Source organism: Streptomyces sp. NPDC038707 (assembly GCF_040636485.1).
Taxonomy (GTDB): Bacteria; Actinomycetota; Actinomycetes; order Streptomycetales; family Streptomycetaceae; genus Streptomyces.
The window spans coordinates 54495-108685 of sequence record NZ_JBEZUP010000025.1 but is presented as its reverse complement, the minus strand read 5'-3'; the positions used below and the strand labels follow the sequence as shown (position 1 = coordinate 108685).

Below are 54191 nucleotides of genomic sequence, written 5' to 3'. Positions count from 1 at the left end.
AGGGCGTCGCGGCTCTCGGGCCCGTTGCCGTGCAGGTCCACGGCCACCTCGGGGGGCGGTCCCGGCCAGTGGTCGAGGCCGGGCACCGCGCGGCCCGGCGCCTGTGCCGGGAACACGGTGTCGACCGCCCCGCTGGCCAGGGCGAGTTCGGTGAGGCCCGCCGGCTGGGCGAGGACGACCTGATGCCCGGGGAAGGCCCGGCGGATGCCGCGCAGCGCGGGCACACCGGCCAGCAGATCACCCAGGCCCAGTGCACGCAGGACCAGGACGCGCGGGGTGTGCTCAGTGGTCACCGGGTGGGTCCTTCGGGGTGGAGGCGGAAGGGAGCGGCGGACGGTGGGGCGCTGTGGCCGGCGGTGGGAGGCGGGTGCCGGTCATGGGGCGGCCTTTCGGGACGGGGGCGGAGAAGCGCGCTGAGTGGCGGGTACCCCGGAACGCCGGGGCCGTGCGGGCCGGATGAACCCACACCCGCCCCAACGGCCGTGCACCGCCCGCCGGGTGAGCCGGTCGTCGGTCCCCGGGGCGCTGGACCTCGGGTGGGGCGTGCGGAGCGGGCCCGGGGCGGGGCGTGTCCGGGGGACGCAGGGCGGGGGTGGGGGTCACTCGTGGTCTCCTGCCGTGGGGCTGAGGGCCGCCCGGCGGGCGAGCACGGTGGTGGAGCGGCCGTCTAGGTAGGGCAGCAGCAGGACCTGTCCGCCCCAGCTCTCCACCAGCGGCTGTTCGGGCAGCCGGGTCCGCGCGTAGTCGCCGCCCTTGGCCCAGATGTGCGGGCGCAGTTCGCCGAGGACGCGTTCGGGGGTGTCCTCGTCGAAGACGGCGACGGCGTCCACGCACTCCAGGGCGCGCAGCACCCGTACCCGGTCGGCGGCCGGCACCAGGGGGCGGCCGTCGCCCTTGCGGCGGCGGACGGAGTCGTCGGAGTTGAGGCAGACGATCAGGCAGTCGCCGGCCCGGCGGGCGGCCTGGAGCAGGGCGACGTGGCCGGCGTGCAGCAGGTCGAAGCAGCCGCCCGCGGCGACGACGGTGCCGCCCGCGGCCCGGACCCGGGCGGCGGTGCGTACGGCGTCGGCGGTGGTGTCGCCGTCGGGCGGGGTCTCGGCGGGTGTCCGGGGCCGGTCCGGGACGGCGACCGCGCGGGCGCCGCCCTCGGCGACGTAGCGGGTGGCGGCGTGCACGGCGGCCTGGACGGCGGCCTCGGTGAGGGCGCCGTCGGCCAGGAGTCCGGCCGCGGCGGCGGCGAAGCGGTCGCCGGCGCCGCACGGGTCGCCGGTGGCGGCGGCCGGGGTCGGCACCAGCAGGGGGGTCTCGCCGTGCGTAAGGAGGGCGCCGCGTTCGCCGAGGGTGACCGCGACGGCCTGGGCCCGCCAGGCCCCCACCAGGGCGCGGGCGTCCCGGGCGGCGGTGCGCAGTCCGGCCGTGTCGCCGGGTGCCTCCGCGTCGTCCCCGGCCAGCCGCCGGGCGAAGGCGCGGGCCTCCTGGGCGGAGGGGGTGACGAGGCGGGCGCCGGGCACGGGGGGCCGGCCGCGCAGGTGCGGGTCCCAGACGACGGGGGCCGCCGTGCGGGCCAGCGCGTCCCGCAGGACGTCGGCGGTGCCCCGGCCGTAGTCGGCGACGAGGACTCCCCCGGCCTCCGTGATCGCCGCCACCGCCTGCGGAGTCGCCTCGTGGGCGCGGCCCTCGCCGTCGTCCAGGCGCAGCAGGGGGCGGTCCCCGGCCAGGACGCGGGTCTTGCTGCTCAGGGTGCCCTCCAGGGGGATCCCGACCAGCCGGACCCGGCCCGCCAGCAGTTCGCGCAGGGTGTCGCTGGCGGGGTCGGAGCCGAGGGCGGTGACCAGGGTGACGGGGCGTCCGTCGGCCGCCGCGAGGCAGGCGGCGAGGGCCGCGCCGCCGGGGCGGGAGCTGCGCCGGGCGCCGTGCACGACGGGCACCGGCGCGTCGGGGGCGAGCCGGTCGGCCCGGCCGCACAGGTCGTGGTCGAGCAGGGCGTCGCCGATGACGACCAGGGGTGTCGGGGTGCCGGTCATGCCTGCCCCTTCCGGGGGGCGACGGGCCCGTCGGGCGGGGTCCGGCCGACGGTGCGGGCCCGGCCGACGAGCCGCCCGACCACCCCCGGTCTGCCGTCGGCGGCCGGTGTGCCGTCGGCGCCCGCGCCCCCGGCCTCGCCCCGCTCCACCGCCCGGTCGAAGGTCTCGCAGAGCATGTGCACCGCGACCAGGTGGAGTTCCTGGACGGTGGCGGCCAGGGGGGCGTCGACGCACAGGGCGTCGTCCGCGCCGAGTTGCAGCGGGTTGGGGGACCGCCCGGTCAGCGCCCACACGGTCATGCCGAGCCGGTGCGCGCGGTCGGCGGCGGACAGCAGGTTGGCGCTGGCGCCGCTGGTGGACAGCAGCAGGAGCACGTCTCCGGGGCGGCCGTGGGCGGCGGTCTGGCGGGCGAACACCTCCTGGACGCCGTAGTCGTTGGCGATGGCGGTGGTGGAGGAGGTGTCGGCGTGCAGGGCGAGCGCGGAGAACGGCGGGCGGTCCTCGCGGTAGCGGCCGACGAGTTCGGCGGTGAGGTGCTGGGCCTGGGCGGCGCTGCCGCCGTTGCCGGCGACGAGCAGCCGGGCTCCGGAGCCGAGCCGCCGGGCGAGTGCGGTGCCCCAGCGCTCCAGGAGGGGGGCGTGTTCGCGGAACGCCTCCAGGGCCTTGGCGAGGTCGTCGCAGTGCGTGCTGCCGGTGGCGGTGTTCATCGGACGACTCCCGAGAGCGAGCGGATCGGGGACACGGCGCCGTACACCCCGGCCACGCCGTCGGCGACCCGGTCCCAGGTGTAGTGGGCGAGGACCCGGGCGCGGCCGGCGGTTCCGTACCGGGCGAGCCGGCCGGGGTCGGCGAGCAGGGCGCGCAGGGCCGCGCCGAGGTCGTAGTCGTCGTCGGCGGGGACCAGCAGGCCGGTGGTGCCGTCCACGACCGTGTCGAGCTGGCCGCCGACGGCGGTGGCGACGACGGGGGTGGCGCAGGCCATGGCCTCCAGCGGGACGATGCCGAAGGGCTCGTAGCGGGGCAGGGACAGCACCAGGTCGGCGCTGGACATCAGCCGGGGCATGCGGGCCCGGCCGACCCCGCCGAGCAGGGTGACCCGGTCCAGGACGCCGTACTCGCGGGCGATGCCGTACAGGCGGGCGGCCTCGGGTTCGGTGCGCAGCAGGTCGGCCTCGGGGCCGCCGGCGATGAGGAGTTCGGCGTCGGGAACGCCGGCCAGGGCGCGGATGGCGCGGTCGAAGCCCTTGCGGGGCACGAGCCGGCCGACGGCGAGCAGCCGTTTGCGGGCGCCGGGCGGGCGGGTGCGGGTAAGGGGGGTGAACTGTTCGGGGTCGACTCCGCAGGGCACGACGCTGATCCGGTCCTCGGGCAGGCCCATGGCCTTCAGTTCGGCCACCTCGTCGCTGCACGTGGCGATGATCCGGGCGCACTCGTGGCCGATGGCCTCCTCGACGGCGAGGCGCTGCGGGGGGCTGGTGTCGGCGGCGCCCTGGTAGCGCTTCTTGACCGTGCCCAGCGCGTGGTAGGTGTGCACGACGGGGATGTCCAGGTCGCGGGCGCCGGCGAGCGCGGCCAGGCCGGACATCCAGAAGTGCGCGTGCACCACGTGGGGCGGGTGCTGTGCCCACTGCCGCGCCAGGAAGTTCCCGAACTCGCCCATGTGGGGCAGGAGTTCGTCCTTGGGGACGGGTGCGGCCGGCCCGGCGGGCACGTGCACCACCTGGACGCCGTCGATGAGGGTCACCCGGTCCGGCAGGCCCGCCGAGTCCCGCCGGGTGTACACGGTGACCCGGTATCCCTTCCTGGCGAGTTGCCGGGCGACCTGCGCCACGTACACGTTCTGGCCGCCCGCGTCCGGCCCGCCGAGCGCGGCCAGGGGGCTGGCGTGCTCGGAGACCATGGCGACGCGCCCGGCCGAGTGCGGAATGCGGCTCATCGGGTGACCTCCTTGATCAGGCGCTCCCAGTCGTCCAGGAAGCGCCGCTCTCCGTAGCGGGCGCGGGCGGCGGCCCGGGCCGCCGTGCCGGTCGCGCGGGCGTGCCCGGGGTCGGCGAGGAAGGCCCGTACGGCGTCCTCCAGCACGTCGAGCCGGTTCGAGACCACCCCGGCGCCCTCGGGCACGGCCTCGCGGACCTCGGTGGTGTCGAGGGCGACCACGGGCATGCCGAGGAACATGGCCTCCAGCAGGGACAGGCCGAGCGAGGTCCAGCGCACGGGGTGCAGGTACAGGCGGCAGCGGGCCATCTCGCGGTGCAGCTCGTGCTGCGGCAGGTCCCGGGTGCGGCAGCGCTCCGGCGGCAGGCCGAGGTGGGCGGCGAGCCCTTCGGTGCGCATGCCGAAGACGTCCAGCGGGGCGGCGCGGGCGAACCGGGGCAGCAGGTCGGTGCCGGTGGTACGGCCCCTGCGCACGGGCTCGTTGACGACGACGGCGGCGCGCCGCTCGGTGCCGGTCCACAGCGGGCCGGGGTCGAGGATGCCGTGCTCGACGACCTCGGTGGGGGCGCGGCCGTTGTCCCACATCAGCCGGTTGAAGTGGGTGACGTGCACGACGGGGATGGCCGACTGTGCGGCGAGCGGGTGGAGTTGGCGTTCGGGCGAGGCGTCGGGACTGTTGTGCTCGACGTAGACGGCGGGGACGTCCAGGCCGGGCCGGCGGCCGGTCCAGCGCAGGGCCAGCTCGGGCTCGTGGGGGCGCTGGAGGACCATCAGGTCGATGTCGGCGTCCCGGAGTCCGGCGGGGGTGACCTCCCGGACGGACGGGGGCCAGTCCCAGGTCACCGCCCGGCCGAGGCCGTCGGGTCCGCGGTCCTCGGTGACCGGGAGGAGGTAGGTGTGCGGGCCCTGCACGAAGGCGGTGAGCCAGGATCCGTGCACATGCCAGACGAGGATGTTCATGAGGGCCGCTCCTGGATGAGCTTGTGGACCGCGCGCACCACGTCCTGGCCGGTGACCTCGTCCAGGCAGGGGTGGCCGGGCACCGGGCAGGTCAGGGCCCGGGTGTCCGCGCACGGCGCCGACTGGTCGCCGAGCAGGATGACGGGGACGCCGTGGGGCGCCCAGCGTTCGGCGGGGACGACGGGGGCGAACAGGGAGACGACCGGGGTGCCGACGGCGGCGGCCAGGTGGGCGGGGCCGGTGTTGGCGCTGATCACGACGTCGGCCAGGCGCAGGACCCCGGCGAGAGTGCGCGGGGAGGTCCGGCCGCCGAGGTCCACGGCCACGCCGCCGCCGACCCGCCGGGTGAGGTCCGTCTCGTCGGGGCCGCCGGTGACGACGACGCGGTGTCCGGCGTCGGCGAGCAGGGTGACCGCCTCGGCGCAGCGGTGCGGGCTCCAGGCGCGGGCGGGGGCGCTGGCGCCGGGGTGCAGGACGACGTAGGGGCCGTTGCCGGTCAGGCCGGTGGTGTCCGGGGGCGGCAGGACGCGCAGCCGTCCGTCGTCGCCGGGGGGCGGGGTGAAGCCCATGGCGGCGGCGGTGTCGAGGGCGGCCTCGGCCTCGTGCCGGCCGGGCAGCCGCCGGTGGCGTACGTCGAGGAGCCGGCCGGGGTGGTCGGTGCTGTCGGCGCCGATCCGGCCGATGCCGGCGAGCCGCAGCAGCAGGGCGGTGGGCAGCGGGCTCTGGTGGTGGGAGGTGAGGACGAGCGCGCTGTCGTGGGCGCCGGCGCGCAGCCGGGCGAGGAGGGCGTCGATGTCGGCGGGGCTGACCGGGGGCGGGTCGAAGCCCTCCCAGGGCGCCTCCCAGACCAGGACCTCGTCGACGCCGGGCAGCAGCCGGGCGGCGTCCGCGCCGCGCGGGCCGCACAGCAGGGTGACGTGGGTGCTGTGGGCGGCGACGGCGCGGACGGCGGGCCCGGCGAGGAGTACGTCACCGAAGCTGTCCAGGCGGACGACGAGGGATCTCATGCCGGTGCCCTCCCCGTGGTGACGCCGAGGGCGTCCTGTACGGCGGTGAGCGGGTCGGGGGCGCTGTGTCCGGCGAACCGCAGGGTCTCCTTCGGCGCGGTGGCCGCGCCCGGCACGAGGACGCCCCGGGCGCCGGCGGCGCGGGCGGCCAGCACGTCGGCGGCGATGTCGCCGACGACCAGGCAGGCGGCGGGCGGGACGCCCAGCCGGGCGGCGGCGGCGCGGACCAGGCCGGGGCGGGGCTTGCGGCAGGGGCAGCCGTCCTCGGGGGTGTGCGGGCAGAACAGCCAGAGGTCCAGCCCGCCCAGCAGCGCGTCGGCGCGCTCGTTGACCCGCCGGACCTGTGCGGTGGTGAGCAGTCCGCGGCCGATGCCGGACTGGTTGCTGACCACGCCGGTGGCCAGGCCGTGGGCGCGGGCGAGGGCGACGGCCTCGCGGGCACCGGGCAGCAGCCGGACCCGCTCCGGGTCGCCGTTGTAGGGCACGTCGGCGACGAGGGTGCCGTCGCGGTCGAAGAGGATCGCGGACACGGCGCTCATCCGGCACCCCCCAGCGGCCGGGCGTTGCGGTGCCGGACGACGCCGCGCAGCCAGTGCCGTACGGCGAGCGGCGGGATGAGCACGCTGGTGCCGAGCATCCCGGCGATCTCGCGGGCAGTGCGCGGGCCGGGCAGGATGCGGGCGAGGGCGAACTCGGTGGTGCCGAGGGTCCACAGGGCCGCGCAGACGGTGGCGGTGCGGCGCCGTCCGGCCAGCGCGCAGGCGGTGGCGGCGAGGGCCGCGCCGGTGACCGCCAGGTGGCGGGGCAGCCGGCCGCGGGGCGCCTGGGCGCGGTCCCACCAGTCGCGGCCGTGCAGCCGGTTCATCAGGGCGTCGTCCGCGTTGCCGCGCTGGGCGGGCAGCGAGGCCCACCAGTGGGCGGGGCGGACCGGGTGCCGGGTGACGCGGGTGCCCCGGGTGAGGCTCCAGCCGGCCCGCTGGACGCGCAGGGCGAGGTCGGCGTCCTCGCGGAAGGCGCGCGGGAAGCGTTCGTCGAAGCCGCCGGTCCGCTTGAGGGCCTCGGTGCGGTAGGCCATGTCGGCGGTGGCCCAGGCGGCGTTCTCCAGGCCCTTGGTGGTGCGTTCCCAGTCGGTGGGCCGGCGGTCCGGGGGCAGCGGGACCCGCAGCCGCCCCTGGACGCCGCCGATGTCGGGGCCGGCCGCGCGCAGGTCGGCGGCGAGCTGCCGGGACCAGTCCGGCAGCACCTGGACGTCGTCGTCCAGGAAGACCGTCCAGGGGGTGCGGACGGTGCGCCAGCCGGCGTTGCGGGCGGCGGCCGGGCCCTTGCCGCCGGTGCGCAGGGTGCGGACGCGGTCCAGGAGCTGTCCGGCGGACTCCAGCGGCAGGCCGCCCTCGGGCGACGGCCGGTCGTCGACGACGACCACCTCGTGCGGGGTGTGGTCGAGGGTGCCCTCGGCGAGCGCGCGCAGGCACTCGGCGAGGCAGGGCCGGCCGATCGTGGGGACCACGACGGTGTAGGCGGGCGCGTCGGTCATGCGAACGCCTTTCCCCGGCGGATCGCGAACGGGCCGAGCACCAGCAGGTCCACGGGGGCCGAGCCGAAGCACTCCAGGGCGTCCCGGGGATCGTCCACCATGGGCCGTCCGGCGGTGTTCAGGCTGGTGTTGACCACGACCGGCAGTCCGGTGCGCCGTTCGAAGCCGTCGATCATCCGGGCCACCAGGGGTTCCCGGGCACGGTCGACGGTCTGGATGCGGGCGGTGCCGTCGACGTGCACGACGGCGGGGATGCGGGCCTTCCAGTCGGCGGCCACCTCGTGCACGAACAGCATGTGCGGGCTGGGCAGCGGCCCGTCGAAGATCTCGGCGGCGCGTTCGGCGAGCACCATGGGGGCGACCGGCCGGAACTCCTCGCGGCCCTTGACCGCGTTGAGCCGCTCCAGGTTCGCGGCCCTGCCGGGGTGGGCGAGCAGGGAGCGGTGGCCGAGCGCGCGCGGCCCGTATTCGCTGCGTCCCTGGAACCAGGCCACGATCCCGTCGGCGGCCAGTGCCTCGGCCGCCGTCTCGGCGATGTCGGCGGGTTCCTCGTAGGGTACGGCGGCCCGCTCCAGCCAGGTCCGCAGTTCGGCGTCGCTCCAGCCGCGGCCGAGGGCGGCGGTCTCCATCGGCTCCAGGGTGTCCTTCTGTCCGGCGATGTGCGCGGCGGCGCCGAGCGCGGTGCCGGCGTCGCCCGCGGCGGGCTGCACCCAGATGTGGGTGAAGCCGCTCTCGCGCCACAGCCGGGTGTTGGCCACGCAGTTCAGCGCGACCCCGCCGGCCAGCGTGAGGGCGTCCTCGCCGGTGCGTTCGCGCAGGTGGCGGGCGAGCGCCAGCATGGCTTCCTCCAGGCAGAGCTGGGCGCTGGCGGCGAGGTCGGCGTGGTCCTGGTGCCAGGCGCCGCCGTCCGGGCGGGGCGGGACGAGGTCGGCCCAGGGCACCGGGCGGGCCCGGAAGCCGCCCTGGTCGTCGGCGTGGACGTACTCCCGCAGCCAGGCGGCGAAGCGGGGGGTGCCGTAGGAGGCGAGCGCCATGACCTTGAACTCGTCGCTGCTGCGCAGGAATCCGAGGTGCTGGGTGAGGTCCTCGTAGAACAGGCCGAGGGAGTCGGGCAGTTGCTGGGTGGCGAGGACGGTCAGCTCGCGATTGGTGTACCGGCCGGCCAGGTGGGAGCCGCACTCGCCGCGGCCGTCCAGGACGAGCACGGCGCAGTCGGGGTACGGGGAGACGGCACCGGCGGAGGCGGCGTGCGCCACGTGGTGCGGGACGAACCGCACCTTGGCCGGGTCGAGTCCGGGCAGCGCCTCGGCGAGGAAGCCGGGGGCCTGCCGGGCGTACTCCTGGCGCAGGTGGTCCCAGGGGTCGTGCAGACCGAGTTCCTCGGCGGGGCGGGCGAGGACGGGGTCGTAGGAGTAGGCGACGGCGTCCAGGTCGGCGGGGGTGAGGCCGGCCTGCTCCAGGCACCAGCGGGCCGACCGCTCGGGCAGCTCCCAGGCGGAGAAGGGTACGGGCCGTTTGCCGTGCTTGCGGCGGGAGAACCGCTCCTCCTCCGCCGCCGCCACGACCCGGCCGTCGGTGATCAGGGCGGCGGCGGGGTCGTGGAAGAGTGCGTTGATTCCGAGGACGTGCATGCGCTGTCTCCAGGGCCGGGGAGGGGCGGGGGGTCAGGACTGCGGGGCCGGGTCCTGCGCGCGCGACACCGGTTCCGGGGGCAGGGCGGCTTCCGGGGGGAGGACGGCTCCCGGGGAGGGAGCGGCTTCCGGGGGGAGGGCGGCTTCCCGGGGCAGGGCGGCGAAGTAGGCGATGGTCTGCTTCAGGCCCTCCTCCCAGGGGACCTGCGGGGACCAGCCGAGCAGTTCGCGCGCGAGGGTGGTGTCGGGGCGGCGCCGGCCGGGATCGTCCACGGGCCGGTCGACGAAGGCGATCGGGGAGCGGGAGCCGGTGAGGGCGACCACCCGGCGGGCCAGGTCGGCGACGGTGATCTCGTCGCTGCCGCCGATGTTCACCGGCCGTACGGACCTGCTCGCGGCCACCCGCAGGATGCCGTCCACGGTGTCGTCGACGTAGCACAGGGAGCGGGTCTGGCTGCCGTCGCCGGTCACGGTGACCGGCTCGCCGGCCAGGGCCTGGCAGATGAAGGTGGGCACGGCCCGGCCGTCGTGGGCGCGCATCCGCGGGCCGTAGGTGTTGAACAGCCGTACGATGCCGGCGTCGGTGCCCCGGGTGCCGGCGTGCGCGGTGACCAGGGCCTCGGCGAACCGTTTGGACTCGTCGTAGACGCTGCGCGGCCCGACGGGGTTGACGTTGCCCCAGTAGCCCTCGTGCTGGGGGTGCACCTGGGGGTCGCCGTACACCTCGGAGGTGGAGGCGAGCAGGAAGCGGGCGCCGTCGCGTTCGGCGACGGCCAGCGCGTTGCGGGTGCCGGTGCTGCCCACGTCCAGGGTCTCCAGGGGCATGCGCAGGTAGTCGGCGGGCGAGGCGGGGCAGGCGAAGTGCAGGACCAGGTCGTAGGGGCCGTCCAGCAGCCGGGGGCACTCGGCGGCGCAGACGTCGCCGTGCACGTACCGGAAGCCGGGCCGGCCCTCCAGGTGCGCGATGTTCTCGCGCCGCCCGCAGGCCAGGTTGTCGGCGCAGTCGACTTCGACCCCTGAATCCAGCAGCCGCTCGCACAGGTGGGAGCCGAGGAAGCCGGCGCCCCCGGTCACGAGGGCGCGCCGCCAGGAGAACGGTGTGGCACCAGTCATGGGGGCTTCTCCTTCGTCGTCCTTCGTCCGCGTCGTCCGCGTCGCGACAGGGCGCCGGGGGACGCGCCGTCGCGGGTACGGCCCGGGCGGAGTACGGGGGTTCGGCACGTGCCGCGTCACCGGGGCCGGCGTCACCGGCCCGTCGGGAAGGAAGAGGACAGGGCCCGGGCCCCGGGAACGTCCGGGGCCGCCCTGCTCGGCCGCCGCTTGCTGGACGGCACTGGCAGCTGAGTTCCCCTGCCAGTTGGATTCACGCGTTGGACTCTTATTCTCCGGACTCAGGGGTACTCGCGCGACTCAGGCGCCTCTGTTACCACGGTGGAGACCTCCATGCACGACGACGTCCCGGCAGCCGTGCTGCGCACCCTGTGCGGCTCCCGCCGGCCTCCGAAGAAGCTGCTGCTCACCGGCTGGTTCAGCTTCCGGGACGGGGAGGCGACGGCCGGGGACGTGCTCGCCCAGCGGCACATGTCGGCGGCGCTGACCGGGGCGGGCATCCCCCACGACACGGCGTGGAGCCCCGGATTCCGGCCCGGTGCGCTGTCCCTGGAGACGGCCGACCCGGGCGCCTACGACACGCTGCTGTTCGTGTGCGGGCCGGTGTACGGCCCTCAAGTCGCCGCCCTGCATGCACGGTTCAGGTCCTGCACACGACTGGCGGCCGGGGTCTCGGTGGTCGACCCCGCGGACCCCGCGGCCACCGGCTTCCATACGCTCGTCGCCCGGGACGGCACCGCGGCCCCGGCCCGGCGGGACCTCGCGGCCGACGCCCCGGTGGGCCCGCTGCCGCCGGTCGCGGCGGTGGTGCTCTCGGCGGGCCAGGGCGAGTACGGCGTGCGACGGCGGCACGCGGAGGTCAACGACACGCTCACCGGCTGGCTGGCCGGCAAGGACTGCGCGCGGGTGCCGGCCGAGACCCGGCTGGCCGTCGACGACTGGCGGCTGTGCGCCACCGCCGAGCAGTTCCTCGCCCTCGTCGCCCGGTGCGACCTGGTCGTCACCACCCGGCTGCACGGTCTGGTGCTCGCGCTGCGCGCCGGCACCCCGGTGATCGCGGTCGACCCGGTGGCGGGCGGTGCCAAGGTCACCGCGCAGGCGCGCGCCGCGGGCTGGCCGGCGCTGGTGGCGGCGGACGCGCTCTCCCCCTCGGTGCTGGACCACTGGTGGGCGTGGGCGCTGTCCGGCGCGGGCCGGACGGCCGCCGCCCGTCACTCGATGCGCTGACGGCGCGTGGCGGTCCGTGTGACGGGCGGTACCCGGGGCACTCGGCGCGGCAACGGCACGGCCCTTCCCGGGCCGCCGCGTCTCACGCAGGAGGTAACGACCATGGGTCACGGCGGAAACGTCATCCAGGAGCTGACCACCGACCACCGTGAGGTGGAGGAGATCTTCGGCCGTATCGAGGCGCTGCCGCCCGGCTCGCCGGAACGCAAGAACCTCTGCGACCAGGCCACGATGGAGCTGGTCAGGCACTCGGTCGCCGAGGAGGCCTACCTCTACCCGGCGGTGCGCGAGCACGTCGAGGGCGGTGACCGGCTGGCGGACAAGGAACTCGAGGACCACGCCGAGGCCGAGCAGATCATGAAGGACCTGGAGGGCTGCCAGGCGGACGATCCGCGGTTCGACACGCTGATGACGCGGTTGATGAGCGAGATCCGGTCCCATGTGGCCGACGAGGAGGAGAACCTGTTCCCGCGGCTGGCGGCGGCCTGTCCGCCGGACGCGCTGATGAAGCTGGGCGACAAGGTCCGCCGGGCCAAGCAGATGGCGCCGACCCGCCCGCACCCCTCGGCCCCGGACACTCCCCCGGCCAACAAGCTGCTGGCACCGGGAGCGGGCCTGGTGGACCGGCTGCGGGACGCGCTGTCGGGGCGGGGGAAGGAGAGCTGACCCCGCCCGGGGCGGGTCCGCCCCGACGCGGCCGAGTCGTTTCCGCGCCGCCCGGCCTCCGTGGCCCGGCGGCGCCGGTCGTACGCAGGGGGTGAACGCGCCGTACGGAGGGGATGACCGCGTCAGGAGGGGGCTGGGGCACCCATGTGGGCGTGAGCCATGTGCTCCGGAGCCACGGACGGCCACCGAGTCATGGGATCGAGACCCACGTCAGATCCGCGTCAGATCCTCGTCCGTCAGATCCCTGCCCGTCAGACCCACGGCGTGGGCCGGGTGCGGCGGTGGGTCCGGCGGGGCCGGGAGCGGGTGGTCCGGCACAGCAGCCGGAACGCCTGGACGAGGGTGAGGGGCCACAGCAGCGCGAAGCACCACAGCAGCGCGGGGTCCGAGGTGCGGATGCCCATGACGGCGACGAACACCGACGCGACCCCCAGCAGCAGCACCGCCACCGGCAGCCAGGGCCCTTCCCCCGCCTCGCCCATACGGCGCGCGAACCGCCGGTCCTGTCTGAGGCCCGCCTCGATCCGCGCCAGTGCCAGCCGCTCGCGCGCTGACAGTCGTACCCCGTCGTGCTCCCACATCTTCCACTCGTCCACGGCGACGGCACCTCCTCGGTCGGCGGCCTGCGGGGCTGCGTGCCCCGAGTTCCCCGGACGCCACGGCCGATGCGGCGCCGAAGAGGCCGGCGGCCGGGGAATCCGTACGGCCGTCGCCGATCACTTCGACGCCCCTTCTCCGCGGCCGAGGTACCGGGCCCGCCACGGCAGTTGACTCCGGTAGGGGGTCGGCGCGGTCGTGGTGTCCCGGTAGAGTGCTGTTCCCCTTGGTGGACAGTCCGCTACGGACCGTAAAGCCGGGCGGCCACACGTGACCTCCGCTGCCGCAGGGCAGATACTGCCCATAGACGGGACGAACGGCTGTCTCCACCGGGTGACCGTCGGCACCTGACGCCCCGTCACGGCAGTCGAGGGCCAGGTTCACGAGGAGACACCCATGAGGATGCTGATCAACGTACCGGAGACCGTCGTGGCGGACGCGTTGCGCGGTCTGGCCGCCGCGCACCCGGAGCTGAACGTGGACGTGGAGAGGCGGGTGATCGTCCGCCGGGACGCCCCCGTGGCCGGGCAGGTCGCGCTCGTGTCGGGCGGCGGCTCCGGGCACGAGCCGCTGCACGGCGGCTTCGTCGGCCCGGGCATGCTCTCCGCCGCGTGCCCCGGCGCCATTTTCACGTCGCCGGTGCCCGACCAGATGGCGCGCGCCGCGGCGGCCGTGGACAGCGGCGCGGGCGTCCTGTTCGTCGTGAAGAACTACACCGGTGACGTGCTGAACTTCGACATGGCGGCCGAACTGGCCGAGGACGAGGGCATTCAGGTCGCCAAGGTGCTCGTCGACGACGACGTGGCGGTCAGCGACAGCCTCTACACGGCCGGCCGGCGGGGTACGGGCGCGACGCTGTTCGTGGAGAAGATCGCGGGTGCCGCCGCGGCCGAGGGGCAGCCGCTGGAGCGCGTGGAGTCCATCGGCCGCCGGGTCAACGCGGGCTCCCGCAGCTTCGGGGTGGCCCTCAGCGCCTGCACGACCCCGGCGAAGGGCAGCCCGACGTTCGATCTGCCGGACGGGGAACTGGAGTTGGGCATCGGCATCCACGGCGAGCCGGGCCGGGAGCGGCGGCCGATGATGACCTCCGGGGAGATCGCCGACTACGCGGTCGACGTCATCCTGGAGGATTTGCCGCCGCGCGGTCCCGTCCTGGTGCTGGTCAACGGCATGGGCGCGACGCCGCTGCTGGAGCTGTACGGGTTCAACGCCGAGGTGCAGCGGGTGTTGCGGGAACGCGGTGTCGCCGTGGCCCGCACCCTCGTCGGCAACTATGTCACCTCCCTGGACATGGCGGGCGCCTCGGTGACGCTGTGTCAGGTGGACGAGGAGTTGTTGCGGCTGTGGGACGCACCGGTGAAGACCCCGGCCCTGCGCTGGGGCATGTGAGCGCGCGGCCCCGACCGCACCACCACCCCGGCCGCATGGTCAACGGCCCTGTCACACAAGGAGTTCCAGTGCTCGACGCCGATTTCTTCCGCCGTTGGATGACGACGGCGGCCGCGTCCGTCGGCCGCGAGGCCGACCGGCTCACCGACCTCGACTCGGCCATCGGGGACGCCGACCACGGCAGCAACCTGCGACGCGGGTTCACGGCCGTGGCGACGGCCCTGGAGAAGGAGACCCCGGACACCCCCGGTGGTGTCCTCATACTCGCCGGACGGCAGCTGATCTCGACGGTCGGCGGTGCGTCCGGGCCGTTGTACGGCACCCTGCTGCGCCGGACGGGCAAGGCGCTCGGCGATGCTCCCGAGGTCGGCGAGGAGAAACTGGCCGCGGCGCTGCGCGAGGGCGTGGAAGCGGTGAAGACGCTCGGCGGGGCGGCGCCCGGCGACAAGACCATGATCGACGCCCTGGTGCCGGCCGTGGACGCGCTCGGCACGGGGTTCGCCGCCGCGCGGACCGCCGCGGAGGAGGGCGCGGCGGCCACCATACCGCTGCAGGCGCGCAAAGGCCGGGCGAGTTATCTGGGCGAGCGCAGCATCGGCCACCAGGACCCGGGGGCGACCTCGTCGGCGCTGCTGATCGCCGCGCTGGCCGAGACGGCGGAGGCGGACGGTGAGTGAGGACAGGCCGGTCGGGATCGTACTGGTGTCCCACAGCGCCCAGGTGGCCGCGTCCGTCGCCGAACTGGCGAAGGGCCTGGCGGGCGGGGCGGCCGGGGTGCCGGTGGCCCCGGCGGGCGGCACCGAGGGCGGCGGGCTCGGCACCAGCGCCGAGCTGATCTCCGCCGCGGCGGCGTCGGTGGACCGGGGGGCCGGGGTGGCGGTGCTGACCGACCTGGGCAGCGCGGTGCTCACGGTGAAGGCGCTGCTCGCGGAGGGTGACGAACTGCCGGATGACACCCGCCTGGTGGACGCGCCGTTCGTCGAGGGCGCGGTCGCCGCGGTGGTCACCGCCGCTGCGGGCGCCGACCTGGACGCGGTGGAGGCCGCGGCGGCGGAGGCGTACGGCTACCGGAAGGTGTGAGGGCGCCCGGAAGGGCGGCGGGGCCCGGTCGGCAGGCGCACGTCCTCCCAGCACTGCGCCGGATGATCCGCGTCCGTCCACCCGCCGGCGGCTCGCCTCCCGGCGTGACCGGCTGGGTCCGCCGGCCGAACCCGGACCACCACCGGTCCGGCTCGGCCGACGCCGCGACCGCCGGGCCGGGGCCGGTTCGTCCACCCGCGCCGTCACGACCGCGTCCCTGGGACCCTCCGGGCTCACGGCTGTCGCCCCCGGGGCGCCCCTTCCCGCCGGGCACCGGTGTCATCCACTACGGCGACACCGGCCACTCCTTCGGCCGGCCGTGCGCGGTGCCCTCCGGCCGCACAGACACCCGGGAACACCCTGTACCGTCTTCCACGCCAAGACCGACCGACGACACCACGACCGGTTCCACGGAGGTTCCTGTCATGCGACCGGATGATCCCGCCCGATGGACGGCAGCAGTGGGATCGGCTCTCACCAGGGCCGGCGCCGATCCGGACTCCGTGACCGCCGGGACGACGGAGGCCGGCGGCTGGTCCATCGACTGGGAGGGGCAGTGCGGGGGAATCCCTGTGTGGTTCACCCTGTACGGCCACCGCGCGGTATCCACAGCCGAAGTACGCGTCAATGACTGGGTCTTCAGCCCCGTGCGTCTCGATCAGGCGGAAGATCTGCTGGTGAAGGCCCTCACCGGTGATGCCACGCTTCGGCGCGGCATGGCGGGGCTCGCTCCTTGGCGCCTGGAAGTCATCGTGGGCGAAGAAGTCATCACCGACAACGACCGGGAAGGCAGCGGCAGGCCCGACAGCGAGTGGGAACTCAGGCTGCTGCACCCGCGTTGACAGCCACACAGCAAGTCGGCGTGGGAGGAGGAGGTCCGGTCGGCGCGGTGGTCAAAACTGCCTAGCCGCCCACGCTGCCGGGAAGGCCGGCGTCGTGAGTGTCGGCCACGAGCTCGGTACCTGTCTTCTCCCGGCGTCACCATGGCGCCAGACCTGAGGGCCCCGGCGCGGGACGGTTATCGGACGAGGCCACTGGGATCCCGGGGTGGACCTCACGCACGGCTGGATCGCCGGGGGAACGGGAGGCCGAGGCGGCCGGGGCGGTCAGGGGTGGGTGAGGAAGCGCCGGGCCAGTCGTTCGCCCTCCGCCATCGCCGCCGCCCGGTCCTCCACGGCAGGGATCCGGGAGTCGCGGAAGACGATGTAGGTCACGCCGGAGGACGCCCCGCCGGTGCGCGGGTCGGGCGGGATGCCGAGGGCGCGTGCCGTGGCGTAGGACGCCTCGCCGATGAGGTCGCGCGGCCCGGTGTCGCCGACGACGGCGTACCGCACCCGGTCCCGGTAGACGACGGCGGCGACCGAGCCACCGCGCACGCCCGAGGCGCGGTGGTCCCAGCGGCGGCTGGGGGCCGGGACGACGATGTAGGGCAGGGTCTCGGCGTTCAGCCGGCGGCCGTCGGACCCCAGCACCGCGGTGGCGGCGGCGAACACCGGGTCGGTGCGGCGGTTGCAGTGGGCGGTGGGCCGGCCGTCGCAGTCGACGTCCAGGTCGGCCTTCCAGAACACGGCGTCCCGGGTGCCGCAGACGGGAACGGTGGCCGGGCGGCCCGCGTCGGTGCGGTACCGGCCCCGGGAGACACGGGTGCACGTGCCGGCCCGGGCGAGGAGGCGGGCGGCGGTGACCGCGTCCTCGGCACGGCCCGCCCTCCCGTCACGGGCCGCCCTCCCCGTCGCGCGCCCGTCACGGACCGCGCCCCCGCTCCGGGTCCCGCCGTCACGACGGGCCGCGCCTGTTCCGGGCGCCGCCGCCCCGTCACGGACCGCGCTCTCCTCCCGGGCGGCGGGCGGGACGGCGGGCGGGACGGCGGTGGCCGGCGCGGGCAGTGCCGGAGCGATCAGGGCGGCGCCGGCCGCGGCCAGCGTCAGCGACGGGACACGCACGATGGGAGACCCTCTCGTCGGGGACAAGGCGAACGTCCGGCCCGCTGTCCGGGGCTGGACGCCGACCCCACTGTGATGTGATCTTGGGCCCTCGGCCACGGGGTGCGCCGTGAAGAGGCCGGATGGAGCACGCTGCCGACACCCGGTAAGGGGACGGGCGGGCGGCGGGAGCCGGGGCGCCGGAGAGGACAACAGGGGGCCGGGGATCCGGACCGGGTACCGTCCCGGATCCCCGGCCACCCGCGCCGGCGCGGGATCGGCGACGACAGCGTGTCCGCGCCACCTGCGTGAACTTCCCTTTTCACGGGGGCAGTTCAGCCGTAGGGAGCTTCAGCATACGTAACCGCGGGGGGTGGTCACCAACGCGGCCCCCTTGCTGCGGTCACACCGGCCGGGCCAGTATTGGTCCGGACCATTCCTGATGCCGAGGCCGTCCGGGGAGGGCAGTGCCGTGCGACGCGTTCCCTTTCCGCTTGCGGTGGTCTGCGGGTCCGTGCTGCTGGTCGCGTCGTGCGGCTGGAACGGGGCGGACGAGGGTGACGGCCGGATGCCGGGCGTTCCCGTGGGGGTCACCGCCGCGGCGGGCAGCGCCACGAGCGTGCACGTGATGTGGAACGCGGCTCCCGCCGGTGCCGGGGTCCGCACCTACGAGGTATATCGGGACACCACAAAGGTGGCCGAAGTACCGGGTGCACAGCACATGGTGGACGTCACCAGGCTCAGGCCGTCCACCCTGTACGCCTTCACCGTGCGTGCCCGGGACGACGGAGGCCGGCTGGGTCCGCCGAGCCGGGCGGTCCAGGCCCGTACGCCGGCCGCGACGGCGGCGGACCGCTCGGCCCCGACGCGGCCGGGGACGGCCACCGGGCGGGCCGTGGGCAGCCGGGCCGTCCAGCTGTCCTGGGGTGCCTCCCGGGACGACCGGGGCGTGTCGTCGTACGACGTCTACCAGGGCGGTGTGAAGATCCACAGTGTCGGCGGGAACCAGACCGCCACCGTCGTCACGGGATTGCGCCCCGGCACCCGTTACGTCTTCACGGTGCGCGCCCGGGACGCGGCCGACAACCTCTCCCCCGCCGGCCCGCCGGTCCGCCTGGCGACGCCGGGCCACGACGACGGCCGGGCCACCGCGCCCACCGGGTTCACCGCCGGCACCCACCGCGCCGACGGCGCCTATTACATCGACCTCGCCTGGGACCCGCCGCGCGCGGACGGTGTGATCACCGAGTACCAGATCGGGCTGGACGGCGCCGCGGCCACCTCGCTGGTCTGGGGCGGCACCCCGCCGCGCGGCCGGGCCCGCCACAGCTTCTACGCGGGCACCGCCGCCGGGGAGGAACACCGGGTACGGCTGCGGGCCCGGCTGCCCGACGGCACCTGGGGCGGCTGGTCGGCGGAGCGGACGGTGACCACGGGCGGCTGACGGGCCGCCACCGGCCGCGATAGCCGCCGGACCACGGGAAGGCGAGGCAGCCGCCATGACTCCCCCGCGACCCGGGCACCCGTCACCCGGCCCCCGCACACGCGCCGCCGTCACCTGATCGGGCCGCTCCGGGTGCGGCCGTGTCCGGTGGGGCGTTGGCTGCGGTTGAGGCAGCACGGGCGCTTCCCGACCCCCGGCGGCGCATGGGACGTACCGCCGACCGTGCCGCCGGAGGCCCGTCCATGGACATCTCGCGACTCCTGCTCCGCTCCGGCCCGACCCTGGCGGCCGCCGCCGTCCTCCCGGCCGCGCTCGCCGGGCCGACCGCCGCGGTGTCGGGCATCTCGGTCAGCACCGTCGGCTCCACGGTCTCGGTGGTCACGAGCGCGTGCACCCAGGTCAACGGCAGTTGGGGCACCGCGGCCCTGCTCACCGGCCGCCAGGCCACCTTCTCCCAGGGCCGGCAGGTGGCCCTGTCCGGCACCTCGGTCAGCCAGTCCGCGGCCTGGACGGGGGTGAGCCCGGGGACGTACACCGTGGTCGTGCTCTGCGCCGCCGGCACCACCGCGGGCAGCCAGTCGGTGATCGTCTCCGGCGCGGCCGTGCCCACCAGGCCCGCCCCGGCCCTGCCGACCAGACCCGCCCCCGTCCCGGCCCGGCCGACGGTCTCGGCGACCACCGGCCCGGCCCCGACCCGGGGAGTGATGGGCGGCCTCGGCGGCGCCGCCCGCGACTACGGCACGCTGACCCTCGGCGTCGGCGCGGCCCTGGTCGGCACCGGGGTCGTCGCCACCGGCTGGGTCCTGCGCCGCCGCTCCCGGCCGTACCGGCTCTGAGGGCCCTTCAGTCGGTGTCCGGCAGTTCGGCGAACTCGGCCAGGGCGTGGCCGAGCCACTGGGTCCAGAAGGTCTCCAGGTCGATCCCGGCCCGCAGGACCAGATGGCGCAGCCGGTCCTGCGGGGCGTCCCGGTCCGGCGGGAAGTCACGCTCCTCGATCTCCCGGTACTCGGCCAACTGCCGCCGGTGGAGCTCCAGGTGGCGGCGCAGATCCGCCTCGAGGCCCGCGGTGCCGACCACGGCCGCCGCGCGCAGCCGCAGCAGCAGCACGTCCCGCTGCGGCTTGGGGTCCTGCGCGGCGGCGGTCCAACGGGCCAGCTCGGCCCGGCCCGCGGGCAGCACCTCGTAGCTCTTCTTCTGCCCGCGGGCCGGCTGCTCGGCCGGCAGCGCGCGGATGAGCCCCTCGGCCTCCAGTTTCCCCAGCTCGCGATAGATCTGCTGGTGCGTCGAGGACCAGAAGTAGCCGATCGACTTGTCGAACCGGCGGGTCAGTTCCAGTCCCGACGACGGCTTTTCCAGCAGGGCGGTGAGGATCGCGTGCGGGAGTGACATGGGCTCATCCTAGGGAGGTGCGCCCCGGCCCCTACAGGGCCGCCGCCAGCTCCGTGCCCTGCTTGATCGCCCGCTTGGCGTCCAGTTCGGCGGCCACGTCGGCGCCGCCGATCAGGTGCGCGCTGCGACCGGCGGCGACCAGCGCCTCGTACAGGTCGCGGCGCGGCTCCTGGCCGGTGCACAGCACGACCGTGTCGACCTCCAGGACCGTGCTCTCCCCGTCGACGGTGAGGTGCAGGCCGGCGTCGTCGATCCGGTCGTAGCGCACTCCCGGCACCATGGTCACGCCCCGGTGCTTCAGCTCGGTGCGGTGGATCCAGCCGGTGGTCTTGCCGAGGCCGGCGCCGACCTTGCTGGTCTTGCGCTGGAGCAGGTGCACCTGGCGGGGCGGGGCGGGCCGCTCGGGGGCGGCGAGGCCGCCGGGCGCCCGGTAGCCGGTGTCGACGCCCCAGTGCCGGAAGTAGGTCTCGGGGTCCTCGCTCGCCTTGTCGCCGCCGTCGGTGAGGTACTCGGCGACGTCGAAGCCGATGCCGCCGGCGCCGAGGACGGCGACGCGGTCGCCGACGGGGGCGTTGTCGCGGAGCACGTCGAGGTAGCCGAGGACGCGGGGGTGGTCGACGCCGGGGATGTCCGGGGTGCGCGGGGTGACGCCGGTGGCGACGACGACCTCGTCGAAGCCGTCCAGGTCGGCGGCCTCCACCCAGGTGTCCAGGCGGACGTCGACGCCGTGCGCGTCGAGCTGGTGGCGGAAGTAGCGCAGCGTCTCGTCGAACTCCTGCTTGCCGGGCACCTTGCGGGCGATGTTGAGCTGGCCGCCGATCTCGCTCGCCGCGTCGAACAGGGTGACCGCGTGGCCGCGTCCGGCGGCGGAGACGGCGCAGGCGAGACCGGCCGGGCCGGCGCCGACCACGGCGACGCGCTTCTTCAGCCGGGTCGGCGCGAGGACCAGCTCGGTCTCGTGGCAGGCGCGCGGGTTGACCAGGCAGGAGGTGATCTGCCCGCTGAAGGTGTGGTCGAGGCAGGCCTGGTTGCAGCCGATGCAGGTGTTGATGGCCTCCGGGGTGCCGGCGGCGGCCTTGGCGACGAAGTCGGGGTCGGCGAGCATCGGGCGGGCCATGGAGACCATGTCCGCGCAGCCGTCGGCCAGCAGCTGCTCGGCCAGTTCGGGGGTGTTGATGCGGTTGGTGGTCACCAGGGGCACGGAGACCTCGCCCATGAGCTTCTTGGTGACCCAGGTGTAGGCGCCGCGCGGCACGGAGGTGGCGATGGTGGGGATGCGGGCCTCGTGCCAGCCGATGCCGGTGTTGATGATCGTCGCCCCGGCGGCCTCGACGGCCTTGCCGAGGGCGATCACCTCCTCCAGGGAGGAGCCGCCCGGGACGAGGTCCAGCATGGACAGCCGGTAGATGACGATGAAGTCCTCGCCGACGGCCTCGCGGACCCGCTTGACGATCTCGACGGGGAAGCGCGTCCGGTTCTCGTAGGAGCCGCCCCAGCGGTCGGTGCGCCGGTTGGTGGGCGCGGCGATGAACTCGTTGATCAGGTAGCCCTCGGAGCCCATGATCTCGACGCCGTCGTAACCGGCCCGCCGGGCGAGGCGGGCGGCGCGGGCGTAGTCGTCGATGGTGCGCTCCACGTCGGCGTCGGTCAGCTCGCGCGGCACGTAGGGGCTGATCGGGGCCTGGAGGGGGCTGGGCGCGACGAGGTCGCGGTGGTAGGCGTACCGGCCGAAGTGCAGGATCTGCATCGCGATCCGGCCGCCCTCGCGGTGCACGGCCGCGGTGACCGCCCTGTGGCGCTCGGCCTCCTCCTCGGTGGTGAGCTTGGCCCCGCCCTCGTACGGCCGTCCCTCCTCGTTGGGGGCGATGCCGCCGGTGACGATGAGTCCGACGCCGCCGCGCGCGCGGGCCGCGTAGAAGGCCGCCATCCGCTCGAAGCCGCGTTCGGCCTCCTCCAGGCCGACGTGCATGGAACCCATGAGCACGCGGTTGGGCAGGGTGGTGAAGCCCAGGTCGAGCGGGCTCATCAGGTGCGGGTAACGGCTCATCGGGCCCTCCGTACGCGGTGTCGTCGCCTCTTGTTGTAGAGGAAGCCCGACGTCTTTTGCAACTAGTTGCATAACAGCCTGTGCTGTACCTACCAGTATGTACACTCGGTCGGGACCGTTCCTCTGCCCGAAAGGACGCCCCGCCATGCCCTTCGTCCGCATCGACACGCTCGGCACCGACCCCGCCCGCCTCGACGCGCTGGGCCGGGCCGTACAGGACGCGCTGACGGAGACGCTGGGCGTGCCGCCGGAAGACCTCTTCCAGGTGCTGACCGGTCACGACGGCACCGGCAGCGTCCTGCGCTACGGCACCTACCCGGACATTCCGCGGGACGACTCGGCCGTCTTCGTCGCGATCACCCTGCGGGCCGGGCGGGACGCGGACCGCAAGCGGGCGGTGTACCGGCGGATCGCCGAGCTGGTGCACGAGCGGACCGGCACCGAGCCGCGCAATGTGCTGATCACCCTGACCGAGAACGGCGACGCCGACTGGTCCTTCGGGTACGGGCGGGCGCAGTACGCCCCGGCCGGGCAGGATCCGGCCGGGGCGTCGCCTCGGTGACTCAGCGGCTCTCCAGGCGCAGGTGCAGATCGCGCTCCTGGTCGCCGGAGGCCGTACAGGTCTCCTTCACGGTGAACATCGAGTCCAGGGTGGTGCGGAACCGGTCGACGGCCCAGTAACCGCCCTGGACGTCCGCCTGGACCGGCTGCCCGAGGTGGACCGGCGGGCAGCCGCCGCCCCGGGCCTCCGCGACGTCATAGGTCCCGAGCCACACCATCGGCCGGGTCTCGTGGAGCTGCTGTGGCTCCTCGTCCTCGCCCCGGTCGGAGGCGAAGCAGGTCCTGAGCGCCTCGAAGACGAGGCGGGCGTCCTCCTTGGAGCCGCTGAGCTCCACCGTGACGGTTTCCGGATGCGACCGCTCCGTGTCTTCCATGATCGCTCCTTTCGTGGCCGCGCTGCGGTGGAACGGGGTACCCCGCCGGACCGCGTTCACCCCCAGGAAATCACCACGGGCCGTCGCGCACACCTCAGCCGCGGGTGAACTTGTACGTCTTGCTGTCCGTCAGCACGCAGAAGCCGGGCGAGACGACGATCACACGCAGGACGCCGTTGCGGCGGTCGTAGTCGATGCCCTCCGCCTCGAAGGAGCCCTGGCAGGCGCTGCGCAGCGGCAGCTGGCGCACGGCGGTGACGTGCCCGGTGACGTCGGCGGTCCCGTTCGGCGGGGCGGACAGGTCGATCTGGAGCAGCGGCTTGGTGAGGCCGAAGAGACTGCCCTCGGGGTCGTCGGAGGAGCACAGCAGGGTGGTGGGGCCGGTGAAGTCGCAGCCCTGGACGTCGCGGACGGCGTGGTCCAGGCGGACGGCGGAGACCTGCGGGAGGTTCGCCGAGGGCGAGGTGGCGGGGTTGACGCCGGGGGCCGGGAAGACCAGCAGGCGGGTCATGGTGCCCCACTCGCCGGACAGCATCCACTGGCCGTCGGGCGAGACGGCGGCCCAGGAGTTGTTCAGCGCCTCGTCCGGGCCGAGCGTGTGGACGTACTCCGACCAGGCGCCGCCGGGTGCCTGCACCCGGAACATCTTCGAGTTGCCGGAGTCCCGCTGGTAGGGCTCGATGTAGAAGCCGTCGTACGAGGCGTCGGGGTCGCCGACGTGGTTCCAGCCGCGGCCGGCCAGGCCGAGCGGGACGGTGCCGGCGCCGGTGTAGCGGTTCGGGCTGTTCGCCGGGGCCTCCACCGAGGCCAGGCCCTGGCTCTCGGTCAGCGGGTCGGCGCGGTCGGAGCCGGTCTCGGTCCAGGTGCCGGCCGCCGAGGCGGGCGCGGGTGCGGCGAGGGACACGACGGCGGCGGTGACGAGGGTGACGAGTCCGGCGAGGACGGTGTGGCAGCGTTGCCGGGCGGTCGCGGGCATGGCCGGCTCCTCGGACGGGCGACGGGGGCACTCGGTCGGCGGACAGTCTGGCGTGGCATCAAAGTCATGTACAGACCAACAACGCACCATGAGCGTGAACTCTCACGGCCCGCCGGGACCGCGCGGTACGGTCCCGGCGGGAGGGCCGCGTCGCGCCCGCCACCGGCGCGACGGCTCGGGCGGACGTCCGCCGCCGTGTTGAGGGATGGTGGAGGGAGAACGGCGACGGCGGCGGAGAGTCGAGTGTGAGCGCGGTGGAACGAGGGCAGTCGGCACACGGTACGGCGTGCCGTGCGGACGGGCGAAGGCGGTGCGTGGCATGAGTGCGGCCGAGGCTCCGGTGACGGAGAGCGGCGAGCCCGCGCGCGGGCCGGTCCCTCCGGGCGGCCTGCTGGACGTGCTGGGCGTGGCGTCGGTGGTGCTGGACACCGACGGCCGGATCGTGCTGTGGAGCCCGCAGGCGAAGGAGTTGTTCGGGTACACCGCCGAGGAGGCCCTCGGCCAGTACGCCGCCCGGCTGATGGTGGACGAGCGGCACAGCCGGCTGGTGGCCCGCTTGTTCGCCGACGTGATGCGCACCGGGCAGAGCTGGGCGGGCGGTTTCCCGGTCCGGCACAAGGACGGCAGCACCCGTCTGGTGGAGTTCCGCAACATGCGGCTGCTGGACGACCGCGGCGATGTCTACGCGCTCGGACTGGCCGCCGACCAGTCGACCGTACGGCGGCTCGAGCAGGACGTGGCGCTGTCCGAGCGGATGGTGAAGCAGTCCCCGATCGGCTACGCCGTGCTGGACACCGAGCTGCGGTTCGTCTCCGTCAACCCGGCCCTGGAGCGCATCAACGGGGTGCCGGCCGCCGAGCACGTGGGCCGGACGCTGCCGGAGGTGCTGCCGCATCTGAACGCCCTCGATCTGGAGGCCGCGGCCCGGCGGGTGCTGGAGACGGGGGTGCCGCTGATCGACGACACACTGGTCGGCCGCACCCCGGCCGACCCGGACGAGGACCACACCTGGTCACACTCGCTGTACCGGCTGGAGGACACCCTGGGCCATGTGCTCGGGGTGGCCGTCTCGCTGGTCGACATCACCGAGCAGCACCGGGCCTCGGTGGAGGCGGAGACCGCGCGGCGCCGGCTCGCCGTCATCGCCGACGCCTCCGCCCGGATCGGCACCACGCTGGAGCTGGAGCGCACCGCCTGCGAGCTGGCCGAGGTCGCGGTGCCGGAGCTGGCGGACGTGGCGGCGGTGGACCTGCTGGACGCGGTGGTGGAGGGCCGGCCGAGCGCGCTCGGTCCCTCCGAGTCCGCGGTGATCCGGGCGCTGGCCGTGCGGCCGGCGGAGGGCAGCGACGCGGTCCGGGCCGCCGACCCGCCCGGCCAGATCGCCCGGTACGGGCCGGACCGGCTGGTCACCGAGTGCGTGCGCACCGGCGAGGCGGTGCTGGTGCCGCAGGTGAAGGACGAGGACCTGCCGCTGATCGCCCGCTCCGCCGAGGCGGCCGTGCTGCTCGGCCGGGCGGGCCTGCACTCGTACCTCGCGGTGCCGCTGATCGCGCGCGGCGAGGTGCTGGGCGCGCTGGACCTCAAGCGCACCCGCAATCCGGCGCCGTTCGACGAGGACGACGTGCTGCTGGCGCGGGAGCTGGCGGCCCGGGCGGCCGTGCAGATCGACAACGCGCGCTGGTACCAGAACGCCCGCAACACCGCGCTCACCCTCCAGCGCAGCCTGCTGCCCAGCCATCCGCCGGTCACCACCGGTCTGGAGGTGGCCTCCCGCTACCAGCCGGCCGGGGCCACCAGCGAGGTGGGCGGCGACTGGTTCGACGTCATCCCGCTGGAGGGCGGCAAGACCGCGCTCGTCGTGGGCGATGTGATGGGCAGCGGGGTCAGCGCGGCCGCCACGATGGGCCGGCTGCGCACCGCGACCACCACCCTGGCCGCGCTGGATCTCGATCCGGCCCGGCTGCTGACCCACCTGGACAAGACGACCTCGGCCCTGGACCACTCCATCGCGACCTGCGTGTACGCCGTCCACGACCCGCATCTGCGCCAGTGCCGGATCGCGAACGCCGGCCATCTGCCGCCGGCCCGGATACGGCCCGGCCACCCGCCGGAGCTGCTCGACCTGCCCACCGGGGTGCCGCTCGGGGTGGGCGGGGTCGGCTTCTCCACCGTCACCGTCGATCTCGGGCCCGGCGACGAGCTGGTGTTCTACACCGACGGACTGGTGGAGACCCGGTCCGACTCGCTGGACGAGCGGCTGGCCCTGCTGCTCACCCTGCTCGACGACCCCGCCCGCCCGCTGGAGGAGACCTGCGACCACCTCCTGCGCACGCTGCGCCACCCGGACAACCATGACGACGTGGCGTTGCTCATCGCCCGGGCGCAGCAGCTGCCGTAGGGGGCGAACGGTGTCCGGTCACCGCGCCCGCCCCCGGGGCGCGGGGCGTATGCCGGTCACCACATGCGCGTACAGGTCCTCGTCCACCGCCAGCCGGGTCGTCAGGCCCGCCTCGCGGAAGGCCCGTACGGCTGCGGGGGCCTGGCGCTCGCTGGTCTCGGTGAGCAGGCAGCCGCCGGGGGCGAGCCACTCGGACGCCCCGGCGGCGACCCGGCGCAGCACGTCGAGTCCGTCGGCCCCGCCGTCCAGCGCGATCAGCGGTTCGTGGTCGCGGGCCTCCGCCGGGAGCAGGGCCACCTCGGCGGTGGGGACGTAGGGCACGTTGGCCGTCAGCAGGCCCACCCGGCCGCGCAGCCCGGGCGGCAGGGCGTCGTAGAGGTCCCCCTGGTGGGCCCGGCCGCCGAAGGGGGCGAGATTGCGGCGGGCGCAGCGTACGGCGGTCGGGTCGATGTCGGCGGCGTGCACCTCGGCCCCGGGCAGGGCGTGGGCGAGGGCCGCGCCCAGGGCGCCGGAACCGCAGCACAGGTCCACCACCACGGTGGCGTCGGGGGCGGCGGCCAGCGCCTGGCCGGCGAGGAACTCGGTACGGCGGCGGGGGACGAACACCCCGGGTTCCACGGCGATGCGCAGTCCGTGGAACCGGGCCCAGCCGAGGACCTGCTCGAGGGGGAGTCCGGCGGCGCGCCGGTCCACCATGCCGGCCGCCTCCTCGGGGGTGCGGGCGGTGGCCAGGATCAACTCGGCCTCGTCCTCGGCGAAGACGCACCCTGCGGCGCGCAGCGCACAGACGACGGCGGACGGGGTCAGGGGGGCGGGAGCGGTCATGGAAGCGGAAAGCCTTTCGGGAGCGCGTAACCTCAGGGCGCTCCCGCGGTCACCGCTGCCGGCGTACCGCGCCGTCACGAGGAGAGAGCACCCCAGCCGACACAGCGGTAATGGGTCTCACCTCCTCGCTCGTGGGGCCGTGGATCTCCACGGCCGGGCTGTCACCCTACCCCACGGCCCCGACAGGCCCCCGCGGCTGGTGAGTTCGTCCACCGGTGCGTCCGTCAGACGCCGACCGACTCCTCCGCCTCCTCCTCGGCCTCCCGCGCGGCGTTGCGCTCGGCTTCCCGCGCGGCCTCTTCCCTGGCGTGCCGCGGGCCCGTCCGCCCGGTCCCGGTCCCGGCGGACGCGGCGGGTACGGCCTCGGGGCCGGCGGCTTCCCGGCGGGTACGGCCACCGCCCTCGTACCAGGCGGCCACCGCGGTCATCAGGACGCCGGCCAGCAGCCACAGCACCAGGGTCCACACCGTGCGGCCGAGGCCGTCGTCGCCGAAGTACAGCAGGCTGCGGACGCCCTCGACGAAGCCCGCGCCGTTCCAGAAGGCGTGCAGGGTGCCGAAGAAACCGTTCTGCAGCTCGGGCCGGAACAGACCGCCGGAGCTGGTGAAGTTCAGCATCACGAACAGCACCATCATCGTCAGCGTGGTCCACCGCTTCAGGAACGTGTGCAGGCCGACGCCGATGAACAGGATGCCCGCCGAGTACAGCCAGGCCATGCCCCACACGCCCGCGAGCCCGTGGTGGGCGAGGTGGAACACCGGCCCGGCGAGCAGCGCGCCGATGCCGCTGACCACCGCGGAGACACCGAGGGCGAGCAGCGCCCGGATCCGCATCGCGAGGGCGGCACCCGCGGCACCGAGCGCGGCGACCGAGGCGTACGAGCCGATGCTGACCGCGATCATCAGGAAGAACAGGCCCTGTCCGGTGGGGTCGTCGGCGACCGGCCGGGCCACGTCGGTGACCTTCAGCGGCACGCCCTGCCCGGCGGCGACCGGGGTGAAGACCTTCTGCACGGCCATGGCGCCCATGTCGGAGGCGGCGCTCGCCACCAGCAGCTCGGGCGCCTTGGGGCTCGGCACGTAGGCGCCGGTCACCTCGCGGGACTCGAGCAGGCCGACGGCGTCGGCCCGGGTGGCCACCGTGCGCACGTCGAGCTTCTCACCGGCGGTGTCCTTGACCGTCTGCGCGAAGACCTTGGCCCGGGGGCTGGTGCCGACGACGGCGACCGGCAGGTGGTGCGGCTCGGGGGTGACGAACGCCCCCATGTAGGCGAGCCCCATGCCTATGCACATCAGCAGCGGGGTGATCAGGTGCGTGAGCACATGACGCAGTGCCGGTGACCTCATCGCGGGCAGCCTCCAAAGGTTGGCTTATACAACTTTCACTTCAAGTTGTACTATACAACTAGAACCCCTGGAGGAGGTATTGTCCGTGAGCGCAGCGGAGTCGGCCGTCGAGACGATCCAGCGCGAGATGACCATCTTCGCCCGCCGGGCCCGCGCCTCGGCGGGCCGCATGCACCCCGAGCTGTCCCTGGTGTCGTACACGCTGCTGGGACACCTGGAGGAACGCGACGGCTGCCGGGCGACCGACCTGGCGGCCCACTACGCCCTGGACAAGTCCACGGTGAGCCGGCAGGTGGCGGCGCTGGAGCGGGCCGCGCTGATCGAGCGCCGGCTGGACCCGGAGGACCACCGGGTCCAGGTGCTGCACCTGACGGAGGCCGGCCGGGAGATCCTGGCCCAGGTCACCCGCAGCCGCCGGGCCGCCTTCCGGGAACGCCTCGCCGAGTGGTCCGAGGAGGACCTGGTGCGGTTCGCGGCGTACCTGGAGCGGTACAACTCCGGCGGTCCGGCGGGCACGGACTCGGAGTGAGGGCGTGAGGGGCGTGGGGGCTGGGGAACGGGACGGGTGTGAGCGAGGGTGCGGGCGTGAGGGAGAACACGCCCCCTCGGCAGACGACGCGCCCGTCACCGACGGAGGCCCGGCCACCCCAGCCCAAGACGCGACCGTCGTCGGCGAGGGGGCGCGGCCCGCCCCGGCAGACGACACGACCGGACCCGACCGAAGATTACGGCCCGCCTCCACGGAGCAAGCCTCCAGCGCCGACGGAGAACACCACCCACCCCGGCAGAAGACGCACCGACACCGACGGGCGAGGCGGCCGGTGACTCCGGCCGACGGAAGCAAAGACGGCAGGCCGGGCAACAGCACCAAGCGCAGGACCCCGCCCGCCCCAGCCCAAGACGCGGCCGACTTCGGCGAAGGGGCGCGGCCCGCCCCGGCAGACGACACGACCGGACCCGACCGAAGACTACGGCCCGCCTCCACGGAACGAGCCTCCAGCGCCGACGGAGAACACCACCCACCCCGGCAGAAGACGCACCGACACCGACGGGCGAGGCGGCCGGTGGCTCCGGCGGGCGGAAGCAAAGACGGCAGGCAGGGCAGCAGCACCGAGCGCAGGACCCCGCCCGCCCCGGCCGAAGAGGCGGCTCACCTCCGCGGCTCACCTCCGCGGAGGTTCGGCCGGGCGGGCCGCGCTGGTCAGGGGACCGGGACCGGCTCGCGGTCGTCCGGCTGGCCCTGGGGTGTCCGGGCCTCCAGGAACACCGTGCGGCGGCGCAGCCGGAAGCCCAGCGACTCGTACAGCCGGATGGCGCCCGTGTTCCCGGCGCTGGTGTGCAGGAACGGCGTCTCGCCGCGCTCCCGGATGCCGTGCGCCACCGCGCGGATAAGCCGGGTGGCCAGGCCCTGGCCGCGGAAGGCGGGGTCGGTGCAGACCGCGCTGATCTCGGTCCAGCCCGGCGGGTGCAGCCGCTCCCCCGCCATGGCGACCAGCGCACCGCCGCGGCGGATGCCGAGGTAGGTACCGAGTTCCACGGTGCGCGGCAGGAACGGTCCGGGCCGGGTGCGCGCCACCAGGTCCAGCATCTCGGGCACGTCCGCCGGCCCCAGCCGCACCGCCTCGGTGTCCGGCGCGGCGGCCAGCGCGTCGTCCACGAGCTGTACGCCCTCCAGCCGGAAGGTGACCTCCCACCCCGCCGGGACCCGGCCGCCGAAACCGGGCAGCGGGACCTCGGCGCCGGGACCGGCCAGCGCGGCCAGGTCCGCCCAGTCCCGCTCGTCGGGATCGTCCGGCAGCGCCAGCCACGGCGAGACGTCGAGGGGATAGCGCAGCACCCGGCCGCGCCGCTCGGCGAAGCGGGCGTGCGGGCCGGTCAGGGAGGCCAGGGCCGGATTGTCGAGGACATGGGGGACGCCGGTGACGGGCCGGCCGGGGCCGGCGTCCGGGCTGCTCACGACGCTCATGCGGCCACCTCGATCACGGTCCTGGGCAGATACGCCTGGGGCATCCTCGTTTCCTCGCTTCTCTCGGCCGTCTCTCGCTGTGTCACCGGGCCCACCGGGGCCGGCACCGATCGCCAAGGAGCGGCGCCGGGGCGGTATTCCCGGGCCCCGGCAGAGTTCATACGGCCGCAACGATGGGGGCGCCGGCCAGGCACGGAGCACCCGGAACGACAGCGTACGGTTGAACCATGAACGTCACGCGAGGCTTCACGGGCCGCCCGCGCGTCCACCGTCCGGGGCTGCCGCCCGGGCAGTACGACGCGCGCGACGACTGGCCCGTCCTGTCCGCCGAGGTCACCCCGGACCTCTCCCCCGCCGACTGGTCCTTCCGCGTGGACGGCCTGGTCGAGCACCCGCACACCTGGGACTGGGACGCCGCGCACGCGCTGCCGGCGTCGGCGTACGAGGGCGACATCCACTGTGTGACCGGCTGGTCGAAGTTCGGCGTGCGGTTCGGGGGCGTCTCACTGGACGCCTTCCTCGACCGGGCGCGGCCACATGGGTCCGCCACACATGCCCTCGCCTACTCCCACACCGGTTACACCACCAACCTGCCGCTCGCCGACCTCACCGGCGGACGGGCCTGGATCGTCTGGGAGTACGACGGCGCACCGCTGCCGCCCGAACACGGCGGCCCGGCGCGGCTGGTGGTGCCGCACCTGTACTTCTGGAAGAGCGCCAAGTGGATCGCGGGCGTCACGCTCCTCGACCACGACGAGCCGGGCTTCTGGGAGCGCAACGGCTACCACGCGCGCGGCAACCCGTGGGAGGAGCAGCGGTACTCCGGTGACTGAGACGACGACTCCCCTGACACGGTTCGCGGTGCCCGGGCGGATCGCCGTGAGCGCCCGGACGGCGTCGCAGTGGCAGACCGCCACGCTGACGGAGATCCGCCACGAGACGCCGCGCGCGGCCACGTTCCGCCTGGCGGTGCCGGGGTGGGCGGGGCATCTGCCGGGCCAGCACCTGATGCTGCGGCTGACCGCCGCGGACGGCTATGCGGCGCAGCGCCACTACTCGATCGCGTCGGCGCCGGACGCGTCCGGGCACATCGAGCTGACCCTGGACCGGGTGCCGGACGGCGAGGTCTCCGGCTGGTTCCACACCGTGGCCCGGCCCGGGGACACGGTGGAGGTGCGGGGCCCGCTCAGCGGCTTCTTCGCCTGGCCGGGCGACCGCCCCGCGCTGCTGCTCGGGGCCGGCTCCGGGGTGGTACCGCTGATGTCGATGCTGCGGCACCACCGGGCGCGCGGACTCACCGTCCCGCTGCGGATGCTGGTGTCGGCGCGCAGCCCCGAGGAGCTGATCTACGCGGGCGAACTGGGCGCGGAGACGACCCCCGTGTTCACCCGCAGCGCTCCGCCCGGGGTGCCGGTAGGACGTATGACGGCCGCACATGTGGCGCCACTCCTGGCCGAGCGGCCCACAGGTGGGTGGGAAGCCTATGTGTGCGGCTCCAACGCCTTCGCCGAGCACGCTTCCCGGCTGCTGGTCGCGGCGGGCCAGCCGGTGGAACGGATCCGCATCGAACGCTTCGGCTGACGCCTCGGGACGAAGACCGGGAACGGACCCCTCGGGCGGACCCGACCCGGCCGGCCGGGACCGCGTGACTCCCGGCCGGCCCCGGCGGCCTGCGGGAAGCGCCGGGGCCTCGGACGCGTGACGTGCTCCCCGGGCGGAGGCCGACCAGCCCCTCGGGCGCGGGCGGCGCTTCCGCGGGCACGCGCCCGCAGGCCGGAAGCGCAGCAGACGGGTCCACCCGTCGTGTGCACCCCGGTCGACGACGGGCAGCCCTCACTGGGGGCGGACGGGACGAGGGCGGACGGCTGCCCCGGCGCGTGTCCCGGACGGAGTCCGTCGGCTGCCCCCGGCGCGTGTCCCGGCTGAGCGGCGGCGCCCGCCGGCACGTGACCGCCGGGAGCCCGCGCCTCCGGGAACCGCGCGATGCGCTCCGGCGCCCGGGTCGCGCGGCAGCGCCCGGCGCGCGATCGTGGGGCGCGTGATGTCCGGCGTGCGCCATGTGGGCCGGAACTCGGGGTTCGCGGCATGCGCGAGGTGCGCCGAACGGGGTACGAGACGGGTGTGCACGTTCGTGCGCGGGAGCGGTGCGGGCGGTGGGGCGAGGAGCCCGGTGTGCCGGCTCACCGGCTCCGGTGGTGGCAAGGAGGTGGACATGCGTACCCGGGTGTGTGGCTGGCGCTGGCGGCGCAATCCGCTGCGGCGCCGGGCGGACGTCGTGGAGGCGTGGACGGTGCTGCTGGTCGCCGTCCTGCTGTGCGTGGCCGCCCCCCTGGCCGGGGTGTTCGCCGGCCTGCACGCCCACGACCAGGCCCGGGCGCTGGCCGCGAAGCAGCGGGCCGAGCGCCACCAGGTGCGCGCCGTCGTGGTGGGCGACCCCGGCGAGCGGCCGGCCGCGGCCCAGAGCGACCGCCGCCAGCCTTACCACGCCCAGATCCGCTGGACCGAGCCGAGCAAGGGTGTCCGGACCGCGTGGGCCCAGGTGCCCGCCGGGGCCCGCCCCGGGGAGCCGGTCTCGGTGTGGTTCGATTCCCGGGGCCGCAGTGTGGCGGCGCCGCCGGACGACGTGGCGGTATGGCAGCACGCGGTGACCGTCGGCCTGTGCGCGGCCGGCGGCACGGCGACGGTGGTGTTCCTCGGCCGCGTGATCCAGCGCCGGATCGCCCTGCGCCACCGGCTCGCCGAATGGGAGCGGGAGTGGGAGCGGACCGGGCCGCGGTGGACACAGCCCCGGACGTGACCGGCGGGTGACCCGATCACCGGGCGCCCGCCGCGGGTGTGCGCGCCCGCCTTGAGCAAGCGGTTGCTCACCCTCCGACCTGGCCCGTCGACCCACCGGTGAAGCGGTGGCGAAGGGACCCGGCGCCGTCGATCCCCTGGCCAGAGGTCCGATCACCCACGTACCGTGTGACCGCTCACCCTTCCTTCACAAAGGCGGTTGTTGATGGCCCTGTTCGATCTGCCCCTGGACGAACTCCGCGCGTACCACAGCGAGTCGACCGAACCGGAGGATTTCGACGCCTTCTGGGAGAAGACCCTCGAGCAGGCCCGCGAGCACGACCTGGACGTGCGTTTCGAGCCGGTGGAGACCGGGCTGACCACGGTCGATGTCTACGACGTGACGTTCGCCGGGTTCGGCGGCCACCCCGTCAAGGGCTGGCTGCGGCTGCCCGCCGGGGCGACCGGGCCGCTGCCCCTGGTGGTGGAGTTCCTCGGTTACGGCGGCGGGCGCGGGCTGCCGCACGAGAGCCTGCTCTGGGCGTCGACGGGCCGGGCCCACTTCCTGATGGACACCCGCGGGCAGGGCAGCGCCTGGGGCGGCGGGGGCGCCACCGCGGACCCGGTGGGCGCGGCACCGGCCTACCCCGGATACATGACGCGGGGCATCGAGGCGCCCGAGAACTACTACTACCGCCGGGTGATCACGGACGCGGTGCGCGCGGTGGAGGCGGCCCGCTCGCACCCGCTGACCGACGCGTCGCGGACCGTGGCCCTCGGTGCCAGCCAGGGCGGCGGTCTCACCATCGCGGTCGGCGCCCTGGTCCCCGACCTGGCCGCGGTCGCCCCGGACGTGCCGTTCCTGTGCGACTTCCCGCGCGCGGTGACCCTGACGGACCGTCACCCGTACCGGGAGATCGGCCTGTTCCTGAAGACGCACCGGGGGCGCACCGCCGAGGTGCGGCGCACGCTGTCCTACTTCGACGGGGTGCACTTCGCGGCCCGGGGCCGGGCGCCCGCCCTGTTCTCGGCGGCGCTGGAGGACCAGACCTGCCCGCCGTCGACCGTGTTCGCGGCGTTCAACGCCTGGGGCAACGAGGACAAGACCATCGAGGTGTACGACTTCAACGACCACGAGGGCGGCGGCCCGTTCCACGAGGCGGCGAAGGTGCGCTGGCTGCGCGCGTACGCCTGAGCCCGGCCGGCGGGCAGGGCGGCCGGGAGTCCCCTTCCCCGCAGACCGGGCAGTCGGTACGTTCGGAGCCCCCGGGTCGCGGCCGGCGCGGACCCGGGTTCCCGGCGACGACGGAGGCCTCATGTCCACGCACGAGACACGGCAGACACCGCGGGCGGACGTACCGGTCCACGGGCACTGCGATCCACGGTTCGGCGCGGTCCGGGAGGCCTTCGAGGAGAACTTCCGCACCCGCGGGGAACTGGGCGCCGCGATGGCGGTCACCGTCGCCGGTCAGACGGTGGTGGACCTCTGGGGCGGCTGGGCGGACCCGGCGCGGACCCGGCCCTGGGAGCGGGACACGGTGGTGAACGTGTGGTCCACCACCAAGGGGGTCGTGGCCCTCGGCGCCCACCTCCTGGCCGACCGGGGGCTGCTCGATCTGGACGCGCCGGTGGCCGCGTACTGGCCCGAGTTCGCCGCCGCGGGCAAGGAGAAGGTGCTCGTGCGGCATCTGCTGTCGCACCGCGCCGGGCTGTCCGGACTGCGCGAGCCGCACTCCCTGGAGCAGTTGTACGACTGGGATCTGACCACCGGGCGGCTCGCCGCCATGGCGCCCTGGTGGGAGCCGGGCACCCGGTCCGGGTACCACGTGCTGACGTACGGCTTCCTGGTCGGGGAGGTGATACGGCGGGTCTCGGGGCTGCGGCCGGGGGCCTTCCTGGAGCGGGAACTGGCCGGGCCGCTCGGGGGCGGCTTCACGGTGGGCCTGCCCGCGCGGGATGCGGGCCGGGTGGCCGAGCTGGTGCCCGCGCCGGCCCGGCCGGCCGCCGAACAGGCCGCGTTCTCCGCCGGGTTGTCCCCGGTCGCGCGGGCCGCCCTGGCCAACCCGGCCGCCGGGCCCGCGCAGGCGAACAGCGCCGGCTGGCGGGCCGCGGAGATCCCCGCGGCCAACGGGCACGGCACCGCGCGGGCGGTGGCGGCACTGTACGGCGTCCTCGCCGGGCGCGGCGCGTTCGGCGGCCGGCGGTTCCTTTCGCCGCGGGCCGTGGAGCGGGTGCGGGAGAGCGAGGGGCCCGGCCGTGACCTGGTGCTGGGCGCGGCACTGGAAGGCGAGACCGAGATCGGCCTCGGGCTGTGGCTGAGCGGGCCGCGGGGTCTGTACGGCCCGAACCCGCGGGCTTTCGGCCATGACGGCTTCGGTGGTTCCTGCGGGCTCGCCGACCCGGAGGCCGGGGTGTCGCTGGGCTACGCGATGAACCGCATGGGGTCCCGCATCGCCGATGATCCACGGAAGACAGCGCTGGTCGACGCCCTTTACCGCGCCCTGTGAACCCCCATCACGGCGCCCGGTGACCGCCGTGCGGGGCGGGGTGGATTTCGGTCGAAACCACCGGCCGCCCTTCCCTCGTGGTTTAGACCAATGCTAATTGTGGTCGCGCAATGAGCCCGTACGACTACGTCTTGTCACCGACAGGAGGGCGCGGCATGGCCCGCACCACCCCGCACGATCCCCCGCCCGACGACGGCCGCCCCTTGTACGGGCGCATAGCGGCGCTGCTGCTCGGTGAGTTGCGCGACGGCACCATACCGCCGGGTGAACGGCTGCCGGGCGAGCGGCACTTGGCCGCGCACTTCGGGGTCAGCCGGGAGACCGTGCGGCAGGCGCTGGAGGTGCTGCGGCGCAGCGGGGTGGTCGCCACGGACCGGCGGGGCAGCCATGCCATGCTGCCCGGCCGGCCGGTGGAGTCGCCGGACGCGCTCGCCTTCCCGGTGGGCGCGCGGCCCGCGGACCCGTGCGCGGTGGACCGGGCCACGGTGACCTGGGAGGTGCCGCCGCCGGAGCACGCGCGGGGACTGGGCCTGGCCCCGCACCGGCCGACACTGGTGCACCGTTACCGGTCGGCCGCGCCGGACGGCCGGGTGCTGCGGACGGCGGTGACCTCGTTCTCGGCGGTGGCCCTGGCGGAGGTGGCGGAACTCGCGCGGTACCGGGACCGGGCCGACGGCGTGACGCCCGTGCAGTTGGGGCGGGCCTACGACTGGATGCGCAAGGCCGGGCTGTGCCTGCACCACCGGGACGCCATCAGCCAGGTCTCCCAGGCCGCCTCGGTCCGGGTGACCCGGTGCGTGCACGATCAGTACGCGCGTCCGCTGGAGATCACGGACCTGGTGGTGCACGCCGGACAGGACACGCTGGTCTACGAGTTCACGCTGCCCGCCGCGGTGTGACCGCCGGCGTCCGGCGCGCCGGCGTTCCGGGCCACCACCAGCCGGCCGCGCGGACCGCCGTCGGCCCGCCGGCCGAACGCGGGCAGTGCGGGCAGCTCCACCGAGAACCCGGCCCGCTCCAACTCGCCCAGGAGTGCTCCGAGTCGGAGTGCCCGGTAGTACATGACGAACGGCGGCCGCCACAACGCGTTGCGCACCCGCATCACCGCGTCGAAGCCGGACAGCAGCCAGAAACCGGGCCGGGCGGGGCGCGGCGGGGCGAACACCGGGAAGGCGAACCGGCCACCCGGCCGCAGCGCCGCGCGGACCCCGGTGAACAGTCCCGGCAGTTCCCCCGGCAGGAAGTGACCGAACGCCCCGAAGGAGACGACGAGATCGAAGGCCGCCGTGAACGGCAGGGCCCGGGCGTCGCCGCGTACCCAGGCGACCCGGGGCCCACCGGCGGGCCGCGCCCGGTGCCGGGCGACGTCGAGCATGCCGGCGCTGAAGTCGACCCCGGTGACGCTGCGGCGGCAGAGCCGGGCGAGCGGCCGGACCCCGGCGCCGGTGCCGCAGCACAGGTCGAGTCCGTCCGTGAACGGTCCCAGCGGCGCGAGTGCTTCGGCCACGGCGTCCAGCACGGGGTCGGGGGTCCGGAAGGGGGTGTGGTCGAACTTCGGTGCGAGCAGGTCGTAGCCGCGCTCGACGGACGACAGTGCCTGCACGGCGAGTTCGCGCAGCGTGGGGCCTTCGGGACCGAACATGCCGGCAGCCTACGACGCCACCGCGGGCCGCCGCGGCGTACCCCGTTCCGGTGTCAGCCGTAGGTCTCGCGGCAGAGGCGGACGATCTCCGGCGCGGCCACGCCGTCCGCCCGGCGGCACAGGTCGCGCATCACGGCGGTGGGCGGCCGGGAGGCCGTACGGGGGCGGGGGACCAGGTGCCGTACGGGTGAGCGGCGCTTCGCGCGCGGGTGGGGAGCCGGTGCGGCGGGGGCGGCCCGGGAGGACCCGGCGGCCGCGGGTCCGCGGGCGGACGCGGGCCCTGGGGTCCGGGCCGCCGGGCCGGGCCGTCCCGGGCGCTTGTCACCGGTGCGGACCAGCGCGGCTCCGGTGGCCGGATCGCTCACCGGGGCCCGGAGGACCGACGGTCCCGCCGCGGCGCCCGAGGGGAGGGCGCGCCGGGAGCCGGCGGGTGCCGGGTGGGAACCGGGGTTGACGGTGGTGCAGCCGGCGACGCTCACCAGAGCGGCGATCACCAGCGGAAGAAGTCGGCGAGGCACCCGCTCACTGTGCCGCACCGCCCGCGGCCACGGCGCGCCCCACGCCGGATCACCACCCCCACGAGCGACCGGCCCGGGACGACGGTCCCCGCCAGGCCGCTCAGGCGTGCGCGCCGGGCCCCGGCAACTCGCCTCCGGGCGCTACCCGTTGCGCGCTACGGTCGGCGGGTCCGGCGGGCGTCCGGCTCCGCGGGAATGCCACGATCCGGTGGTTTGTTGACCGGATCACGGACACCGCACCCCGTCCAGTGGTACGGTGCCATCAGCACTCGTGCACGCCCAAGGTGGGCGCCGGTGCCATTCTCCTTCTCCCAGCTGATCGGTTCGCCGCCGTCCCGGACTTTCCGGTCCCCGGCACCTCAGCTTCCCGGTACCGCCTCGTGACGGGCCTTCTCGCCGTACCCGAGGCACCGTCTCCGCCGCCCGGAGGCAGTCGCAGACGCCTCCCGCTCGCGGCCTCTCCCCCGCTTCTCCGCCCTGTTCCGTCCGCGAAAGGACACCCACATGACCACCACACTCGCACCCCGCGCCGAGGCCCGGCGGGCACCGGCGGCACCGCTCGTCACCGGTGTCCTGGACATCGACGGGCACGGAAAGGGGCACCTGAGGGCCGCGAGCCTGCTGCCCTCCCCCGCCGATCCGCAGGTCACGGCGGCGCTCGTGCGCCGGCACGGGCTGCGCAAGGGCGACCTGATCGAGGGCGTCCAGGGCGCCCAGCGGTCCCTGACCGAGATCGCGCGGGTGAACGGGCGCGCCCCCGGGGACCCCCGGGCGCGCCGGGACTTCCGCGCCCTCACCCCGCTCCACCCGCACCGGCGGCTGCGCCTGGAACACCCCGGCGCCGGACTGACCGGGCGCCTGACCGATCTGCTCGCGCCGGTCGGCAAGGGCCAGCGCGGCCTCATCGTGGCCCCGCCCAAGAGCGGCAAGACGGTGCTGATCCAGCAGCTCGCCGCCGCCGTGGCCGGCAACCACCCCGAGTGCCGGCTGATCGTCCTGCTGCTCGACGAACGGCCCGAGGAGGTCACCGAGATGCGCCGCTCGGTGCGCGGCGAGGTGTACGCCTCCACCTTCGACCGCTCGCCGAGGGACCACATCGCCCTCGCCGAGCTGGTCGTGGAGCGGGCCAAGCGGCTGGTGGAGGCCGGCGAGGACGTCGTCGTGCTGCTGGACTCGCTGACCCGGCTGTGCCGGGCGTACAACAACGCCTCCGCCGCCGGCGGCCGCACCTTGAGCGGCGGTGTCGACGCGGGTGCCCTGACCGGCCCCAAGCGGTTCTTCGGCGCCGCGCGCCAGGCCGAGGAGGGCGGCTCCCTGACCATCCTCGCCTCGGCGCTGGTGGACACCGGCTCCCGCGCCGACGGCTTCTTCTTCGAGGAGCTCAAGAGCACCGGCAACATGGAGCTGCGGCTGGACCGGGAACTGGCCGCCCGGCGGGTCTTCCCCGCCGTGGACATCGACGCCAGCGGCACCCGCCGCGAGGAACTCCTGCTCCCCCCGGCCGAGTTGGCCGCCACACGCGGGCTGCGCCGGGCCCTGCGCTCCCGGGAGGGCGGTCCGTCCGCCGTGGAGACCCTGCTCGAACGGCTGCGCGCCACCCCCGACAACGCCACGTTCCTGCGGCAGATCCGGCCCACCCTGCCGGCCGGCTGACCGCGGGTCCGGGACGGCCCCGGGACGGCCCGGTGCGGCATCCGGGTTGCTCGGCTCCCCGAACGGCCCCGGCGGGGTGAGGGACCCGCACCCTGTTCGTAGGTTGATCGTATGATCACCGGATTCTCGTATCGCGCGGCAGTGTCGGCCTGCTCCCTCTGTGTGGCGGGTCTGCTGGTGCTCACACCGGCCGCTGCCGCCGCCGGACCTCCGGCCGGGGAGCCCGCACCGCCCCGCCCACCGGCGGCGATGCCCGGGCCGTCCCTGCTCTACCGGTCCGGCACCCAGGTCCGGCCGCACCGGGGCGCCCCCGAGGTGCCCGACGTCTCGGCGCTCTCCTGGCTCGTCGCCGACGCGGCCGGCGGAGAGGTGCTGGCCGCGCACGACGCGCACCGCGAACTGCCGCCCGCCAGCACCCTGAAGACACTGTTCGCCCTCACCGTGCTGCCGGTCCTGCCCCGCGGCCTCCAGCACACCGTGCGCTACGACGAACTGGCGGACGTCGGCGAGGGCAGCAGCCTGGTCGGCGTCGAGGAGGGGCACACCTACCAGGTGGCCGACCTGTGGCGCGGGGTGTTCCTCAGCTCCGGGAACGACGCCGTGCACGTGCTCGCCCGGCTCGGCGGCGGCTGGGAGGCCACGGCCGCCCGGATGCAGGACAAGGCCCGCACGCTCGGCGCGCTCGACACCCATGTCGTCTCCCCGGACGGCTACGACGCCCCCGGCCAGGTCTCCTCCGCCTTCGACCTCGCGGTGTTCGGCCGGGCGGGCCTGCGCGACCCGGACTTCGCCCGGTACTGCGGCACCGCCGAGGCCAGTTTCCCCGGTGACGGCTCGTCGTACCCCATCGAGAACACCAACCGGCTGCTGACCGGCGAGGACGGCGTGACGCCCTACCCCGGGCTGATCGGGATCAAGAACGGCTACACCAGCAACGCGGGCAACACCCTGGTGGCCGCGGCGCGCCGGAACGGGCACACCCTCGTGGTGAGCGTGCTCAACCCTCAGGCCGACGGTGGGCTGACCGTGTACGAGGAGGCCCGGGCGCTGCTCGACTGGGGCTTCGCGGCGGCCGGGCAGGTGGACCCGGTGGGCTCGCTGGACGGGCTGCGCCCGCACTCCCGCGCCGAGCCGTCGGCCGTGCCGGTCGCGGCGGCCGGGGCGCCGGCCTCGGACGACGACTCGGACTGGTCCCCCGCCGCCCTCGTGGCCGGGCTCTCCGGGCTCGGCGCGGGAGCCGTGGCCCTCGCCCTGCGGGCCAAGGGCGGCCGGGCGGCCCGCGGCTGACCCGACAGCAGGCCGAGCCGCGGGGCCGGGGAGACCCGGACGCAGGCGCTGGTGCCCGGCGAACCCGCCGGCGCCGGACGCGTCGATGGTGCGCCCAGGCGATCGGGCCGACCAGGCAGCCCGCGATGCCGGTGAGCGCGTACGTCGCCGGCCGGGCAGCGACGGGTCGGACACATACGCGAGCTCAAGGTGTCCCGCAGCCGCTCGAACCGGGCGAGCAGGCACAGGGACAGGGACGGGGACAGCACCCACCGGTACAGCCGTGACGTCGCCGGCCGGGCCCGGCCAGGGCAGTCGGGGGCCCGGTTCAGAAGATCGACAGGCCCGTGAGGGTGGTGAAGCGGTCCAGGGCCGCGACGCCGGCGACCGAGTTGCCGTGTTCGTCCAGGCCGGGGCTCCACACGCACAGCGTGCACCGGCCCGGCACGACGGCGATGATCCCGCCACCGACCCCGCTCTTGCCGGGCAGCCCCACCCGGTAGGCGAAGTTCCCGGCCGCGTCGTACGTGCCGCAGGTCAGCATGATCGCGTTGACCTGCTTGGCCTGGCTGCGGCTGAGCAGCCGGCTGCCGTCGGCGCGGATGCCGTGCCGGGCGAGGAAGCCGGTGGCGAGGGCCAGGTCGGCGCAGGACGCGGCGATGGAGCACTGCCGGAAGTACTGGTCGAGCAGGACCGGTACGTCGTTGTCGATGTTGCCGTAGGACGCCATGAAGTGGGCGAGGGCGGCGTTGCGGTCGCCGTGCGCGGCCTCGGAGGCGGCCACCTCCGTGTCGAAGTCGAGGGCGGGGTTGCCGCTCTCGGCGCGCAGGAAGGCGAGCAGTTCCCCGGCCGCCTCCCCGGTACGGGTCTGGAGGCGGTCGGTGACGACGAGGGCCCCCGCGTTGATGAAAGGATTCCGCGGGATGCCGTTCTCGTACTCCAGCTGCACCAGGGAGTTGAACGGGTTGCCGGAGGGCTCGCGGCCCACGTGCTCCCAGAGTTCGTCGCCCTCCCGGGCCAGGTCCAGGGCGAGCGTGAAGACCTTGGTGATCGACTGCGCGGAGAACGGCTGCCGCCAGTCCCCCACCCCGTACACCGTGCCGTCCGGCTCGGCGACGGCCATGCCGAAGCTGCGCGGGTCGCGGGCCGCGAGGGCCGGGATGTAGTCGGCGGGGCGGCCGCGCCCGGGCGTGTGGCTGATCTCCTCGGCGATGCGCTCCAGCACCGGCAGGAAGGTGGCGGACGACGTCGTTGTCATGATCACCATTGTGCCTCCCGGCCGGTCCCCGGGCCTCGCCGAGGTGACCTTCGCCCAGGTCAGCGGCCGGGCACCACGACCCGCGACGACGTCCGGGCGGCGCGGATCGGCCGGCCTGCCGGCCTTCTTTGCCGGCCCTGCGCAGCAGGCCGCAAAGGCGTGGTCATGCGGGCGGTATCAGGGTGATGAGGAATTCTTGGTCGCGGGCGCCCGAGCAGGGACTTTCGACGATCTCGGCCCCCGCAGCGGTGTCCTGGCCGCGAACGGAGAGGCACTGGCCCGTGGCGGCGGGGCGGAGTCGGAAGTGCGCCGAGGCCGGCGGGCCGATGAGTTCGATCCGGAACTGTTGTGCGGGGTCGTCCTCGGCACAGCCGTCGTCCCTGGGTTCGATCAGGTCGCGGCCGGGCCCCTGGCGTAAAAGGGTCAGGCAGCCGACACCGTGCTTCGGATGGTGCCACTGGATCTGGATCAGGTTCTCGCCGACGGGTTCTATGTAAGTGCGGGGCAGGACGGCCTGTGAGCAGGGGGACTGGGCGGCGATGGCCGTGGCGTAGCGGTGCGTCCGGTCCCGCCCTTCGGTGACGCACAGCCGCGGGGTGCGGGCGGGGTGGATCTGCGCCCAGCTGCCGACCGCCAGAAGGGGCAGGTGGCGCACGGGGCGAGCGGTGCTTGTCGTGCTGTCGGGTGCGGACGGAGGTGACAGCAGTGTCTGTGCGCCCAGGGCCACCGCGGCGCCGATCGCCGCGGCCGCGACCAAGCGCAGGTGCCGGTACCGGTGGCCGCGCTGCCGCTCGCGGTCCGGTGCGTCCGTACGGGGTGTCCGCTGCTCCTCGGAGTCCGGCGGGACAGGATCGGCACGGGGGCCGGGGGATTGCTGAGCCACGGCCAGGCGTCGGCGAGCGTCGAGCCACCGCTGGACCTCGGCCTCACTGAGTCCGCACGCGCGGGTGAACGCGGCGACGAACGGCTCACGGGGCAGCGTGGCGCGCCCCAGAGTGGTCGCGATCGTGCTGGAGGCCAGCGCGTCGCCGCGCGCCGAGGCTTTTCCCTCCAGTTGCCGGTAGGACAACCCTGAATAGATGCGTAGCACACGCAACGCCGCGGTGAACTCAGCGGCGGTGCGGGACTGGTCCGGATGCGGCACATCGGGGGGTGCCTGGACGTCGTCGCTGCCTGCCTCTTGTCCCATGCCCTCACCGTAAGGGGAGGGTCACGGTTTGCGACCACGGCGAATTCGTCAACCAGTCGCGGTGCCCGGCCATGTTCGGGATCCGCTGTCCGGCAGTGTCCGAGGGCTGGTCGGGACTGACCCGAACGTTCACGAACACCCGAGTGGCTTGTGCGCGCTCACCGTCATGGGAAGGCTCTGGGCCGTTGTCCCGGGCATGCGTGCCGCGTCCGGCGATGAGCCGGCTGGGTGTGAGGCAGGTCAGGCACGGGCCCGTGGACACGCGAGAGTCCAACCGTCGAGAGAGAAGGATGAGTCATGCGCGTGCGCAATGTTCTCGCCGGCGCGGCCCTCGGGTCCGCGCTTGCGCTGGGCGGCCTGGCCGCTCCCGCGCAGGCCGCTCCCGCGTCCGTCGGAAGCAGCACGACGACAGCCGCACCGATCACCGCGTTGAGCATCGTCAACGTCGGCTGGTACACCACCTTGGCACGGTGCGAGGCCGACGGAGCGAACTCCGCCTACAGCTGGTGGGACTGCAGGTGGAACAGCACCCGCAAGGCCTGGGGGCTGTACGTGGACACCGACTCGTAAGCACGCGGCACTCCCAGGGGCCCGGCTGTCCCGGGCCCCTGGGGGGCGGGCTGCCGCAGCGGCCCCCGCAGTGCTGCGGATCCGTACGCATCATCCACACAACCGAAACGGACACACGTATGCGTAAGCGCTTGTGGCTCACCAGCCTCGCACTGGGAGCCGCCCTGGTGACAGGGGGTGCTGCCGCCTCCGCGCAGGCGGCGACCACGCCCATCGACGCGAGCACGACCATCACGGCCGGTCGCGGGATGCCGCTGTCCCTGTCAAGGACGGAGATCCCCATGATCTACCCGTCGCTCGCCCAGTGTCGGGCAGCCGGGGAGGCCTCCGGCTACCTCTACTCGTGCACCCGGAATTCCTCCTCCAGTTATTGGCGTCTCTACCTCTACACGGATTAGGCGCGGGTCAGGGCGCGAGCAGGGTCCAGGGCCGGCGCGAGCCGTACGCTTCCCACCGGTTCCCCGCCGCCGAGCAGTGGCTCCCCGGCGAACTCGGTGAGCAGCGCGGGGTCGACGCCGGCCCGCACGAGCGCCGCCGCGGCCACCGGGATCCGCGCCCGGTTCGCCCCGTCGGCGATCTTCACGGCGATGGCCGTGCCGTCGGGCAGCGCCGCGACCTGGACGCCCTCGAAGCCGTCCTTGGCGAGCAGTCCGGGCACGGCCCGCATGAGCGCGGCGACGTCCCGGCCGGAGCCGGAGGCCATCTCGGCGTGTTCGCGCATCGCGTCGGCGACCCGGGCCTCGGGGGTGCCGGGGGCGGCCGTGGTGATCCGGGCGAGGGCGCGGGCGAGGCCGTGCAGGGAGACGGCGAACAGCGGGGCGCCGCAGCCGTCCACGGTGACCCGGGCGACCCGCTGACCGGTCAGTTCCTCGACGGTGGCGGCGATCTTCCGCTGGAGCGGGTGTGCCGGGTCCAGGTAGTCGTCCAGGGACCAGCCGTTGAGCTGGGCCGTCCACAGCATGGCGGCGTGCTTGCCGGAGCAGTTCTGGGCGAGCCGCGACGGCATGCGGCCCTCGCGCACCCAGGCGTCCCGGACGACCGGGTCGAACGGCATGTCGGGCACGTTGCGCAGGTCGTCCTCGGTGAGGCCGGCGAGTTCCAGGATGCGCCGGGTGCCGGCCAGGTGCCGCTCCTCGCCGGAGTGGCTGGCGGCGGCCAGCGACAGCAGTTCGCCGTCGAGCGGCAGCCCGGCCCGGACCATGGCCACGGCCTGGACGGGCTTGAGGGCCGAGCGCGGGTAGCAGGCCGCTTCTGTGTCACCGAGCTGGAACCGTGTCCGGCCGTCGGGACCGAGGACGACGACGGAGCCGTAGTGGATGCCCTCGACGACCCCGCCGCGCACGAGGTGGGCGACGGGGGCGTGGCGGGGTGCGCGGACGACGGGGGCGTCGGCGGGGGAACTGGTGTGCATCACTGCCTGTATCGGTCGGGGTCGGCCGGAACGCGGGTCACGCGCCGGCGCCGGTGGAGGTGCGGGTGACGCGGGCGCGGACGGTGTGCCGGCCCGCGCCCGGCGTCGCGACGAGCGGTGGCGGACGGAGCACGGTGGTGCGTCCGGCGCCGCCGTCGGCGTACAGGGGGACTGTGACGCAGGCGGGGAACGCCGGCGCCCCACGCCCGGTCCGGGGGAGGTCCGGCAGCCCGGGGGCCGGCCGGGCCTGGCCGTCACGGCGGGTTTTCCGCCGGGAGAGCGGGTGACGGTCCGTGGCTCTGGCCGGGGTGGCGAGGTCGCCGGTCGCCGCGAGGGGGAGGGCGGTCTCGGATGCGCCGGCGGAACCCACGTGGTCCGGGGCCGCACCGAGGACGCGGAGGCCGCCGAGGTGCTGTCCGCTCACGCCTCGGCTCCCCCTCCCGCCCGGGGGGCCGTCCGCTGGGGACGGACGATGTCGGTGAGCGTCGTCTCGACGCGGTCCAGGTGGTGGCTCATGGCCTCGGCCGCGGCGTGCTCGCTGCCGTCGGCCAGTGCCTCGACGATCGCCCGGTGCTCGCGGTCGGACTGCTCGCGGCGGCCGCCCAGTTCGTTGAGGAAGGCCGACTGGCGCGCCAGGGCGTCGCGGATCTCCTCGATGACCCGGCGGAAGACCGGGTTCTGGGCGGCCTCGGCCACGGCGAGGTGGAAGAGGGTGTCCATCGCGACCCAGGCGGTGGTGTCGGTCTCCCGCTCCATGCGGTCGAGCAGGTGGGCCAGGTGGTCCAGGTTCTCCGGGGTGCGGCGCAGGGCCGCGTAGCCGGCGACCGGGATCTCGATGTGGCGGCGGACCTCCAGCAGGTCGCTGGCCGCGTAGTCGCCGAAGGTGGGTTCCTCGACGGTGCTCGCGACGACGAAGGTGCCCTTTCCGGTGCGGGAGACCGTCAGCCCCATGGTCTGCAGCGCGCGCAGCGCCTCCCGGAGCACGGGCCGGGAGACCTCCAGGGCGCGGCACAGCTCGGCCTCGGAGGGGAGCTTGTCACCGATGGCGTACCGGCCGCTCTCGATGGCGCCGCGGAGGTGGCCGAGTACCGCTTCCATGGCGCTGACGCGCCGGGGAACGAGACCACCTGTCTGGCTGTCTGACAGGTTCACGGAGCGATCGTGCGGGGTACGGACGCGCCCTGTCAAGGCACCCGGTAAGAAAAGATTCACGGGGTGCGGTACCTGAATACAGGCATCCGCACCCCGTGGGGGAACAGCGGTCGGTTCAGCTGCCGAGCGTGCCGGTGCCGAGCAGGCCGAGCAGCAGCACGCCGACGGCGATCCGGTAGATCACGAAGGCGTTGAAGGAGTGCTTGGCGACGAACTTCAGCAGCCAGGCGATGGAGGCGTAGGCGACGACGAACGACACGATCGTGCCGACGGCGAGCGGGGCGGCGCCGACCCCGGCACCCAGGGCGTCCTTCAGCTCGTACAGGCCGGCGCCGGTCAGGGCGGGGATGCCGAGGAAGAAGGACAGCCGGGTGGCGGCGACGCGGTCCAGGTCCAGGATGAGCGCGGTGGACATGGTGGCGCCGGAGCGCGAGAAGCCGGGGAAGAGCAGGGCGAGGATCTGCGAGCAGCCGACCCACATCGCGTCCTTGAAGGACGTGTCGTCCTCGCCGCGCTTGTGCCGGCCCATCTGGTCGGCGGCCCACATCACGCCGGAGCCGACGATCAGGGAGCCGGCGACCACCCACAGCGAGGCGAGCGGGCCGTCGATCAGCGGCTTGGCGGCGAGGCCCACCACCACGATCGGGACGGTGGCGGCGATCACCCACCAGGCGAACTTGTAGTCGTGGTGGTAGCGCTCCTCGCGGTTGCCCAGGCCGCGGAACCAGGCGGTGACGATCCGCCGGATGTCCTTGAAGAAGTACACCAGCACGGCGGCGATGGCGCCGACCTGGATGACGGCGGAGAACCCGACGACGGACGAGTCGTCGACGGGGATGTCCATGAGTCCTTCGGCGATCTTGAGGTGTCCGGTGGAGGACACCGGGAGGAACTCGGTCACCCCCTCGACTACTCCGAGGACGACGGCCTGACCGACGGAGATGGCGCTCATGGGATCCAGTTCTGGGGAAGAGTGGGTCGACAGTGCTGTGGACAGTACCCACCGTTCGGGGCCGCGCGGCATCCGCCTACGCCCACAGGAGCCCGGCGAGTGAGACACCGGTAAAAGCCGCGGCGAGCCCCGCCGCCACGCTCGCCACGACGTTCCCGGCGGCGTAGAGGCCCGAGCCGGCCTCGGTCAGCCGGAGGGTCTCGTAGGAGAAGGTCGAGTACGTCGTCAGCGCGCCGCACAGCCCGGTACCGAGCAGGAGCCTCAGGTGGGGCCCGGCGGCCCCGGCGGAGGCGGCGCCCGTGACCAGCCCGAGGACCAGGCAGCCGGTCACGTTCACCACGAAGGTGCCCCAGGGGAAGATCGAGTCGTGCCGGGCCTGCACGGCGCGGTCGGTGAGATAGCGCAGGGGGGCGCCGACCATGGCGCCCACGACGACCAGCAGCCAGTTCACAACGACTTCTTACCCTCCGGATCCGTCTCGTCCGGGCCGCGGGAAGCCCCTTCTTCCCACCGGACGACCTCGCACGTGTCCAGGGTCACCAGGCACCGGCCGGCCAGTTCGCCTAGCCGGGGCAGGAACGCCCGGATCCGCTCCTCGGCGTCCACCACGACCACCGCGACCGGCAGGTCCTCGCTCAGGGACAGCAGGCGGGAGGTGTGGATGCGCGAGGAGGCGCCGTAGCCCTCGATGCCCCGGAAGACGCTGGCGCCGGCGAGTCCCGCGGCGTGCGCGCGGTGCACGATCTCGGAGTACAGGGGCCGGTGGTGCCAGGTGGCGTTCTCGCCGGCGTAGACGGTCAGCCGCAGGGCGCGGCGGGTGCGGGGGGTGCGGGGGGTCACCGCGGTCTCCCAGGTCATCGTCGCTGCCTCCCGGCGAGGACCCGGCGGGTGGCGGCCGAGGCGAGCCACACCGCCGCGAGGGCCGCGCACAGTGTGGCGGCCAGACAGAGGAGTGCCGGGCCGGGGCGGCCGGCGCCGGTCAGCTGCCGGATGTCGACCGCGTAGGTGGAGAAGGTGGTGTAGCCGCCGAGCACGCCGGTGCCGAGGAACGGGCGCAGCAGGCGGTGGGCGGCCCACACGTCGGTGACGAGCACCATGAGGACGCCCATGGCGGCGCAGCCGGAGACATTGGTCCAGAAGGTGGCCCAGGGGAAGTGGCCGGGGGGCGCGGGCCAGGCGAGCGTGAGCGCGTAGCGGGCCGTCGCGCCGAGCGCGCCGCCGGCCGCCACGGCCGCGACGACGGGCGCCTGTGTACGCCACTCGGTCCGCCGGGGTGGTGCGGGGCGGACGCCGCGGGTCTCCGTTTCCGGGGCTGTCATGGGTCGCTTCTCCTCTGCCGGCCCGTGCCCCTTCGGGCGGTCGAGGCCGGGCCCCAGCGTACCGCCGGGTCAGCGGGCGGCGGGCCGCGCGCAGACGGCGACGCCGGGCTCCAGGAAGCTGCCCAGTACCAGGTGGTCGCCGGTGACGCAGACGCTGGTGACCATGCGGAAGCCGGACCGGCGGCGGGTGAGGTGGTGGACGACGCGTCCCTCGTCGTCCACGGCGACGACGCCGGCGGTGCCGCTCGGGCGGTACGGCAGGCGCACGGCGGCCCGGGCGGCGCCGCGGCGGACGGCCGGCGGGGTGCGGTGCAGCAGGTCCAGCGGGGGCACCCGGGGACTGGCCAGGGCGACCCACACCGGGCCGTCGGCCCCCTCGCGCCAGAGGTTGTCCGGCATGCCGGGCAGGTCGGCGAAGGGTTCGGCATGCCTGGCGCGGGGGCCGGTGAGCCGGTAGCGGATCAGCCGGCGGGCGCCGGTCTCGGCGACCACCAGGAAGGAGCCGTCGGCCGCGACGGCGAGGCCGTTGGCGAACCGCAGCCCCTCCAGCAGGACCTCGGGCTCGCCGCCCTGTGGGGGCAGCCGCAGCAGGCGTCCGGTGCCGGTGTGCTCGACGATGTCACCGATCCACCGGTCGTGCGGGTAGCGGCGGCTGGAGACGGTGAAGTACAGGGTGCCGTCGGGGAGGGCGACGGCGTTGCTGCAGAAGCGGAGCCGCTCCCCCGCCACCGAGTCGGCGAGGACGCGGACGGTGCCGTCGTCCGTGCCCACGCGCAGCAGGCCGCGTTCGGCGTCGCACACCACCAGGTCGCCGTCCGGGAGGAGTTCCAGTCCGAGCGGCCGGCCGCCGGTGCGGGCCAGCGCCTCGGTGCGGGCCGTGCGCGGGTCGCCGAGGTGGTGGACGCGCAGGATCCGGCCGTCGGCCACGCCGGTCAGCACGCGCCCCCGCGCGTCGGGGACGACGTCCTCGGGGCCGCGGGCGCCCAGGGAGACGTAGTGCAGCGGCACGAGTTCCGCCGGTCGCTCCATGGGCGGAACCTTCTCACCGTCGGGTGCGGTCGTCACGGGCGTACACCTCCGTCACCAGCCCTTGTCGAACAGTCGGGCCACCTCGGCGACGCGGGTCTCGTCGCGCCGGTAGTGGACGCGGCAGCGGATCCGGCGGGTGCGCAGGACGCCGAGGCGGGCGAGGAGGTCGAGGTGGGCGCGCACGGTGCGCGGGGGCAGGCCCAGCTTGGCGGCGACGGCCCGCGCGGTGACGCCGGTGGCGGCGAGGTCGCGGCGGCGCCCGGCCGGGAAGTACGCGGCCGGGTCCTTGAGCCACTCCAGGATGGTCAGCCGTACCCGGCCCGTGGGGGTCCCCGGGGAAGTCACCGTCATCCGTCCGCCTCCCGCCCGCGGCCTCCTCGTACGCAGTGTTCCCACTGTGGCCCGGGCGACGCCGGCGCGTCCGGGACTCGGCGGCCGTTGTCCGGTAAGGAACGGCCCTGTTCCCAACGGCGGTGTGACGCCCCAGGCCCGTGGCGGGGGCCCGGTCGCCGCGCGGTGACCGGGCCCGGTGTCCGGGGCTCAGCGGTGGCTGAACCACGTCATGGAGGAGAGTGCCCTGTCGTCGTAGCCGAAGAGGGCCTGGTTCTCCCAGCCGTTGCCGGAGCCGGCGTCCGCGGGGTCCCAGCCGTTGCCGGGGACGGCGGTCCAGGTGGCCTCCCAGTAGAAGACGCCGAGTCCGCGGCCGTTCGGGACGGCCTCCACGATGCTCGTCACGTCGTTCATCCACTTGGTCTGGCCGGCCACGGTCGCCGGGTAGCCGGGGACGAGTTCGCCGGTGGTGTCGATCTGGTTGGTGAGCGCGTCGTCGCTGTCGAGACGGAAGGGGTAGGCCGTCTCGGCGACGAACACCGGCTTGCCGTAGCGGGCGGCCGCGTCGTCCAGGGTGGTCTGGAAGTCGGAGAGCGCGCCGTGCCAGTAGCCGTAGTACGACAGGCCGATCACGTCGAACTTCACGCCCTGCGCGACCGCGTTGTCGAACCACCACTCGGTGCCGGCCTTGTCCCCGCCCTTGGCCAGGTGCAGGGCGACGAGGGTGGACGGGTTGACCGCCTTGACGGCGCTGTAGCCGGAGTTGAGCAACCCCGCGAGCTGGGTCCAGTTGTCCGTCGACCCCTCGGACCACAGCATGCCGCCGTTGATCTCATTGCCCACCTGGACCATGTCGGCGGTGGTGCCCTGCGCCTTCAAGGCGTTCAGCACGTCGTACGTGTGGGTGTACACGTCGGTCTTGAGCTGACTGTACGTGTGACCCGACCACGCGGCCGGCTTCTTCTGGGCGCCCGGGTCGGCCCAGGTGTCCGAGTAGTGGAAGTCCACCAGCAGCTTCATGCCCTGGGCCTTGACGCGCTTGGCCATCGCCAGGACGTGCGCCTTGTCGTTGAAGCCGTCGGCGGGGTTCACCCACACCTTCAGGCGCGCGTAGTTCATGCCGTACGACGTGAGGATGGGGAGCGCGTCGCCGGCGGTGCCCGGACCCGTCCGGTAGACACCGCCCTTGGCCTCGCTCTTGGCGAGGGACGAGATGTCGGCGCCGTGGATGGAGGTACCCGTGGTGCCGGGCGTGAAGGTCAGGTCGTCGACGTTGATCCAGTTGCCCGCGTTCGCGTCACTGTTGACGCTGATGGTGCACTGGTTGTTGCTCACCTTGACCGGCGTGACGATCCGGATCCATCCACTGGACGAGACCGGCAGATCGGTGCGCTGTTCGGCGCCCCCGCAGTTCTTGAGCGCCATGTACGCGGCCTTCTGTCCGCCGCCGGAGCGCACCCACGCGGTCAGCGTGTAGTTCCCGTTGGCCAGCCCGGACAGGTACTGGTAGGTCTCCACCTTGTAGGCGGACGCCGAGTAGTGGCTGAGGCGGTAGCTCCCGCCGAGGCCGCCGGCCTCGGTGTAGGAGGCGCCGGTGTCGCCGTACTCCGACCAGCCGGCGGGCACGGCCGCGCCCGTGCCGTCGGACTCGAAGCCGCCGTTGGTCAGCGTGCTCGCGGCCTGGGCGGTCTGGGCGGGCAGGGCGGTGAGGGCGAGCCCGGCCGCGAGCGGCGGCAGCAGGGCGGTGATGGTGCGTCTGGGATGGAACTTCATCGTCCGTCGTCCCTTCGACGTAACTGGGGAGAGGCTCCTCCCGCGGTGGGGCCGGAGGAGACCCCTCCGCCCGCGGCTCCCACGGCTCGCACGGGCGGAGGGGAGTCGGCTCAGCCGTCGAGTCGCACGACCCGGACGGCGCCCGCCGGGACCGCGAGGCGGCCCGCGGCGCGTTCGCCCGTCAGCAGCTCGGTGCCGGGCGAAGCCAGCGGCACCTTGGTGTCGCCGGCGGTGTGGTTGATGACGAAGAGGTAGGTGCCCGACTCGCCGCTGCGGCGTACGACCTCGACGTCGCGCGGCAGTTCGGCGCGCGGGGCGAGTCCGGCGTCGTCGGCCGCCCGGCCGAGCAGCGCGTCCAGGCCCTGGGTGTCGAGGCGGGTGGAGACGTACCAGGCGGTGCCGCGGCCGAGCCGGTGCCGGGTGACGGCCGGGCGGCCCGCGGTGAGCCCGTCGGCGTAGTGCCACACGGTCTCGGCGCCGCGCGGGACGACGGACTCCGTCCACACGTCGCCGGTCGGTCCGGGTCCGTCCGGGCCGGTCAGCCGCACCCGCTGGTCCTTCAGCAGCGGTGAGAACTCCTCCACGGTCAGTCCGAGGACCTCGCGCAGCACGCCCGGGTAGGCGCCCTCGTGCACGGCGTCGTGTTCGTCCACGATGCCGGAGAAGTACGACACGACGAGCGTGCCGCCGTTCTCGACGTACTCCCGGACGTTGCGCCCGGCGGCCTCGGTCATCAGGTACAGGGCCGGCACCACGACCAGCGGGTAGGCGGACAGGCCGGCTTCCGGGTGGGCGAAGTCGACGGTGAGGTGGCGGTCGTAGAGGGCCTCGTAGAAGGAGTCGGCGCGTTCGCGGGCGTCGTGGTCCTCGCTGGGGCGCCAGTCCAGGTTCTGCGCCCACCAGGACTGCCAGTCCCACAGCATGGCGGCGTCGGCCTCGGTGCGGGTGCTCCGGATCTCGCTCAACGCGTCGACTGAGGCGCCGAGTTCGACCACCTCGCGCCAGACGCGGGTGTCGGTGCCGCCGTGCGGGACCATCGCGGAGTGGAACTTCTCGGCGCCGCGCCGGGACTGGCGCCACTGGAAGAACATCGCGCCCTCGGAGCCGCGGGCGACATGGGCGAGGGAGTTGCGGGCCATCTGGCCGGGTGCCTTGGCGGGGTTGCGGGGCTGCCAGTTGACGCCGGAGGTGGAGTGCTCCAGCAGCAGCCAGGGGGCGCCGCCGGCGACCGAGCGGGTGAGGTCGGCGGCCATCGCGAGGTTGACGTGGGTGCGGCGGCCGTCGGTGATCAGGTAGTGGTCGTTGGTGACGAGATCGACCTCGCGGCCCCAGGCCCAGTAGTCCATGGAATCGCACTGGCTGAGGGCGGTCATGAAGTTGGTGGTGACCGGGACGCCGGGTGACAGGCGGTGCAGGATGTCGCGTTCGGCGCGGAAGTTCTCCCGGATGACGGCGTCGGTGAACCGCTTGTAGTCCAGGGCCTGGCCGGGGTTGCCCACGGTCGGGGTGGTGCGGGGCGGGTTGATCTGCTCCAGGTCCGTGTAGCGCTGGCCCCAGAACGCGGTGCCCCAGGCCTCGTTGACCGCGTCCACGGTGCCGTAGGTGTCCGCGAGCCAGCGGCGGAAGCGGGCCGCGCAGGAGTCGCAGTAGCAGGCGGAGACGGGGACGCCGTACTCGTTGTGGACGTGCCACATGGCCAGCGCGGGATGGTCGCCGTAGCGCTCGGCGAGCCGGGTGGTGATGTCCGCGGCGGCGGCGCGGTAGTCGGCGTTGCTGTGGCAGATCGCGCCGCGCGAGCCGAATTCGTAGCGCACGCCGTCGGCGGTGACCGGCAGGGCCTCGGGGTGGGCGCGGTAGAACCAGACGGGCGGCACCACGGTGGGGGTGCCGAGGTCGACGCGGATGCCGCCCTCGTGCAGCAGGCCGAGGATCCGGTCGAGCCAGCCGAAGTCGTACTCCCCCGGCGCCGGTTCCAGCAGTGCCCAGGAGAAGATGCCGACGCTCACCATCGTGACGCCGGCCTCCCGCATCAGCCGGACGTCCTCCCGCCAGACGGACTCCGGCCACTGCTCGGGGTTGTAGTCCCCGCCGAAGGCGAGCCTCGTGAGGCCCCTGGGGGCGGTGTCCGGCATGGATCTCTCCCGGGAAATCGATCAAATGGGAACGCGCACACACAGCAGCGGCGGTGCGCGCCCAACATAACCGCACAGCAACAACCATTGACAAGTGTCCGGGATGTTTCTCTACTGTGAACGCTCACAGAAGCATGGCAGGGGTTCCCGGCAGGCGGGGGCCCGGGTCATGTGAGCGTGCACAACGCACGACAGGTCCCCGCAGCGGGCGGGGACCCGGGTCAGGGGAGAAACCATGCCGCACACGAAGCGCCGTCGCCTCGTGACAACCGCCGTCGCCGTGTCGCTCGGCGCCACCGCCCTCGCC

General features: G+C 74.6%; 56 protein-coding genes (2 of these 56 cut by a window edge). 22 read left to right on the top strand and 34 right to left on the bottom strand.

The features are described 5' to 3' along the window. The 10 genes from AB0E62_RS28465 to AB0E62_RS28420 form a co-directional block, all read right to left on the bottom strand. On the bottom strand, positions 1-293 hold the 5' end (the start) of the coding sequence (locus AB0E62_RS28465) for a glycosyltransferase family 9 protein (protein WP_362199785.1). It extends 697 nt beyond the left edge of the window; only the first 293 of its 990 coding nucleotides appear in the window; the start codon lies at positions 291-293; its stop codon lies off the left edge, out of view. Between the two features lie 306 nt (positions 294-599). Then, positions 600-2024, bottom strand: a complete 1425-nt coding sequence (locus AB0E62_RS28460) for a PfkB family carbohydrate kinase (RefSeq protein ID WP_362199782.1) — start codon at positions 2022-2024, stop codon at positions 600-602. Beyond that, entirely contained in the window at positions 2021-2731 is a 711-nt protein-coding gene (locus tag AB0E62_RS28455) for an SIS domain-containing protein (RefSeq protein WP_362199779.1), read from the bottom strand. The genes AB0E62_RS28460 and AB0E62_RS28455 overlap by 4 nt, the downstream gene beginning before the upstream one ends. Further along, positions 2728-3960, bottom strand: coding sequence for a glycosyltransferase (locus AB0E62_RS28450; RefSeq protein WP_362199776.1), 1233 nt, complete (start codon positions 3958-3960; stop codon positions 2728-2730). Before AB0E62_RS28450 ends, AB0E62_RS28455 begins: the two co-directional genes overlap by 4 nt. Next, complete coding sequence (locus AB0E62_RS28445; RefSeq protein WP_362199773.1) at positions 3957-4919, bottom strand: glycosyltransferase; 963 nt, start codon at positions 4917-4919, stop codon at positions 3957-3959. The genes AB0E62_RS28450 and AB0E62_RS28445 overlap by 4 nt, the downstream gene beginning before the upstream one ends. Continuing rightward, positions 4916-5926, bottom strand: coding sequence for a glycosyltransferase family 9 protein (locus AB0E62_RS28440; RefSeq protein WP_362199770.1), 1011 nt, complete (start codon positions 5924-5926; stop codon positions 4916-4918). The genes AB0E62_RS28445 and AB0E62_RS28440 overlap by 4 nt, the downstream gene beginning before the upstream one ends. Next, positions 5923-6465, bottom strand: coding sequence for an HAD-IIIA family hydrolase (locus tag AB0E62_RS28435; RefSeq protein ID WP_362199767.1), 543 nt, complete (start codon positions 6463-6465; stop codon positions 5923-5925). Before AB0E62_RS28435 ends, AB0E62_RS28440 begins: the two co-directional genes overlap by 4 nt. Continuing rightward, positions 6462-7460 carry a glycosyltransferase gene (locus AB0E62_RS28430; RefSeq protein WP_362199764.1) on the bottom strand — a complete coding sequence of 333 codons (999 nt, stop codon included), beginning with the start codon at positions 7458-7460 and terminating at the stop codon, positions 6462-6464. The genes AB0E62_RS28435 and AB0E62_RS28430 overlap by 4 nt, the downstream gene beginning before the upstream one ends. Beyond that, positions 7457-9091 (bottom strand): carbamoyltransferase C-terminal domain-containing protein, encoded by a 1635-nt coding sequence (locus AB0E62_RS28425; RefSeq protein ID WP_362199761.1) that lies wholly within the window; start codon positions 9089-9091, stop codon positions 7457-7459. Before AB0E62_RS28425 ends, AB0E62_RS28430 begins: the two co-directional genes overlap by 4 nt. Positions 9092-9124: 33 nt before the next feature. After that, on the bottom strand, positions 9125-10204 hold the full coding sequence (locus AB0E62_RS28420; protein ID WP_362199758.1) for an NAD-dependent epimerase/dehydratase family protein: 1080 nt from the start codon (positions 10202-10204) through the stop codon (positions 9125-9127). A 330-nt stretch (positions 10205-10534) separates the two neighbouring features. Between AB0E62_RS28420 and AB0E62_RS28415 the strand changes: the two genes are divergently transcribed. Beyond that, the gene (locus AB0E62_RS28415) at positions 10535-11428 is read left to right on the top strand and encodes a polysaccharide pyruvyl transferase family protein (protein ID WP_362199756.1); all 894 of its coding nucleotides are present in this window, start codon (positions 10535-10537) and stop codon (positions 11426-11428) included. Between the two features lie 102 nt (positions 11429-11530). Continuing rightward, complete coding sequence (locus AB0E62_RS28410) at positions 11531-12094, top strand: hemerythrin domain-containing protein (protein ID WP_362199754.1); 564 nt, start codon at positions 11531-11533, stop codon at positions 12092-12094. Between the two features lie 251 nt (positions 12095-12345). Here the strand turns inward: AB0E62_RS28410 and AB0E62_RS28405 are convergent, their stop codons facing one another. Beyond that, positions 12346-12690, bottom strand: a complete 345-nt coding sequence (locus tag AB0E62_RS28405) for a DUF3040 domain-containing protein (RefSeq protein WP_362199751.1) — start codon at positions 12688-12690, stop codon at positions 12346-12348. A gap of 397 nt (positions 12691-13087) precedes the next feature. Here AB0E62_RS28405 and dhaK point away from each other — a divergent pair, with 397 nt between their 5' ends. From dhaK to AB0E62_RS28385, 4 genes are all read left to right on the top strand, one after another. Beyond that, a complete protein-coding gene (gene dhaK / locus AB0E62_RS28400; protein WP_362199748.1) occupies positions 13088-14080 on the top strand; it encodes a dihydroxyacetone kinase subunit DhaK in 993 nt (330 codons plus the stop codon). 68 nt (positions 14081-14148) lie between these two features. Then, positions 14149-14757, top strand: a complete 609-nt coding sequence (dhaL, locus tag AB0E62_RS28395) for a dihydroxyacetone kinase subunit DhaL (protein ID WP_362199745.1) — start codon at positions 14149-14151, stop codon at positions 14755-14757. Further along, complete coding sequence (locus tag AB0E62_RS28390) at positions 14750-15160, top strand: PTS fructose transporter subunit IIA (RefSeq protein ID WP_362199742.1); 411 nt, start codon at positions 14750-14752, stop codon at positions 15158-15160. The genes dhaL and AB0E62_RS28390 overlap by 8 nt, the downstream gene beginning before the upstream one ends. A 503-nt stretch (positions 15161-15663) precedes the next feature. Continuing rightward, positions 15664-16002 (top strand): hypothetical protein, encoded by a 339-nt coding sequence (locus tag AB0E62_RS28385; protein ID WP_362199740.1) that lies wholly within the window; start codon positions 15664-15666, stop codon positions 16000-16002. A gap of 264 nt (positions 16003-16266) precedes the next feature. Here AB0E62_RS28385 and AB0E62_RS28380 read toward each other — a convergent pair whose 3' ends face one another. Further along, entirely contained in the window at positions 16267-17103 is an 837-nt protein-coding gene (locus AB0E62_RS28380) for a glycoside hydrolase family 75 protein (RefSeq protein WP_362199737.1), read from the bottom strand. Positions 17104-17554: 451 nt separating this feature from the next. Between AB0E62_RS28380 and AB0E62_RS28375 the strand changes: the two genes are divergently transcribed. Together AB0E62_RS28375 and AB0E62_RS28370 are read left to right on the top strand one after the other, a co-directional pair. Next, entirely contained in the window at positions 17555-18526 is a 972-nt protein-coding gene (locus AB0E62_RS28375; RefSeq protein ID WP_362199734.1) for a fibronectin type III domain-containing protein, read from the top strand. 242 nt (positions 18527-18768) lie between these two features. Further along, on the top strand, positions 18769-19362 hold the full coding sequence (locus tag AB0E62_RS28370; RefSeq protein ID WP_362199731.1) for a hypothetical protein: 594 nt from the start codon (positions 18769-18771) through the stop codon (positions 19360-19362). Between the two features lie 7 nt (positions 19363-19369). On the opposite strand, the gene AB0E62_RS28365 is transcribed toward AB0E62_RS28370, so the two are convergent. Together AB0E62_RS28365 and AB0E62_RS28360 are read right to left on the bottom strand one after the other, a co-directional pair. Continuing rightward, positions 19370-19915, bottom strand: coding sequence for a PadR family transcriptional regulator (locus tag AB0E62_RS28365; protein WP_362199728.1), 546 nt, complete (start codon positions 19913-19915; stop codon positions 19370-19372). Between the two features lie 31 nt (positions 19916-19946). Next, entirely contained in the window at positions 19947-21962 is a 2016-nt protein-coding gene (locus AB0E62_RS28360; RefSeq protein WP_362199725.1) for an NADPH-dependent 2,4-dienoyl-CoA reductase, read from the bottom strand. A 145-nt stretch (positions 21963-22107) separates the two neighbouring features. On the opposite strand from AB0E62_RS28360, the gene AB0E62_RS28355 reads away from it, so the two are divergent. Next, positions 22108-22524, top strand: a complete 417-nt coding sequence (locus AB0E62_RS28355) for a tautomerase family protein (RefSeq protein ID WP_362199722.1) — start codon at positions 22108-22110, stop codon at positions 22522-22524. A gap of 1 nt (position 22525) precedes the next feature. Here the strand turns inward: AB0E62_RS28355 and AB0E62_RS28350 are convergent, their stop codons facing one another. Both AB0E62_RS28350 and AB0E62_RS28345 read right to left on the bottom strand, forming a co-directional pair. Then, on the bottom strand, positions 22526-22897 hold the full coding sequence (locus tag AB0E62_RS28350) for a hypothetical protein (RefSeq protein WP_362199719.1): 372 nt from the start codon (positions 22895-22897) through the stop codon (positions 22526-22528). Positions 22898-22991: 94 nt separating this feature from the next. Beyond that, entirely contained in the window at positions 22992-23873 is an 882-nt protein-coding gene (locus AB0E62_RS28345) for a hypothetical protein (protein ID WP_362199716.1), read from the bottom strand. Between the two features lie 319 nt (positions 23874-24192). Here AB0E62_RS28345 and AB0E62_RS28340 point away from each other — a divergent pair, with 319 nt between their 5' ends. Further along, positions 24193-26271, top strand: coding sequence for a SpoIIE family protein phosphatase (locus AB0E62_RS28340; RefSeq protein WP_362199713.1), 2079 nt, complete (start codon positions 24193-24195; stop codon positions 26269-26271). A gap of 18 nt (positions 26272-26289) precedes the next feature. On the opposite strand, the gene AB0E62_RS28335 is transcribed toward AB0E62_RS28340, so the two are convergent. Then, positions 26290-27096 (bottom strand): putative protein N(5)-glutamine methyltransferase, encoded by an 807-nt coding sequence (locus AB0E62_RS28335; RefSeq protein ID WP_362199710.1) that lies wholly within the window; start codon positions 27094-27096, stop codon positions 26290-26292. A 224-nt stretch (positions 27097-27320) separates the two neighbouring features. Then, positions 27321-28442 (bottom strand): hypothetical protein, encoded by a 1122-nt coding sequence (locus AB0E62_RS28330; RefSeq protein ID WP_362199707.1) that lies wholly within the window; start codon positions 28440-28442, stop codon positions 27321-27323. 85 nt (positions 28443-28527) lie between these two features. Between AB0E62_RS28330 and AB0E62_RS28325 the strand changes: the two genes are divergently transcribed. Then, positions 28528-28971, top strand: a complete 444-nt coding sequence (locus AB0E62_RS28325; protein WP_362199704.1) for a MarR family transcriptional regulator — start codon at positions 28528-28530, stop codon at positions 28969-28971. A gap of 672 nt (positions 28972-29643) precedes the next feature. Here the strand turns inward: AB0E62_RS28325 and AB0E62_RS28320 are convergent. Further along, a complete protein-coding gene (locus AB0E62_RS28320; RefSeq protein WP_362199701.1) occupies positions 29644-30408 on the bottom strand; it encodes a GNAT family N-acetyltransferase in 765 nt (254 codons plus the stop codon). Between the two features lie 227 nt (positions 30409-30635). Between AB0E62_RS28320 and AB0E62_RS28315 the strand changes: the two genes are divergently transcribed. The 6 genes from AB0E62_RS28315 to AB0E62_RS28290 all read left to right on the top strand — a co-directional run bounded on the left by AB0E62_RS28315 (position 30636) and on the right by AB0E62_RS28290 (position 36589). Next, complete coding sequence (locus AB0E62_RS28315; RefSeq protein ID WP_362199698.1) at positions 30636-31241, top strand: sulfite oxidase-like oxidoreductase; 606 nt, start codon at positions 30636-30638, stop codon at positions 31239-31241. Continuing rightward, complete coding sequence (locus AB0E62_RS28310; protein ID WP_362199695.1) at positions 31234-31989, top strand: ferredoxin reductase; 756 nt, start codon at positions 31234-31236, stop codon at positions 31987-31989. The genes AB0E62_RS28315 and AB0E62_RS28310 overlap by 8 nt, the downstream gene beginning before the upstream one ends. Before the next feature lie 631 nt (positions 31990-32620). After that, positions 32621-33205: a DUF3592 domain-containing protein gene (locus tag AB0E62_RS28305; protein WP_362199692.1), complete on the top strand. Its 585-nt coding sequence runs from the start codon at positions 32621-32623 to the stop codon at positions 33203-33205. Positions 33206-33409: 204 nt separating this feature from the next. After that, positions 33410-34378 (top strand): acetylxylan esterase, encoded by a 969-nt coding sequence (locus AB0E62_RS28300; RefSeq protein ID WP_362199689.1) that lies wholly within the window; start codon positions 33410-33412, stop codon positions 34376-34378. A 121-nt stretch (positions 34379-34499) separates the two neighbouring features. After that, positions 34500-35690, top strand: a complete 1191-nt coding sequence (locus tag AB0E62_RS28295) for a serine hydrolase domain-containing protein (protein ID WP_362199686.1) — start codon at positions 34500-34502, stop codon at positions 35688-35690. Between the two features lie 155 nt (positions 35691-35845). Beyond that, entirely contained in the window at positions 35846-36589 is a 744-nt protein-coding gene (locus tag AB0E62_RS28290) for a GntR family transcriptional regulator (protein ID WP_362199683.1), read from the top strand. Here the strand turns inward: AB0E62_RS28290 and AB0E62_RS28285 are convergent. Together AB0E62_RS28285 and AB0E62_RS28280 are read right to left on the bottom strand one after the other, a co-directional pair. Beyond that, positions 36559-37332 carry a class I SAM-dependent methyltransferase gene (locus tag AB0E62_RS28285; protein WP_362199680.1) on the bottom strand — a complete coding sequence of 258 codons (774 nt, stop codon included), beginning with the start codon at positions 37330-37332 and terminating at the stop codon, positions 36559-36561. The genes AB0E62_RS28290 and AB0E62_RS28285 overlap by 31 nt on opposite strands. A 53-nt stretch (positions 37333-37385) precedes the next feature. Continuing rightward, complete coding sequence (locus AB0E62_RS28280) at positions 37386-37850, bottom strand: hypothetical protein (RefSeq protein ID WP_362199677.1); 465 nt, start codon at positions 37848-37850, stop codon at positions 37386-37388. 504 nt (positions 37851-38354) lie between these two features. Here AB0E62_RS28280 and rho point away from each other — a divergent pair. Both rho and AB0E62_RS28270 read left to right on the top strand, forming a co-directional pair. Further along, entirely contained in the window at positions 38355-39503 is a 1149-nt protein-coding gene (rho, locus tag AB0E62_RS28275) for a transcription termination factor Rho (protein ID WP_362199674.1), read from the top strand. Positions 39504-39614: 111 nt separating this feature from the next. Continuing rightward, positions 39615-40790, top strand: a complete 1176-nt coding sequence (locus AB0E62_RS28270) for a serine hydrolase (RefSeq protein WP_362199671.1) — start codon at positions 39615-39617, stop codon at positions 40788-40790. A gap of 307 nt (positions 40791-41097) precedes the next feature. On the opposite strand, the gene AB0E62_RS28265 is transcribed toward AB0E62_RS28270, so the two are convergent. Both AB0E62_RS28265 and AB0E62_RS28260 read right to left on the bottom strand, forming a co-directional pair. Then, positions 41098-42036, bottom strand: a complete 939-nt coding sequence (locus AB0E62_RS28265) for a glutaminase (protein ID WP_362199668.1) — start codon at positions 42034-42036, stop codon at positions 41098-41100. Positions 42037-42190: 154 nt separating this feature from the next. After that, positions 42191-43216, bottom strand: coding sequence for a helix-turn-helix domain-containing protein (locus AB0E62_RS28260; protein ID WP_362199665.1), 1026 nt, complete (start codon positions 43214-43216; stop codon positions 42191-42193). A gap of 297 nt (positions 43217-43513) precedes the next feature. Between AB0E62_RS28260 and AB0E62_RS28255 the strand changes: the two genes are divergently transcribed. Both AB0E62_RS28255 and AB0E62_RS28250 read left to right on the top strand, forming a co-directional pair. Further along, positions 43514-43786, top strand: a complete 273-nt coding sequence (locus tag AB0E62_RS28255) for a hypothetical protein (RefSeq protein ID WP_362199662.1) — start codon at positions 43514-43516, stop codon at positions 43784-43786. Positions 43787-43905: 119 nt separating this feature from the next. Then, positions 43906-44184: a hypothetical protein gene (locus AB0E62_RS28250; RefSeq protein ID WP_362199659.1), complete on the top strand. Its 279-nt coding sequence runs from the start codon at positions 43906-43908 to the stop codon at positions 44182-44184. On the opposite strand, the gene AB0E62_RS28245 is transcribed toward AB0E62_RS28250, so the two are convergent. From AB0E62_RS28245 to AB0E62_RS28195, 11 genes are all read right to left on the bottom strand, one after another. Further along, on the bottom strand, positions 44181-45197 hold the full coding sequence (locus AB0E62_RS28245) for an asparaginase (RefSeq protein ID WP_362199656.1): 1017 nt from the start codon (positions 45195-45197) through the stop codon (positions 44181-44183). The genes AB0E62_RS28250 and AB0E62_RS28245 overlap by 4 nt on opposite strands. A 37-nt stretch (positions 45198-45234) precedes the next feature. Then, positions 45235-45621, bottom strand: coding sequence for a hypothetical protein (locus tag AB0E62_RS28240; RefSeq protein WP_362199653.1), 387 nt, complete (start codon positions 45619-45621; stop codon positions 45235-45237). Next, on the bottom strand, positions 45618-46295 hold the full coding sequence (locus tag AB0E62_RS28235; RefSeq protein WP_362199820.1) for a FadR/GntR family transcriptional regulator: 678 nt from the start codon (positions 46293-46295) through the stop codon (positions 45618-45620). Before AB0E62_RS28235 ends, AB0E62_RS28240 begins: the two co-directional genes overlap by 4 nt. Before the next feature lie 169 nt (positions 46296-46464). Further along, entirely contained in the window at positions 46465-47301 is an 837-nt protein-coding gene (locus AB0E62_RS28230) for an undecaprenyl-diphosphate phosphatase (RefSeq protein WP_362199650.1), read from the bottom strand. 76 nt (positions 47302-47377) lie between these two features. Beyond that, positions 47378-47752, bottom strand: a complete 375-nt coding sequence (crcB, locus tag AB0E62_RS28225) for a fluoride efflux transporter CrcB (RefSeq protein ID WP_362199647.1) — start codon at positions 47750-47752, stop codon at positions 47378-47380. After that, the gene (locus AB0E62_RS28220) at positions 47749-48159 is read right to left on the bottom strand and encodes a DUF190 domain-containing protein (RefSeq protein ID WP_362199644.1); all 411 of its coding nucleotides are present in this window, start codon (positions 48157-48159) and stop codon (positions 47749-47751) included. The genes crcB (AB0E62_RS28225) and AB0E62_RS28220 overlap by 4 nt, the downstream gene beginning before the upstream one ends. Further along, positions 48156-48620, bottom strand: coding sequence for a fluoride efflux transporter CrcB (crcB, locus tag AB0E62_RS28215; protein ID WP_362199641.1), 465 nt, complete (start codon positions 48618-48620; stop codon positions 48156-48158). The genes AB0E62_RS28220 and crcB (AB0E62_RS28215) overlap by 4 nt, the downstream gene beginning before the upstream one ends. Before the next feature lie 69 nt (positions 48621-48689). Continuing rightward, on the bottom strand, positions 48690-49649 hold the full coding sequence (locus AB0E62_RS28210; RefSeq protein WP_362199817.1) for an SMP-30/gluconolactonase/LRE family protein: 960 nt from the start codon (positions 49647-49649) through the stop codon (positions 48690-48692). Positions 49650-49700: 51 nt separating this feature from the next. Further along, positions 49701-50000, bottom strand: coding sequence for a helix-turn-helix domain-containing protein (locus tag AB0E62_RS28205; protein ID WP_362199638.1), 300 nt, complete (start codon positions 49998-50000; stop codon positions 49701-49703). A 189-nt stretch (positions 50001-50189) separates the two neighbouring features. Further along, positions 50190-51752, bottom strand: a complete 1563-nt coding sequence (locus AB0E62_RS28200; protein WP_362199635.1) for an arabinogalactan endo-1,4-beta-galactosidase — start codon at positions 51750-51752, stop codon at positions 50190-50192. A gap of 110 nt (positions 51753-51862) precedes the next feature. Continuing rightward, positions 51863-53884 (bottom strand): beta-galactosidase, encoded by a 2022-nt coding sequence (locus AB0E62_RS28195; RefSeq protein WP_362199632.1) that lies wholly within the window; start codon positions 53882-53884, stop codon positions 51863-51865. 235 nt (positions 53885-54119) lie between these two features. On the opposite strand from AB0E62_RS28195, the gene AB0E62_RS28190 reads away from it, so the two are divergent. Next, a protein-coding gene (locus tag AB0E62_RS28190; protein ID WP_362199629.1) for a sugar ABC transporter substrate-binding protein crosses the window boundary here: on the top strand, positions 54120-54191 show its start. Its footprint extends 1245 nt past the window's final position; only the first 72 of its 1317 coding nucleotides appear in the window; the start codon lies at positions 54120-54122; the stop codon falls past the right edge of the window.

What these genes read in the sequence shown, in the direction of transcription:
- AB0E62_RS28360 (WP_362199725.1), bottom strand. Translation starts at nt 21,962, where the DNA reads ATGAGCCGTTACCCGCACCTGATGAGCCCGCTCGACCTGGGCTTCACC.
- AB0E62_RS28205 (WP_362199638.1), bottom strand. Translation starts at nt 50,000, where the DNA reads ATGACGGTGACTTCCCCGGGGACCCCCACGGGCCGGGTACGGCTGACC.
- AB0E62_RS28420 (WP_362199758.1), bottom strand. Translation starts at nt 10,204, where the DNA reads ATGACTGGTGCCACACCGTTCTCCTGGCGGCGCGCCCTCGTGACCGGG.
- AB0E62_RS28340 (WP_362199713.1), top strand. Translation starts at nt 24,193, where the DNA reads ATGAGTGCGGCCGAGGCTCCGGTGACGGAGAGCGGCGAGCCCGCGCGC.
- AB0E62_RS28265 (WP_362199668.1), bottom strand. Translation starts at nt 42,036, where the DNA reads ATGGTGATCATGACAACGACGTCGTCCGCCACCTTCCTGCCGGTGCTG.
- AB0E62_RS28345 (WP_362199716.1), bottom strand. Translation starts at nt 23,873, where the DNA reads ATGCCCGCGACCGCCCGGCAACGCTGCCACACCGTCCTCGCCGGACTC.
- AB0E62_RS28320 (WP_362199701.1), bottom strand. Translation starts at nt 30,408, where the DNA reads ATGAGCGTCGTGAGCAGCCCGGACGCCGGCCCCGGCCGGCCCGTCACC.
- AB0E62_RS28445 (WP_362199773.1), bottom strand. Translation starts at nt 4,919, where the DNA reads ATGAACATCCTCGTCTGGCATGTGCACGGATCCTGGCTCACCGCCTTC.
- AB0E62_RS28255 (WP_362199662.1), top strand. Translation starts at nt 43,514, where the DNA reads ATGCGCGTGCGCAATGTTCTCGCCGGCGCGGCCCTCGGGTCCGCGCTT.
- crcB (WP_362199641.1), bottom strand. Translation starts at nt 48,620, where the DNA reads ATGACAGCCCCGGAAACGGAGACCCGCGGCGTCCGCCCCGCACCACCC.
- AB0E62_RS28295 (WP_362199686.1), top strand. Translation starts at nt 34,500, where the DNA reads ATGTCCACGCACGAGACACGGCAGACACCGCGGGCGGACGTACCGGTC.
- AB0E62_RS28335 (WP_362199710.1), bottom strand. Translation starts at nt 27,096, where the DNA reads ATGACCGCTCCCGCCCCCCTGACCCCGTCCGCCGTCGTCTGTGCGCTG.
- AB0E62_RS28365 (WP_362199728.1), bottom strand. Translation starts at nt 19,915, where the DNA reads ATGTCACTCCCGCACGCGATCCTCACCGCCCTGCTGGAAAAGCCGTCG.
- AB0E62_RS28270 (WP_362199671.1), top strand. Translation starts at nt 39,615, where the DNA reads ATGATCACCGGATTCTCGTATCGCGCGGCAGTGTCGGCCTGCTCCCTC.
- AB0E62_RS28370 (WP_362199731.1), top strand. Translation starts at nt 18,769, where the DNA reads ATGGACATCTCGCGACTCCTGCTCCGCTCCGGCCCGACCCTGGCGGCC.
- AB0E62_RS28315 (WP_362199698.1), top strand. Translation starts at nt 30,636, where the DNA reads ATGAACGTCACGCGAGGCTTCACGGGCCGCCCGCGCGTCCACCGTCCG.
- AB0E62_RS28235 (WP_362199820.1), bottom strand. Translation starts at nt 46,295, where the DNA reads ATGGAAGCGGTACTCGGCCACCTCCGCGGCGCCATCGAGAGCGGCCGG.
- rho (WP_362199674.1), top strand. Translation starts at nt 38,355, where the DNA reads ATGACCACCACACTCGCACCCCGCGCCGAGGCCCGGCGGGCACCGGCG.
- AB0E62_RS28330 (WP_362199707.1), bottom strand. Translation starts at nt 28,442, where the DNA reads ATGAGGTCACCGGCACTGCGTCATGTGCTCACGCACCTGATCACCCCG.
- AB0E62_RS28285 (WP_362199680.1), bottom strand. Translation starts at nt 37,332, where the DNA reads ATGTTCGGTCCCGAAGGCCCCACGCTGCGCGAACTCGCCGTGCAGGCA.
- AB0E62_RS28415 (WP_362199756.1), top strand. Translation starts at nt 10,535, where the DNA reads ATGCACGACGACGTCCCGGCAGCCGTGCTGCGCACCCTGTGCGGCTCC.
- AB0E62_RS28305 (WP_362199692.1), top strand. Translation starts at nt 32,621, where the DNA reads ATGCGTACCCGGGTGTGTGGCTGGCGCTGGCGGCGCAATCCGCTGCGG.
- AB0E62_RS28260 (WP_362199665.1), bottom strand. Translation starts at nt 43,216, where the DNA reads ATGGGACAAGAGGCAGGCAGCGACGACGTCCAGGCACCCCCCGATGTG.
- AB0E62_RS28210 (WP_362199817.1), bottom strand. Translation starts at nt 49,649, where the DNA reads ATGGAGCGACCGGCGGAACTCGTGCCGCTGCACTACGTCTCCCTGGGC.
- AB0E62_RS28460 (WP_362199782.1), bottom strand. Translation starts at nt 2,024, where the DNA reads ATGACCGGCACCCCGACACCCCTGGTCGTCATCGGCGACGCCCTGCTC.
- AB0E62_RS28425 (WP_362199761.1), bottom strand. Translation starts at nt 9,091, where the DNA reads ATGCACGTCCTCGGAATCAACGCACTCTTCCACGACCCCGCCGCCGCC.
- AB0E62_RS28455 (WP_362199779.1), bottom strand. Translation starts at nt 2,731, where the DNA reads ATGAACACCGCCACCGGCAGCACGCACTGCGACGACCTCGCCAAGGCC.
- AB0E62_RS28435 (WP_362199767.1), bottom strand. Translation starts at nt 6,465, where the DNA reads ATGAGCGCCGTGTCCGCGATCCTCTTCGACCGCGACGGCACCCTCGTC.
- AB0E62_RS28430 (WP_362199764.1), bottom strand. Translation starts at nt 7,460, where the DNA reads ATGACCGACGCGCCCGCCTACACCGTCGTGGTCCCCACGATCGGCCGG.
- AB0E62_RS28450 (WP_362199776.1), bottom strand. Translation starts at nt 3,960, where the DNA reads ATGAGCCGCATTCCGCACTCGGCCGGGCGCGTCGCCATGGTCTCCGAG.
- AB0E62_RS28440 (WP_362199770.1), bottom strand. Translation starts at nt 5,926, where the DNA reads ATGAGATCCCTCGTCGTCCGCCTGGACAGCTTCGGTGACGTACTCCTC.
- AB0E62_RS28410 (WP_362199754.1), top strand. Translation starts at nt 11,531, where the DNA reads ATGGGTCACGGCGGAAACGTCATCCAGGAGCTGACCACCGACCACCGT.
- AB0E62_RS28230 (WP_362199650.1), bottom strand. Translation starts at nt 47,301, where the DNA reads ATGAGCGCCATCTCCGTCGGTCAGGCCGTCGTCCTCGGAGTAGTCGAG.
- AB0E62_RS28245 (WP_362199656.1), bottom strand. Translation starts at nt 45,197, where the DNA reads ATGCACACCAGTTCCCCCGCCGACGCCCCCGTCGTCCGCGCACCCCGC.
- dhaK (WP_362199748.1), top strand. Translation starts at nt 13,088, where the DNA reads ATGAGGATGCTGATCAACGTACCGGAGACCGTCGTGGCGGACGCGTTG.
- AB0E62_RS28195 (WP_362199632.1), bottom strand. Translation starts at nt 53,884, where the DNA reads ATGCCGGACACCGCCCCCAGGGGCCTCACGAGGCTCGCCTTCGGCGGG.
- AB0E62_RS28220 (WP_362199644.1), bottom strand. Translation starts at nt 48,159, where the DNA reads ATGACCTGGGAGACCGCGGTGACCCCCCGCACCCCCCGCACCCGCCGC.
- AB0E62_RS28355 (WP_362199722.1), top strand. Translation starts at nt 22,108, where the DNA reads ATGCCCTTCGTCCGCATCGACACGCTCGGCACCGACCCCGCCCGCCTC.
- AB0E62_RS28300 (WP_362199689.1), top strand. Translation starts at nt 33,410, where the DNA reads ATGGCCCTGTTCGATCTGCCCCTGGACGAACTCCGCGCGTACCACAGC.
- AB0E62_RS28290 (WP_362199683.1), top strand. Translation starts at nt 35,846, where the DNA reads ATGGCCCGCACCACCCCGCACGATCCCCCGCCCGACGACGGCCGCCCC.
- AB0E62_RS28250 (WP_362199659.1), top strand. Translation starts at nt 43,906, where the DNA reads ATGCGTAAGCGCTTGTGGCTCACCAGCCTCGCACTGGGAGCCGCCCTG.
- AB0E62_RS28350 (WP_362199719.1), bottom strand. Translation starts at nt 22,897, where the DNA reads ATGGAAGACACGGAGCGGTCGCATCCGGAAACCGTCACGGTGGAGCTC.
- AB0E62_RS28200 (WP_362199635.1), bottom strand. Translation starts at nt 51,752, where the DNA reads ATGAAGTTCCATCCCAGACGCACCATCACCGCCCTGCTGCCGCCGCTC.